The 56,269-nt window shown below is 62.0% G+C and carries 53 protein-coding genes and 2 pseudogenes (2 of these 55 running past the window's edge); 40 read left to right on the top strand and 15 right to left on the bottom strand.

The window, feature by feature from the left end:
- Positions 1–255: the start of a M20 aminoacylase family protein gene (locus tag EAO39_RS16715; protein WP_120969589.1), read on the bottom strand. Its footprint begins 942 nt before the window's first position; 255 of the gene's 1,197 nt are visible here — the first part of the coding sequence; it begins with the start codon at positions 253–255; the stop codon falls past the left edge of the window.
- Between the two features lie 274 nt (positions 256–529).
- On the opposite strand from EAO39_RS16715, the gene EAO39_RS16710 reads away from it, so the two are divergent.
- Positions 530–1,552: a DHHA1 domain-containing protein gene (locus tag EAO39_RS16710; protein ID WP_120969586.1), complete on the top strand. Its 1,023-nt coding sequence runs from the start codon at positions 530–532 to the stop codon at positions 1,550–1,552.
- 55 nt (positions 1,553–1,607) lie between these two features.
- Here EAO39_RS16710 and EAO39_RS16705 read toward each other — a convergent pair whose 3' ends face one another.
- Positions 1,608–2,372 (bottom strand): pseudouridine synthase, encoded by a 765-nt coding sequence (locus tag EAO39_RS16705; protein ID WP_120969583.1) that lies wholly within the window; start codon positions 2,370–2,372, stop codon positions 1,608–1,610.
- A 236-nt stretch (positions 2,373–2,608) separates the two neighbouring features.
- Between EAO39_RS16705 and rarD the strand changes: the two genes are divergently transcribed.
- Both rarD and EAO39_RS16695 read left to right on the top strand, forming a co-directional pair.
- Positions 2,609–3,499 carry an EamA family transporter RarD gene (gene rarD, locus EAO39_RS16700; RefSeq protein WP_120971208.1) on the top strand — a complete coding sequence of 297 codons (891 nt, stop codon included), beginning with the start codon at positions 2,609–2,611 and terminating at the stop codon, positions 3,497–3,499.
- A gap of 88 nt (positions 3,500–3,587) precedes the next feature.
- Positions 3,588–4,583, top strand: coding sequence for a diaminopimelate dehydrogenase (locus tag EAO39_RS16695; RefSeq protein ID WP_120969580.1), 996 nt, complete (start codon positions 3,588–3,590; stop codon positions 4,581–4,583).
- Positions 4,584–4,686: 103 nt separating this feature from the next.
- On the opposite strand, the gene EAO39_RS16690 is transcribed toward EAO39_RS16695, so the two are convergent.
- A complete protein-coding gene (locus EAO39_RS16690; protein WP_276209322.1) occupies positions 4,687–5,958 on the bottom strand; it encodes an MFS transporter in 1,272 nt (423 codons plus the stop codon).
- A 446-nt stretch (positions 5,959–6,404) separates the two neighbouring features.
- On the opposite strand from EAO39_RS16690, the gene EAO39_RS16685 reads away from it, so the two are divergent.
- Positions 6,405–6,752 (top strand): hypothetical protein, encoded by a 348-nt coding sequence (locus tag EAO39_RS16685; RefSeq protein ID WP_120969574.1) that lies wholly within the window; start codon positions 6,405–6,407, stop codon positions 6,750–6,752.
- Positions 6,753–7,286: 534 nt separating this feature from the next.
- On the opposite strand, the gene EAO39_RS16680 is transcribed toward EAO39_RS16685, so the two are convergent.
- The gene (locus EAO39_RS16680; protein WP_120969571.1) at positions 7,287–8,111 is read right to left on the bottom strand and encodes an META and DUF4377 domain-containing protein; all 825 of its coding nucleotides are present in this window, start codon (positions 8,109–8,111) and stop codon (positions 7,287–7,289) included.
- Between the two features lie 413 nt (positions 8,112–8,524).
- Here EAO39_RS16680 and EAO39_RS16675 point away from each other — a divergent pair, with 413 nt between their 5' ends.
- The gene (locus EAO39_RS16675; RefSeq protein ID WP_120969568.1) at positions 8,525–9,055 is read left to right on the top strand and encodes a DUF2242 domain-containing protein; all 531 of its coding nucleotides are present in this window, start codon (positions 8,525–8,527) and stop codon (positions 9,053–9,055) included.
- Positions 9,056–9,166: 111 nt separating this feature from the next.
- Here EAO39_RS16675 and EAO39_RS16670 read toward each other — a convergent pair whose 3' ends face one another.
- Positions 9,167–10,033, bottom strand: a complete 867-nt coding sequence (locus EAO39_RS16670) for a M23 family metallopeptidase (RefSeq protein WP_120969565.1) — start codon at positions 10,031–10,033, stop codon at positions 9,167–9,169.
- Between the two features lie 328 nt (positions 10,034–10,361).
- Here EAO39_RS16670 and EAO39_RS16665 point away from each other — a divergent pair, with 328 nt between their 5' ends.
- From EAO39_RS16665 to EAO39_RS16650, 4 genes are all read left to right on the top strand, one after another.
- On the top strand, positions 10,362–11,321 hold the full coding sequence (locus tag EAO39_RS16665) for an MBL fold metallo-hydrolase (protein ID WP_120969562.1): 960 nt from the start codon (positions 10,362–10,364) through the stop codon (positions 11,319–11,321).
- Between the two features lie 5 nt (positions 11,322–11,326).
- Positions 11,327–12,988, top strand: a complete 1,662-nt coding sequence (locus EAO39_RS16660; RefSeq protein WP_120971207.1) for an FAD-dependent oxidoreductase — start codon at positions 11,327–11,329, stop codon at positions 12,986–12,988.
- Positions 12,985–13,203, top strand: coding sequence for a DUF2783 domain-containing protein (locus tag EAO39_RS16655; protein ID WP_120969559.1), 219 nt, complete (start codon positions 12,985–12,987; stop codon positions 13,201–13,203). The genes EAO39_RS16660 and EAO39_RS16655 overlap by 4 nt, the downstream gene beginning before the upstream one ends.
- A 91-nt stretch (positions 13,204–13,294) precedes the next feature.
- On the top strand, positions 13,295–14,059 hold the full coding sequence (locus EAO39_RS16650; RefSeq protein ID WP_162989600.1) for a LuxR C-terminal-related transcriptional regulator: 765 nt from the start codon (positions 13,295–13,297) through the stop codon (positions 14,057–14,059).
- Positions 14,060–14,148: 89 nt separating this feature from the next.
- Here the strand turns inward: EAO39_RS16650 and EAO39_RS16645 are convergent, their stop codons facing one another.
- Both EAO39_RS16645 and EAO39_RS16640 read right to left on the bottom strand, forming a co-directional pair.
- Positions 14,149–14,805 (bottom strand): FMN-binding negative transcriptional regulator, encoded by a 657-nt coding sequence (locus tag EAO39_RS16645; RefSeq protein WP_120969553.1) that lies wholly within the window; start codon positions 14,803–14,805, stop codon positions 14,149–14,151.
- Positions 14,806–15,065: 260 nt separating this feature from the next.
- The gene (locus tag EAO39_RS16640) at positions 15,066–16,484 is read right to left on the bottom strand and encodes a YdgA family protein (protein ID WP_120969550.1); all 1,419 of its coding nucleotides are present in this window, start codon (positions 16,482–16,484) and stop codon (positions 15,066–15,068) included.
- A gap of 80 nt (positions 16,485–16,564) precedes the next feature.
- On the opposite strand from EAO39_RS16640, the gene EAO39_RS22720 reads away from it, so the two are divergent.
- Positions 16,565–16,735, top strand: a complete 171-nt coding sequence (locus EAO39_RS22720) for a hypothetical protein (RefSeq protein ID WP_162989599.1) — start codon at positions 16,565–16,567, stop codon at positions 16,733–16,735.
- Between the two features lie 69 nt (positions 16,736–16,804).
- Here EAO39_RS22720 and EAO39_RS16635 read toward each other — a convergent pair whose 3' ends face one another.
- Positions 16,805–18,622: a glutamine--tRNA ligase/YqeY domain fusion protein gene (locus tag EAO39_RS16635; RefSeq protein WP_120969547.1), complete on the bottom strand. Its 1,818-nt coding sequence runs from the start codon at positions 18,620–18,622 to the stop codon at positions 16,805–16,807.
- A gap of 278 nt (positions 18,623–18,900) precedes the next feature.
- Here EAO39_RS16635 and EAO39_RS16630 point away from each other — a divergent pair.
- From EAO39_RS16630 to EAO39_RS16610, 5 genes and pseudogenes are all read left to right on the top strand, one after another.
- Positions 18,901–19,180 (top strand): annotated as a pseudogene (locus tag EAO39_RS16630) (hypothetical protein).
- A 136-nt stretch (positions 19,181–19,316) separates the two neighbouring features.
- On the top strand, positions 19,317–19,799 hold the full coding sequence (aroQ, locus tag EAO39_RS16625; RefSeq protein ID WP_205589400.1) for a type II 3-dehydroquinate dehydratase: 483 nt from the start codon (positions 19,317–19,319) through the stop codon (positions 19,797–19,799).
- A gap of 11 nt (positions 19,800–19,810) precedes the next feature.
- Positions 19,811–20,764 carry an alpha/beta hydrolase gene (locus EAO39_RS16620; RefSeq protein ID WP_205589399.1) on the top strand — a complete coding sequence of 318 codons (954 nt, stop codon included), beginning with the start codon at positions 19,811–19,813 and terminating at the stop codon, positions 20,762–20,764.
- Between the two features lie 10 nt (positions 20,765–20,774).
- Complete coding sequence (gene arfB, locus EAO39_RS16615) at positions 20,775–21,197, top strand: alternative ribosome rescue aminoacyl-tRNA hydrolase ArfB (protein ID WP_120969538.1); 423 nt, start codon at positions 20,775–20,777, stop codon at positions 21,195–21,197.
- 251 nt (positions 21,198–21,448) lie between these two features.
- On the top strand, positions 21,449–22,129 hold the full coding sequence (locus tag EAO39_RS16610) for a dienelactone hydrolase family protein (protein ID WP_120971206.1): 681 nt from the start codon (positions 21,449–21,451) through the stop codon (positions 22,127–22,129).
- Here the strand turns inward: EAO39_RS16610 and EAO39_RS16605 are convergent.
- From EAO39_RS16605 to EAO39_RS16595, 3 genes are all read right to left on the bottom strand, one after another.
- Entirely contained in the window at positions 22,123–22,455 is a 333-nt protein-coding gene (locus tag EAO39_RS16605; protein ID WP_120971205.1) for an SMR family transporter, read from the bottom strand. The two genes, EAO39_RS16610 and EAO39_RS16605, sit on opposite strands and share 7 nt — an antisense overlap.
- 127 nt (positions 22,456–22,582) lie before the next feature.
- A complete protein-coding gene (map, locus tag EAO39_RS16600; RefSeq protein ID WP_120969535.1) occupies positions 22,583–23,389 on the bottom strand; it encodes a type I methionyl aminopeptidase in 807 nt (268 codons plus the stop codon).
- A complete protein-coding gene (locus EAO39_RS16595) occupies positions 23,386–23,649 on the bottom strand; it encodes a ParD-like family protein (RefSeq protein ID WP_120969532.1) in 264 nt (87 codons plus the stop codon). The genes map and EAO39_RS16595 overlap by 4 nt, the downstream gene beginning before the upstream one ends.
- A 416-nt stretch (positions 23,650–24,065) precedes the next feature.
- Between EAO39_RS16595 and EAO39_RS16590 the strand changes: the two genes are divergently transcribed.
- Positions 24,066–25,409, top strand: a complete 1,344-nt coding sequence (locus EAO39_RS16590) for an FAD-dependent oxidoreductase (protein ID WP_120969529.1) — start codon at positions 24,066–24,068, stop codon at positions 25,407–25,409.
- A 16-nt stretch (positions 25,410–25,425) separates the two neighbouring features.
- Here the strand turns inward: EAO39_RS16590 and EAO39_RS16585 are convergent, their stop codons facing one another.
- The 4 genes from EAO39_RS16585 to EAO39_RS16570 form a co-directional block, all read right to left on the bottom strand.
- Positions 25,426–27,078 carry a phospholipase D family protein gene (locus EAO39_RS16585; RefSeq protein WP_120969526.1) on the bottom strand — a complete coding sequence of 551 codons (1,653 nt, stop codon included), beginning with the start codon at positions 27,076–27,078 and terminating at the stop codon, positions 25,426–25,428.
- A 56-nt stretch (positions 27,079–27,134) separates the two neighbouring features.
- Positions 27,135–28,730 (bottom strand): alkaline phosphatase D family protein, encoded by a 1,596-nt coding sequence (locus EAO39_RS16580; RefSeq protein WP_120969523.1) that lies wholly within the window; start codon positions 28,728–28,730, stop codon positions 27,135–27,137.
- A gap of 9 nt (positions 28,731–28,739) precedes the next feature.
- Positions 28,740–30,308, bottom strand: coding sequence for a GGDEF domain-containing protein (locus EAO39_RS16575; RefSeq protein WP_120969520.1), 1,569 nt, complete (start codon positions 30,306–30,308; stop codon positions 28,740–28,742).
- Positions 30,309–30,371: 63 nt separating this feature from the next.
- Entirely contained in the window at positions 30,372–31,349 is a 978-nt protein-coding gene (locus tag EAO39_RS16570) for an NADPH:quinone oxidoreductase family protein (protein WP_120969517.1), read from the bottom strand.
- A gap of 164 nt (positions 31,350–31,513) precedes the next feature.
- Between EAO39_RS16570 and surE the strand changes: the two genes are divergently transcribed.
- From surE to EAO39_RS16450, 24 genes and pseudogenes are all read left to right on the top strand, one after another.
- On the top strand, positions 31,514–32,296 hold the full coding sequence (gene surE / locus EAO39_RS16565; RefSeq protein ID WP_120969514.1) for a 5'/3'-nucleotidase SurE: 783 nt from the start codon (positions 31,514–31,516) through the stop codon (positions 32,294–32,296).
- On the top strand, positions 32,293–33,081 hold the full coding sequence (locus EAO39_RS16560; RefSeq protein WP_120969511.1) for a protein-L-isoaspartate(D-aspartate) O-methyltransferase: 789 nt from the start codon (positions 32,293–32,295) through the stop codon (positions 33,079–33,081). Before surE ends, EAO39_RS16560 begins: the two co-directional genes overlap by 4 nt.
- Before the next feature lie 13 nt (positions 33,082–33,094).
- On the top strand, positions 33,095–33,943 hold the full coding sequence (locus EAO39_RS16555; protein ID WP_120969508.1) for a peptidoglycan DD-metalloendopeptidase family protein: 849 nt from the start codon (positions 33,095–33,097) through the stop codon (positions 33,941–33,943).
- A 13-nt stretch (positions 33,944–33,956) separates the two neighbouring features.
- On the top strand, positions 33,957–35,063 hold the full coding sequence (locus EAO39_RS16550) for an RluA family pseudouridine synthase (protein ID WP_120969505.1): 1,107 nt from the start codon (positions 33,957–33,959) through the stop codon (positions 35,061–35,063).
- 102 nt (positions 35,064–35,165) lie between these two features.
- Positions 35,166–35,711, top strand: a pseudogene (scpB, locus tag EAO39_RS23105) (SMC-Scp complex subunit ScpB); the annotation flags it as partial.
- Between the two features lie 551 nt (positions 35,712–36,262).
- Positions 36,263–37,759, top strand: coding sequence for a pseudouridine synthase (locus tag EAO39_RS16540; RefSeq protein ID WP_120969502.1), 1,497 nt, complete (start codon positions 36,263–36,265; stop codon positions 37,757–37,759).
- A gap of 139 nt (positions 37,760–37,898) precedes the next feature.
- A complete protein-coding gene (gene ndk / locus EAO39_RS16535) occupies positions 37,899–38,324 on the top strand; it encodes a nucleoside-diphosphate kinase (protein WP_120969498.1) in 426 nt (141 codons plus the stop codon).
- Positions 38,325–38,453: 129 nt separating this feature from the next.
- Complete coding sequence (gene rlmN, locus EAO39_RS16530) at positions 38,454–39,575, top strand: 23S rRNA (adenine(2503)-C(2))-methyltransferase RlmN (RefSeq protein WP_120971204.1); 1,122 nt, start codon at positions 38,454–38,456, stop codon at positions 39,573–39,575.
- 91 nt (positions 39,576–39,666) lie between these two features.
- Positions 39,667–40,443, top strand: a complete 777-nt coding sequence (gene pilW / locus EAO39_RS16525) for a type IV pilus biogenesis/stability protein PilW (RefSeq protein ID WP_240467036.1) — start codon at positions 39,667–39,669, stop codon at positions 40,441–40,443.
- Positions 40,436–41,344 (top strand): helix-turn-helix domain-containing protein, encoded by a 909-nt coding sequence (locus EAO39_RS16520; protein WP_120969492.1) that lies wholly within the window; start codon positions 40,436–40,438, stop codon positions 41,342–41,344. Before pilW ends, EAO39_RS16520 begins: the two co-directional genes overlap by 8 nt.
- A gap of 19 nt (positions 41,345–41,363) precedes the next feature.
- Positions 41,364–42,647, top strand: coding sequence for a flavodoxin-dependent (E)-4-hydroxy-3-methylbut-2-enyl-diphosphate synthase (gene ispG, locus EAO39_RS16515; RefSeq protein WP_120969489.1), 1,284 nt, complete (start codon positions 41,364–41,366; stop codon positions 42,645–42,647).
- Positions 42,648–42,874: 227 nt separating this feature from the next.
- On the top strand, positions 42,875–44,143 hold the full coding sequence (gene hisS / locus EAO39_RS16510) for a histidine--tRNA ligase (protein WP_240467114.1): 1,269 nt from the start codon (positions 42,875–42,877) through the stop codon (positions 44,141–44,143).
- Between the two features lie 52 nt (positions 44,144–44,195).
- Positions 44,196–44,876, top strand: coding sequence for a tetratricopeptide repeat protein (locus EAO39_RS16505; RefSeq protein ID WP_120969483.1), 681 nt, complete (start codon positions 44,196–44,198; stop codon positions 44,874–44,876).
- Positions 44,877–44,878: 2 nt separating this feature from the next.
- Positions 44,879–46,042: an outer membrane protein assembly factor BamB gene (bamB, locus tag EAO39_RS16500; RefSeq protein WP_120969480.1), complete on the top strand. Its 1,164-nt coding sequence runs from the start codon at positions 44,879–44,881 to the stop codon at positions 46,040–46,042.
- A gap of 15 nt (positions 46,043–46,057) precedes the next feature.
- Entirely contained in the window at positions 46,058–47,398 is a 1,341-nt protein-coding gene (gene der / locus EAO39_RS16495) for a ribosome biogenesis GTPase Der (RefSeq protein ID WP_120969475.1), read from the top strand.
- 101 nt (positions 47,399–47,499) lie between these two features.
- Positions 47,500–47,754 carry an RNA chaperone Hfq gene (hfq, locus tag EAO39_RS16490; RefSeq protein ID WP_120969471.1) on the top strand — a complete coding sequence of 85 codons (255 nt, stop codon included), beginning with the start codon at positions 47,500–47,502 and terminating at the stop codon, positions 47,752–47,754.
- Positions 47,755–47,817: 63 nt separating this feature from the next.
- Positions 47,818–49,020: a GTPase HflX gene (gene hflX / locus EAO39_RS16485; RefSeq protein WP_120969468.1), complete on the top strand. Its 1,203-nt coding sequence runs from the start codon at positions 47,818–47,820 to the stop codon at positions 49,018–49,020.
- Between the two features lie 71 nt (positions 49,021–49,091).
- Positions 49,092–50,468, top strand: a complete 1,377-nt coding sequence (gene hflK / locus EAO39_RS16480) for an FtsH protease activity modulator HflK (protein ID WP_120969465.1) — start codon at positions 49,092–49,094, stop codon at positions 50,466–50,468.
- Between the two features lie 9 nt (positions 50,469–50,477).
- Positions 50,478–51,368: a protease modulator HflC gene (hflC, locus tag EAO39_RS16475; RefSeq protein ID WP_120969462.1), complete on the top strand. Its 891-nt coding sequence runs from the start codon at positions 50,478–50,480 to the stop codon at positions 51,366–51,368.
- Positions 51,369–51,453: 85 nt separating this feature from the next.
- Positions 51,454–51,642 (top strand): DUF2065 family protein, encoded by a 189-nt coding sequence (locus EAO39_RS16470; RefSeq protein ID WP_120969459.1) that lies wholly within the window; start codon positions 51,454–51,456, stop codon positions 51,640–51,642.
- A 93-nt stretch (positions 51,643–51,735) separates the two neighbouring features.
- The gene (locus EAO39_RS16465; RefSeq protein ID WP_120969456.1) at positions 51,736–52,884 is read left to right on the top strand and encodes an ATP phosphoribosyltransferase regulatory subunit; all 1,149 of its coding nucleotides are present in this window, start codon (positions 51,736–51,738) and stop codon (positions 52,882–52,884) included.
- A gap of 37 nt (positions 52,885–52,921) precedes the next feature.
- The gene (locus tag EAO39_RS16460) at positions 52,922–54,298 is read left to right on the top strand and encodes an adenylosuccinate synthase (protein ID WP_120969453.1); all 1,377 of its coding nucleotides are present in this window, start codon (positions 52,922–52,924) and stop codon (positions 54,296–54,298) included.
- 40 nt (positions 54,299–54,338) lie between these two features.
- Complete coding sequence (locus EAO39_RS16455; RefSeq protein ID WP_120969450.1) at positions 54,339–54,863, top strand: phosphoribosyltransferase family protein; 525 nt, start codon at positions 54,339–54,341, stop codon at positions 54,861–54,863.
- 375 nt (positions 54,864–55,238) lie between these two features.
- Positions 55,239–56,269 carry the 5' portion of a beta-propeller fold lactonase family protein gene (locus EAO39_RS16450; protein WP_240467113.1) on the top strand. 91 nt of this gene lie beyond the right edge of the window, so only the first 1,031 of its 1,122 coding nucleotides appear in the window; the start codon lies at positions 55,239–55,241; the stop codon falls past the right edge of the window.

The following is a 56,269-nucleotide window of genomic DNA, read 5'->3' as shown; positions in this document are numbered from 1 at the left end:
CAGGGCATCCATGTCGGCGCGTATGCCTATGCTGCGGCCGGGGTTGTCCTTGCTACGGCCCTTGCCGTAGATGCTGGCGATGATGCCGGTCTGGCCCAGGCCGCGGTGCGCGGTCAGGCCGAGCGCCGAGAGGTAGGCTGCAATTTTGTCGCCTGTACGGTGCTCTTCGTACTTGAGCTCGGGGTTGGCGTGCAGGTCGCGGCGGAAATTGAGCAGCGTACCGAGATGAGGTGTGATATCGGGAGTAGATCGCATACAGGGGCCGCGGAGCACCCGTGGGAATCCCACTTTTGCGGCAGGCGGACCTGCCGGTGGCCGCAGCATTTCAATGGCAAGACCCCCATCATAGGCGCATGCGCAGCCCAGGGCCTTAGGTAGATACCGAAGGCCCGGTGATTGGCCGCCTGTGCTAGTCCAAGCCGTGAGCTGACAATTACTTACGCCATTCAGGGGCAATGCCGCAGTGTGTCTCCGGGGTGGGGCTGGGCTTCACACGGCTGCAGATGCAAACAGCGACAATATCGGCCATATGACCCCACAGAATTCCAAACTGCCGCTGTTTCAGCAATTGCTGGTTCGCCCCGATCGCAACGACCCCAAGCCTCTGATCCTCTACCATGGCCGCCGCTGCCCCGACGGCTTTGGCGCGGCCCTGGCCGCTTGGTTGTTCTATGAAGGCCAGGCCGAGTTTCGCGGTCTCGACCATGGTGAAATCCTGAATGCAGACGATCTGGGTGACTTGGCGGGTCGTGCCGTTTACGTGCTGGACTTTGCTTTCGAGCCCGTGCTGCTGGCCGAAATCGAGTCGCGCGTCTCCAAGCTGGTGGTGCTGGATCACCACAAGAGCGCAGCCGAGAAGCTGACGGGTTACCAGTGCCGCTGCGGTGTGGTGCATTTCGACATGAACAAGTCGGGTGCGCGTCTGGGCTGGGAGTTCTTCCAGTCCGACAAGCCTGTGCCCGGTCTGATTCGCTACATCGAAGACCGCGATATCTGGAAGTGGGAATTCAAGGAAAGCGCGCCTTTTCTGGCGGCGCTGGACATGGAACCCGTGCGCAGCTTTGAGCGCTGGGCCGAGATTGCGGCTTTCACGCCCGAGCAGGAGGCCGTTTACATGGCCCGTGGCGGTGCCATGGACGAGAAGTTCCAGAAGCTGTGCGCCGACATCGCCGACGGCGCCCAAGTGCTGGTCTTCAACGGCATGCAGGGCCTGATGGTCAACTGCCCCGGCATGTTCCACAGCCAGGTCGGCGACTTGCTGGCGCGCCAGAGCGGCAGCTTTGCCCTGATGTGGCATGCCAATCACAAGGGCACCAAGGTCGGCCTGCGCTCGCGCTCGGAGTTCAACTGCATTCCCTTGGCAGAAAGCTTTGGCGGCGGCGGTCATGCCCAGGCCTGCGGTTTCAAGATGCCCAACGAGCGTCTGGTCGAGTTGTTACAGGGCGAGCTCAAGGCCGACCCCGAAGCCACTTACGGGTTTGTGGCGGCGCCCAGCCTGCAGTTCGATGAAGAGGGTAAGTGGGTGCGTGACACGCCTAAGGCGGCGCTTTAATTCAGAAAACCATAGCTGTCAGCGCTTGATGGATAAGCGCTGTCAGCTATTTTTTTTATGGAATGGGCTGCCAGCCGGGCAAGGCCAGCAGCTTTTGCCAGTCCAGCGCCTCCTGCACATGCGAAAGCGTTGACCAGTCGGCTTCAAAGCGCATGGGCACTGAGGTGACGGGGTGTGGAATTTCCAACGCCTTGGCGTGTAGCCAAAGCCGCTGCTGGCCCAGACGCTCGGCCCACCAGCGGTTCAGCGGCCCTTTGCCATGGGTGGCATCGCCAATGATGGGATGGGCCACATGCTTCAAATGCCGGCGGATCTGGTGGCGGCGTCCCGTGGTGGGCAGGGCCTGTACCAGGCTGATGCGGGTCTCGGGGTGGCGGCCGTCGTAGCTTTCGGGCCATGACAGGCGTGCCAGGCAGCGCAGCTGGGTGTGGGCTTCCTGTACCGGTGCGTCCTCGGGGGCGTCATCGGGCTTGAGCGCATGGTCCACCTCCAGAACCTCGGGTAACCAGCCGCGCACCAGGGCTAGATATTCCTTGCGCGTGGCGTGGGCGGCAAAACTTGCGGCCAGGGCTTGTGTGGCCTGTTTGTGCAAGCCCATGACGAGAACGCCGCAAGTGCCCTTGTCCAGACGGTGCACGGGATAGACATGCCGGCCCAGCTGATCGCGCAGGGTTTGCATCACAAACCGGGTTTCATGCGCATCCAGCCCTGTGCGGTGCACCAGCCAGCCTGCCGGTTTGTAGACCACCACCATGTGCTCGTCCTGCCAGAGTATGTGCAAAGGCGCTGGCGTTTCGGGGCAGGGGGCGGCTTCAGTCATGGGCAGGCAGGGCGAGGCAAAGAGCAGGCAAGGGTGCCGCACTGTACAGGCAAAGCCTAAGGGGCGCCGGGCCTGACTGTCTTGACTTGTAGGCGAAGCTGGCGGCCATGGCGTGGCCGACAATGGCCGGCGCCGGCCATGTGTGTTGAATGCTCATTATTCGATAGCGTACTGTGCTTGAAGGATAAGGGCTGAAAGAGTTCTTGATTAGTGTTTGTTTGGATTGCGTGTTTCTGATGTTCAAAGGTGTTGTGGTCTCGGTTCTGGCATCCCTGCTGTTTGGTGCCATTTACTATCTGTCGCCGTTTCTGGCACCGCTGGACAGCGAACAGATTTTCGGCTGGCGGGTGCTGATGACGCTGCCCTTCACCACGCTGCTGCTGCTCTGGCGCAAGGAGCTGACGGCGGCGCTGGCGCTGCTGGCCCGGGCCCGGCGCGAACCGGTGTTTGCCGCTCAGCTGGTGCTGAGTGCGGCCTTGCTGGGCGTGCAGCTGTGGATTTTCATGTGGGCGCCCATGAACGGGCGGGCGCTGCCGGTATCGCTGGGCTATTTTCTGCTGCCGCTGGTCATGGTGGTGGCCGGGCGCCTGCTGTTTGCCGAGCGGCTCAGCCCCGGGCAGAGCTTGGCCGCCGGCGTGGCGGCTCTGGGTGTGGCCTACGAGTTCTGGCAGGCCGGTGGCATGTCCTGGGAGACCTGGGTGGTGGCACTGGGCTATACGCTGTATTTCGCGCTGCGCCGCGTTCTGCGCACCGATACGCTGGCTGGCCACTGGATAGACATGGGTCTGCTGCTGCCGGCGGCGCTGGCTTTTAGCTTTCGGACGCCCAATAGCTGGCCGCTGGTGGCCGGTCACGATGTCTTGTGGCTGCTTCTGCCCCTGCTGGGCCTGGTCAGTGCCGTGGCGTTGGCGCTGTACATGTTGGCCAGCCGCTGGCTGCCCATGGGCTTGTTCGGTCTGCTGTCCTATGCGGAGCCCGTGCTGCTGGTGCTGGTGGCCTGGCTGCTGGGCGAGAGCATCGAGCCCGCGCAGCTGCCGACCTACGCCCTGATTTTTGCTGCCGTGGGCTTGCTGGTGCTGGACGGCGCCTGGCATTGGTGGCGTGGGCGTTCACACAGTGCTTACTGAGGCTTGTTCATTGAAAGCCCCAAAATAGTGCATAACATCGCAACGATTGGCAACCGAGTTTTTTGATACTGGAAAGGTAGTGCACTGCATGGCATCGACAACATCCCCCATCCGCATCGGCGTCGTCGGATATGGCAATCTGGGCCGCGGCGTGGAAGCGGCCATTGCCCTCAATCCCGATATGCGGCTGGCGGGAATCTACACCCGCCGTCCTCCGGCGCAGCTCAAGCCCGGCAACGCCGACACGCCGGTGTACGCCATGGACAGCCTGCTCTCGCACAAGGGTCAGCTCGATGTGCTGATTCTCTGCGGCGGCTCCAAGGACGATCTGCCCAGCCAGACGCCCGAGCTGGCGGCCCACTTCAATCTGATCGACAGCTTTGACACCCATGCCCGCATTCCCGAGCACTTTGCCAAGGTCGATCAAGCGGCCCAGGGCGGTCAGACCACGGCGCTGATCTCGGCCGGCTGGGACCCGGGCATGTTCTCCATCAACCGCTTGATGGGCGAAGCCCTGCTGCCCGATGGCGCCACCTATACCTTCTGGGGCAAGGGTCTGAGCCAGGGGCATTCCGATGCGATTCGCCGTGTGCCCGGCGTGGCCGGCGGCGTGCAATACACCATTCCCGTGGAGACCGCTGTGGAGAAGGTGCGTTCCGGCGTGCGCCCCGAGCTGAGCACCCGCGAAAAACACCGACGCCAGTGCTTTGTCGTGCTGCAGGACGGCGCTGATGCCGACGCCGTGCGGCAGACCATTGTGGAAATGCCCCACTACTTTGACGAGTACGACACGGCGGTGCACTTCATCAGCGCCGAGGAGCTGGCGCGCGACCATGGCGCCATGCCCCATGGCGGCTTTGTGATCCGCAGCGGCAATACCTCGGCCCAAAGCAAGCAGGTCATAGAGTACCGCCTGCAGCTGGACAGCAATCCGGAGTTCACCTCCAGCGTGCTGGTGGCCTATGCACGTGCCGTGCATCGCATGGCGCAAGCGGGTCAATATGGCTGCAAGACGGTGCTGGACGTGGCTCCCGGCCTGCTTTCGTCCAAGAGCGCTGCCCAGCTGCGGGCCGAACTGCTGTAATTGAGCCGCGCCGCCCAATGAAAAAAGCCTCGCCGCCATGCGAGGCTTTTTCATATCAAAACTGGCGGTAGCGCTTATCCATCAAGCGCAAGCAGTTATCCAATTATTTAGCGTCTGTGCTGCTCAGGTGCGTGGCGTCCTCGAGTCTGTCCACATCGCGCAAGGGCTTGAATAAGGCCATCCAGGCGGCCACCACGCCCAGGGTGCCCAGGCTGCCCAGCACGGCCGCAGGAATGGCGCCCAGCGCCGAGGCACTGGTGCCGGCGCGAAATTCGCCCAGCTCGTTGGACGAGCCTATGAACAGCATGTTCACCGCATTGACGCGGCCGCGCATGGTGTCGGGCGTAGAGAACTGCACCAGAGCGCCACGGATATAGACGCTCACCATATCTGCAGCGCCGGCCAGCGCCAGCGCCAGCATGGACAGCCAGAACCAGTGCGAGAGCGCAAACACCAGATTGGCCAGGCCGAACACCGCCACGGCGCCAAACATCACCTTGCCCACATGGCGGTTGATGGGCCGCGCCGACAGCCACAAGCCCATGCAGACTTCCCCCACAGCCATGGACGAGCGCAGCAGGCCCAGGCCCTGGGGGCCCACCTTGAGTACTTCGTGTGCGTACACCGGCAGCAGGGCAATCACGCCGCCCAGCAGCACAGCAAACAGATCCAGCGAAATCGTGCCCAGAATGATGGGGCGGGTGCGCATGAAATTCACGCCTTCGGTAAAGCGCTGCCACATGGAGCCGGTCGTGACCGTCCAGGTCTCGGCATAGCGCACGGGCACGCGGCTCAGCAGGGCGCTGCCCAGCAGCAGGCTGATGCCGCAGACCGCATAGGTGAGCACGCCGCCGCCCAGCGCATACAAGGCGCCGCCCAGCACCGGTGCGGCAATGGCCGAGATACGCATCAGCATGCTGTTGGTGGCCAGAGCCTTGGCCAGCTGCGCGCGGGCCACGATTTGCGGCAGCAGGCTTTGCAGCGCCGGGCCGCTGAAAGCACGGCTGCAGCCAAACAGCACCAGCACGGCATAAATCCAGTGCACGTTGTGGACACCGTTGCGTGACAGCAGCCACAGCAGCAGCGAGCACACGGCTGCCAGCAGCCAGCTCATGCTGAGCAGGCGCTTTCGGCTCATGCGATCACTGAGATCGCCTGCTGGGATCAGCAGGCCCATCATGGGCAGAAACTGCGCCAGACCCACATAGGCCAGCGACAGCGGCTCGCGCGTGATGTCATACACCTGCCAGGCCACCACCACGGCCTGCATCTGCTGGGCAAACATGGCCAGCATGCGCGACAGCACAAAGGAAACAAAAGCGCGGTCGCGCAAAGGAGGCGGTGGCGAGGCGGGGGCGTTCGTGTCGGAGCGCAGCGAAGGTGCAGAAGTAGACAAGTTCAGATCCGAAACCGCAGCCCCGGCGCCATTGCGCAAGAAAAGGGGCGAGCCAGGCACGCACGCAACCGACTCGCGGCGGCGCATGGTTTGCGGTCTTGGCCAGGGCAGCGGTGTAGTGTTTTTTCTGGCTGGGCGAGAAAGTGGCCCTGGCGTTTACCCTGGCTCAATTTCTGCGCCGCAGCTTGCGGCAGGCTGGGCTCGAGTATCGGCCATCGGCGCAAGTTTTGCAGGCGGCGGCCGCTGCCGTCCATGCCGCCTGCTCCCGGGTAGGAAACAGGCCTCCAATTGCAAACAAATGCGGGCCGACGATTCCATGCGGCGCCTTCCCACACACAAGATTTTGGCTGCGCGCGACCATCACTGCACGACATAGCAAAAGCCAAGTCCAGCGCGTTGCGGGCTTTCATCCAAGGAGTTCCATCATGTCCATGCTCTCCATGCAATATGCAGGCACCTTGCTCGGGCGCGATGCAGTCATTGAGTTTCCGGACAGCCGTGCCGAAGTGCGCTATTCACGCGAAGGAAAAATGATCTGGCGTGTGGTGGACTCCATGGGGCATGTGGCCGAAGGCTGCGAAACACTCAGTTATCTGCAGCTCAGCGACAACCTGCATTTTCTCAACTGGATTGAAAAGACCGGCTTCACGGTCAGTCAGGTCATTGATTCGACCAGCGGCACGGTACAGGCCTTCTGGTCCTATGCCGATGCCCAGTGCGACTCCGGTCACCGCTCCTCCATGTTTGTGGAAGGGCGCTTTCGCCTTTGCTGAAGGTCGGCGCCGGATTGGATGCCATAGTGTTTGTTGGTGAGGGTGTTTGGCCAGGCACCTTGGGTTGAGGTCAGAGTCTCCTTTTCTCCCCCCGGTACTGTGATAGGTACCGGTTTTTTTTATGTCTGCAATAGATTGGGGGAGTGCCCGGGGTGGCGCGTGAAACATGTAGGCCATGTGTCTGGCAAGGCCTGGGAGCTCGCTGAGTTGCCTATTTTTTAATCAATGATGGGGAATCCAAGGCTGGCGCGGCTTGGACCGGTTTGTCCCAAGGCTTGTCCACAGGCGCGCCCACAGCGAATGGGTATAACCTTGCGCTGCCGCCCTCTGTCATGTGGCTGTCTTGAAAATGCGCTAAGTAATTGTTGTTAAAAGAAAAACAATTTATTTGATTGCGATATTTTTAACAAGTTGAAACATAGCTGCGCCGCGTGAAACATTGGCGAGCTGACGCAAAAAAAGCCAGCGCTGTGGCTGGCTTTGCATTCCGGGCACCAGAGGCCGCGTGAACGGCTTCTGGCTGCGGGAAGGTCTTTAGTTGCGCTTTTCAATGGCCGAGCTGACCACCATGTCCAGCACATAGACATAGCTCGATGCATCGGCAGGCACGTTCTGGCGCTTGAATCGGTTGATGCGCAGCACATTGCTCACACCGGGCTCGTGCCTGTAGCCTTCGATTTCGCTGTAGAAGTTCTCCCAGGGACCGGTATGGGTCTTGACGCCGTTGTCGCCGTAGCGGATCTCACGCACCTTCAGGCACTGGAAATCCTTGATCAGCGGATGGTTGCAGGATGTGCGCTGCGAGGCGACTTCCAGAAAGATGCGCTCCGGCGCACTGCCATGCTGGGTCTGGGCCGTGGGCTTGCCGTCCAGCTGCCACTTGGTGCCGTCGATGAACTGCAGCGTCAGACGCGGTGCTTCCTGACCCTGGCCCAGTTGCACGGCCCATTGCTTGGCGGTGGGCAGAATGCGGCCGACTTTTTGCTCCAGCATCATCAGCTGGTTGTCGTTGCATGCCATCAGCGTGCTCATGGTGCGGGTCAGATTGATGCGTTGGCCTTCGATGCTGTAGCCCGCAGACATGACGTTGCACAGATTTTTGACCACCACGCGCTGGTCGACAAAGTCCAGCTGCAGCAGGCCTTTGCCCGAGCTGGAGCTGATGAACCAGCTTTGATCTTCTGTACCGGCAGGGGTGTAGGCCTGCTTGAGTTGCCAGTGATAGGCCGTCAGCGATTGCGCATCGCCTGCGGGGCCGCTAGGGCCTGTGGGGCGGGCACCACCGCCGTCGGTGGTGCCGCAGGCGGCCAGCGTCAAGGAGGCAATCAGGGGAAGGCACCAGGTCCAGCGAAATTTCATAAACAGTCCTTAAAAGTGGGATGAACCGGGAAGGCAAGCGCCTGGGTTGATGCAACTAGAGTCGTTGTGGCGGCTGCAGTTCCATAAAAATAAAGCAGCACGCGCAGATCTGCAAGAACGGACATGCTCCATGGGCCCAAGCGCTTGCAGCGCTATCAGCAGCACCATAACCGATGTCAACCCCGGGCTCTGCCCTATGGGATGCCCAGAATGTAAGAGACTGCAGCCTTTTTTCAAGCGGGCGGCTGACGGGAGACAATTGCCTGCCGCCGTCAGAAAACGCGGGGTCAAGGGAATTTTTGAGCTGCTACGCTATCTATAGCCTGAGGTGCCGGATTGGCATGGCATGCAGCTTGTTTGTAGCGAGGAGAGTGTTCGTGGTTTCTGGTGCAAAGTGGACCGTGTCGGCGGCAATGGGGCGCTGGCTGTTGCCGGTGGTATGCGTGGCTGCGCTGTCGGCCTGCTCGGCCACGGCCAATCGCCAGATACCGGTACAGGAGAACTTTGATTCCACTTCCACCTTCTCGCGCAGCTTCGATGCCACGCCCACCCAGACCTGTGAGGCGGCGCGGCGTGCCCTGCTCAGCCAGGGCTATATCGCCAATGCGCGCACGCAGGAGCTGATAGAGGGGCGCAAGAGCTTTCAGCCGGAATCGGATCTGAATCTGGAGATCAATATCCGCGTGGTGTGCGTGCCCCAGACCACGGATGGTCAGATCAGCATCGGCTTTGTGACGGCGTTGCAGGATCGCTATACCTTGAAAAAGAGTGCCAGCTCGGCCAGCGTGGGCGTGGGCGCGTTGGGTTCGCTGTCGCTGCCGTTTTCATCGAGCAGCGATTCGCTGGTGAAAGTGGGCAGCGAAACCATTGCCAGACGCGGCTTCTACGACAGCTTCTTTGATCTGCTGGAGACTTATCTGCAGCAGGACCGGGATACGCCCTGATTTCAGCTAAATATGGGCTCTAGCCTATATGGATAAAGCGCTGATTGCTATCAAGTTGAGATTCCATAAAAAGGCAGCCTTGTTTCTGCCCTGCCGCGGGTGCGGCTTAGCTTAGATAAACAGCGCCGGGTCCACCATGGCGCGGTTGAGCATCACGCTCCAGTGCAGATGCGGGCCGGTCACGCGGCCGGTAGCACCCACTTTGCAAAAAGCGTCGCCGCTCTGGAGTTCATCGCCTAGCTTGCAGTTCACCTGGCTCAGGTGGCAGTACATGGTCAGCAGGCCGCCGCCATGATCGAGCCAGACGGTGCCGCCGTTGAAGAAATAATCGCCCACGTCGATCACCCGGCCCGCCAGCGGCGCCTTGACGGGGGTGCCGGTAGGGGCGGCGATGTCCATGCCGCTATGGGGATTGCGGGACTGGCCGTTGAACACGCGGCGCAGGCCAAAAGAGCTGGAACGTCGGCCGGGCACCGGCACCTGCATGTGCAACTCCTGGGCCTTGGGCAGGGGTTGGACCAGGCTGGCCATCACGTTCTTGAGGTGGGTCGACTCGCGTTCATAGCGGGCATTGTCCTCGGGTGAGAGATCGACCGTCTTGGGCGAGACCTTGAGCCGCTGCTCCACATATTGCTTGTCCCGCACGGTGTAGCGCTTGTCGCGCATCTGCCCGTCCAGATTCACCTGCAGGCTGTACTCGCCAGGGGCGGTGGACAAAGGAATGCCGATCAGAGCCGTCCACTCGATCATGTCGCCCAGCACCAGGCCAGGCGCATCGTTGGTGCTGAACTGCGGGCGCGTGGCGGCCGGCCCCAGCGACAGACGGGCCACGCCGCCGGGTACGCGGCTGTCTTGCGGCCAGAGCCGGTTGTCCGCTGCAGGCTTGGCGGCCCAGGCCGCCGGGACGCCGGCCAGCAGGGCGGATTGCGAAATCCACTGCACAAAGCGGCGGCGTTCCAGGGCAGAAAAAGAGGTCATACGGTTGTGTGCGCAAGAGGGAGCCGGTTCGTCCGTGCCGGGCGAACCCATGGAATAACCATAGCACGCTGCGTAGATGCTCAGCGTGCTTGCGGCCTATTGGCTTTCAAGAGGCACACTCTTTGCGGCCTCTGCGAGCCGGCTTTCGGCGCTCTCCTGGTACTTACCCGCAATCAACGGTTTGCCCTCGGTTTGTCTGTAGACCTATGGACAGACAGTATCGGGAGCGCTGCAGACACTGGGTGGGTTGCGATTTGCAAGCCCTGCCATGGGTGCACTGCCGCATACCGTCGCAGCGTGCCCATCACAAGACTCAAGGAGACCTCATATGTCCAAACCGTTTGCATCCTCGGCAGACCTCGGCGTCAAGACCGAAACCCTGGAAATTCTGGCCGATGGCGTGTATGCCCTGACGGCCGAAGGCGATCCCAATGTGGGCGCTTTTGAAGGCGAGGATTTCATCGTCGCCATCGAGGCCCGGGCCACGCCGGCGGCGGCCCGCGACTGGCTGAAAAAACTGCGCGAGCACACGCAAAAGCCCGTCAAATACCTGATCCTGACCCACTACCACGCCGTGCGCGTGCTGGGCGCTTCGGCGTTCGAAGCCCAGCACATCATTGCCAGCGAAGCCACACGCAAGCTCATTGAAGAGCGCGGCCTGCAGGACTGGGACAGCGAGTACGGCCGCATGCCGCGTCTGTTCAAGGAGCCCGAAGGCATTCCCGGCCTGACCTGGCCTACGCAGACCTTCGAAGACCATTTCGAGATCGAGCTGGGCGGCAATCGCGGCAAGCTCGAGCTGCAGTTCAACGGCCGCGGTCATACGGCGGGCGACATCATCGTCTGGCATGAGAAGACCAAGACCATGTTTGCCGGCGATCTGGTGGAGGCCGAGGCCGCGCTCTACACCGGCGATGCGTTTCACATGGAATGGGCCAGCACCACGCTGGACAGGCTCAAGACCTATCGGGCCGAGTTTCTGGTGGGCGGGCGCGGTGCCGTGGCCAAGGGCGTGGCGGCCACGGATGCAGCCATCGAGCAGACCCGCGAGTTTCTCAAAGGCATGATCGACAACGTGGGTGCCGTGCACCGGCGCGGCGGCACGCTCAAAGAAGCGTTTGAAGCCACCCACCAGGCCCTGGGCCCCAAGTTTGGTCGCTGGCCGATCTTTGAGCACTGCCTGCCGTTTGACGTGCAGCGCCTCTGGGACGAGCTGGACGGCATAGACTGGCCGCGCATCTGGACCGAGGAGCGCGATCGCGAAGTCTGGGCCCAGCTGCAGGGTTGATCGCCATGGTCCATAGCGCAAATACTCAGGCGGGTCAGGAGGCGGGCCAGGCACCCCAGCCCACCACCCATCACCGCGGCGTGCCGGTCTGGCGCCACATCGGGGCCACGGCCGCACCCGCGCAGGCGGGGCTAGAGCATGTGCCGGTGGTAGTTGCAGGAGCGGGCCCGGTGGGCCTGGCGATGGCCCTGGATCTGGGGCGACGCGGCCACCCGGTGCTGGTCATCAGCAAGCTGGACTTTATTGCCGGCGGCTCCAAGGCCATCTGCTTTTCCAAGCGCTCCCTGGACATTTTCGAGCGCCTGGGCGTAGGCCGGCAATTGCTGGACAAGGGCGTGACCTGGAATGTGGGCAAGGTCTTCTGGGGCGACAGGCCGGAGCCCGTCTACCAGTTCGACATGCTGCCCGTGAAGGACCAGCAGTACCCGGGCTTTATCAATCTGCAGCAGTACTACGTGGAAGAGGCGCTGCTGCAGGCCTTGCAGCAACTGCCCAATGTGGAGCTGCGTCTGGGCCAGCAGATAACTGCCGTGCAGCCGCATGCCGATCATGTGGAACTGCAGGTGCAGGCCGCCGGGCGGGACTACCGCTTGCGTGCCGACTGGTTGATTGCCTGCGACGGCAGCAAATCCGCCGTGCGCAACCAGCTGGGTCTGGACTTTGACGGCAGAGTGTTCGAGGAAAATTTCCTGATTGCCGATATCCGCATGCAGCAGGAGCGGCCTGCCGAGCGCTGGTTCTGGTTTGATCCGCCCTTCAATCCCGGCCAGTCGGCGCTGATGCACCGCCAGCCCGATGGCGTGTGGCGGCTGGATTTTCAGCTGGGCTGGAATATCGACCGCCAGGCCTGCGTGCAGCCCGAGAACGTGGAGCGCTATGTGCGCGCCATGCTGGGGCCCGATGTGCAGTTCAAAGAGGAGTGGTACAGCATCTACACCTTCCAGTGCCGTCGCATGCAGCGCTTTGTCCACGGCCGCGTGCTGTTTGCGGGCGACAGCGCCCATCTGGTCTCGCCTTTTGGCGCGCGCGGCTGCAACGGCGGTCTGGCCGATATCGACAATCTGGGCTGGAAGCTGGATCTGCTGCTGCGCGGCAAGGCCGGCCAGAGCCTGCTGGAGAGCTATAACGAGGAAGCCATTGCCACGGCCGACGAGAACATTCTCAACTCCACCCGCTCCACCGACTTTCTGACCCCCAAGTGCACGGCCAGCAAGGCTTTTCGCGATGCGGTGCTGGAGCTGGCTGCCACAGAGGCCTTTGCCCGTCCCTTCGTCAATTCCGGGCGTTTGTCCACGGCCATCCACTATCCGCAAAGTCGGCTGAACACACCGGACGATTGCGAATGGAACAGCGGCATAGCCCCCGGATCACCTGCACTGGATGCTCCTCTTTCAGGAGTCGAAGATCGCTGGCTGCTGCCCAGGCTGGGCGGGCGCTTTGTGCTGCTGGCCCGGCAATGGACGCAGAGCCTGCCTGAAGGTGTGGAACTGCTCGATATCGCCAGCCTGCCCGGCAACCAGGATTTGCTGTGCAGCCGCTATGCGCTGGCGCCCGGCTGCGGCTATCTGATACGCCCGGATCAATATGTGGCCGCCCGCTGGCAAAACCCGGTGCCGGCCACCACCGTGCAGGCCAGCCTGCAGCGCGCACAAGGAGAAAGCCAATGAGCGAGCTGATTCGCCAAGCCCATCTGGACCATGTGGACGATGTCTACCAGCAGCTGTTGCAAATGCACGAGGGGCTGGACGAGGCCCAAAGCCTCAAGGTCTGCGCCAAGCTGATCCTGACCCTGGCCAACCATATTGGCGACAGTGCCGTGGTCATGGAGGCCATCGAGCTGGCCCGGCGCACACCATCCTTGTCAGCGGCCGGGCGGGGCTGAGAGGGAGAAGCGGTTTGCGCTATTCTGGTGCCCGCATTTCCCGGCTGCAGATTGAGACTCTGCAGCTTTGCCCATGAAAGCGAGGCAGCGCATGAGCCGCAACCCATTTCCCCAGCCTTTGTTCAGCCCCCGCCAGGGCCAGGCACTGATAGAGGCCGCATCCACGCCGCAGTTTGCGGCCACCTTGCTGGGCACGGCGCGCCAGTTCGATTGCATTGACGAAGTGTTCGCCTATCAGGTGGATCTGGAGCGCGGCGATGTGCGCATGCTGCTGGCCTCGGGCGAGCGCAAAGGTATTGCCGAGCGCACGGCCGCCTACGCCCGCCGCTTTCATGCCAAGGATCCGCTGCTGGCCAGCCCGCTGCGGGATCAGGCCAGCGGCTTCAGCCGCCGGGTGCGTGCCGCCGACATTCCCCGAGGCGAGTACCGCGAGCTGTGCTTTGACCAACCGGGTTTTCTGGACAAGATCAGTTTTGGCTGGCACGAGCCCGGCAAACTCATGGTGCTGAGCTTTTACCGCGGCCTGCAGGCCGCGCCCGAGGCCGCGCCCCCGCTATGGTCGCTGGGCCAGGTGGCCATGGCCGCGCTGAGTTTTCATGCGCGCAGCCCTGCGGTGGATGAGGTGCTGCCCGATGACGCGCTGCAAGTGCTGTTGCTGCGTCTGCAGCGCTCCTACCCGCAGCTGACGGGGCGCGAGCGCCAGATCGTGGCCATGAGCCTGCTGGGCGACAGTGCCGCAGAAATTGCCCGGGCCCTGTCCATTCAGCCCGCCACGGTGCTGACCTATAGGCTGCGCGCCTATGCTCGCTATCGTTTCAACCGGGCCAATGATTTTCTGGCGGGTTTGTTGCACTAATTGCTACGTTTTATATAGCATGCAGCGTAATTTCGATATGGATTGGCGGCAGATAAGGGCCCGAATCAATGTCTGCAGGCCTGGCTGGCTCAATCCCTGGATTCAGGGGCTTGCTGCTCCTGCATGCGGCGGCCCATGTCGGTAAAGCCTGCGGCCAGCAGGCTGTCGGCCACGGCTTTTTGGTCGGCAGCACTTTTGTTTTGGCTGAGTTTGAATTTGCCTTCCAGCCGGCTCACATCCACTTCCAGCCCCACGATGGCGCCCAGCATCTTTTGCAGATAGTCCTGCGGCGCATCGCTCATCTTCCAGGGCTGGTGTTCGCCGCTCTGGCCAAGCCGCAGTTCGTGTCTGCGGGTGAGCAGCCCGACCACGCCGCGCACGAATTTTTCGTCATCGCGTATGCGCAGCGTTCCATGGGCATGCACCACGCGGTAGTTCCAGGTAGGTACCTGTTCGTGGGTGGCCTGCTTGCTGGGATACCAGTTGGGGGAGATATAGCTTTCCTCGGCGCGAAACACGATCAGCACCGGCATGCCATCGCCTAGCTGCTGCCACAGCGGATTGGCGCGGGCCACATGGGCCCACAGCTGTAGCTGGCCGTCCTCGCTCTCGCGCACTTCAAACGGCAGATGATTGGCGTCCAGACCCTGTGGCCCCTGTGCGATCAGACAGCCCAGCGGGTGGCTGCGCATCAGCTCCAGCAACTGGGCACGATCATCAACAGCGAAATGTGGCGAGTTATACATGGCGCGGATTACTCTTTAATTGATAGCTTGAAGCGCTTTGTTTTATGGGACTTTGGCGAATTTTTTGCCTAGCGCATCATCAGCCGGGTCAGCACCGCCGCCAGCAGCACCACGGTCAAAATGGTGATCATTTCAATCCTCCGGTGGGTGCAAACCAGTTTATCGCGAGCTGCTGCGGTGCTACGGCGGCGACGGGCCGACAAGCGGGGCGCATGAAAAAGGCCTGCGTGAGCAGGCCTTGATAGCGACGTCAGCGGCTCTTAATCGGTGAGCGTGCCAAACAGCATGGCCGTACCCTCGCCATCGAGCGGTTTGCCATTGACCTGGAACATTCCGGCCTCATAGACGATTTGCGTGCTCATCAGACCGCTCTTGTCTTCAAAGATGCCGCTTTTCTGAAGCATTTGAATATCGGCCGCCGCCTGAATTTTGGCGGTGCGCTCAAAATCTTCCATCGAGTAGTCGTTGTCTTCCTCATCAAGCGCTTCGATCAGCTGGTTGCGTTTGCGCGCGGTGATCATGCTCTCCATCACCGGTTTGGGCAGGCTGGTCTTGAGCGTGAGTTTCAGATCCGTGGGCAGTTTGTTCAAGTTCTCGCCATCGCCCAGATACTGCAGCGTTGCCGCGAATTCGCTGACGCCTTCGGGTGTGCGCATGGCCAGGCGCTTGATCTCGATCTCAGGCTTGCGGGCCAGGGCCTGCGAGATCGTCTTCAGCATGGCTTGGCGCAGATCGATTCCGCCGGGGGCGTCGGTGTCATCGCTGCCATCATCTTCGCTGTCGGTCTGCTCCTGATCCGGGCTCTTTTTCTGGCTCAGCTCCATGACGTGGTTGAGCCAGGCGGCATCGATGTTGCGAAGGCTCAGATCCCAGACCAGATCATCGGCGGTTTTGCCTTGCATCTGAGCGCTCTTGATGCCGCCCTTGAGCGTCATCTCCAGCGTGTCGGTCTTGAGCACCGTGTCCGAATCCAGGCTCAGCCCCTGAATCGACGAGGGTGGCGAGTCTGGCTCGGCATGGGTGGTGGTGACCTTGTCTATGGCCATGTTCATGGGGCCGATCCAGAACTGCTGGCCCTTGGGCTGCAGCACGTCAAAGCGCATGCTGGCCTTCTCCAGGCTCATGCTGCCTTCCTCATCCTTGAATTGCAGCGCCGGAATGCTGGCCGTGCCCTTGATGGCCTTCATGTCGGAGGGCATGTCCCATTGGATGGTCATGCCGCCCCAGTCCATGTCCGAGTCGTTGACCCTGGCCTTGACGGGTGGGGAGGTCATCAGATTGGAAGTGCTGTGACCCCAGCCCACCTTGGTGAGCAATTGCACCGGGGCGCGGCCGATGAGTGCGGCTTTGAGGCCGGGGTCGGCATCGTCCGGAAGATGGAACAAGGTGTTGATCTGGGCGGCATGGCCCATGGGCAGCGGGCCGTGGCTGATCTTGTGTTCGGCGGTGAACTGCACCGGGTCGCCATCCTGATCCAGCGTCCACACGGTCTTGGCGGCCGAGGAGAAGGCTCCGCGCTCATAGCTGGTGATCTGAATCTTCAGATCGTCGCGGCTCCACTGTGCTGCGGCATTGGTGAAATCCTGCTGTAACTTGCCACCCATGTAATAGCTGGTGCCCAAAACTCCTGTGGCCAGGACGACGACGGCGGCAATACCTGCACCGATTTTCTTTTTCATTTTTCCCCTTTTGAGCATGGATGAAAACAACTGAAACACTCAGCCCGATAGCGACTGTATGGATTCAATTGTAGAAACAAATGGTTGAAATTCTCGTGGCCAATGGTTTTTTGACATTGCGATTGAAAAGTATTGCTTTTTTCAACTCCTGGCACTTTGTGGAGGTACCAAGTTTCAATTTGTGCAACTTTTCTGCAGCCATTGTTTTTGCCGCCAAGCGTGGTTGGATATGGATTTTTAGCCGCGAATGAGTAAAAAAGAAAATAAAAAAGGCTGCCAATGAATCCATTGGCAGCCTTTTCTAAGGTTGGGCTTAGCGCTTATTTATTCCAGCTGTCCTTGAGTCCGGTGATTTTGTTGAATACCAGCTTTTCAGTGCTGTGCTCCTTGCGGTCGGCCACAAAGTAGCCAAAGCGCTCGAACTGGAACTTGTCGTCAGGCTGAGCGGCCTTGAGCGAAGGTTCCACATAAGCGGTCACGACCTTGAGGCTGTCCGGGTTCAGCAGCGCCAGGAAATCCTTGCCGCCGGCATCGGGCTGCGGGTCGGTGAACAGGCGGTCATACAGGCGCACTTCGGCTTGCAGGCCGTCGGCCACGCCCACCCAGGTGATGGCAGCCTTGACCTTGACGGCATCCGCACCTGGCGTACCGCTCTTGGTGTCGGGTACCACGGTGGCCAGCACCTTGGTCACATTGCCGTCGGCGTCTTTTTCGCAGCCCGTGCATTCGATCACATAGCCGCCCTTGAGGCGTACCTTGTTGCCGGGGAACAGGCGCTTGTAGCCCTTGGGCGGAACTTCGGCGAAGTCTTCGCGCTCGATCCACACTTCGCGGCCCAGGGTGAAATGGCGCTCGGCAACTGCCTCACCTTCACCGTGGTGGGGCAGGGCGGGCAGAGTGCAGGCTTCCAGGTGCTCGGCAGAGCCAAACACTTCGGCCCAGTTGCTCAGCTCCAGCTTCACGGGGTCCAGTACCACCATGGCACGATGGGCCTGGTTTTCCAGGTCTTCACGCAGGCAACCGTCCAGTGTGGAGTAGTCGATCCAGCTGTAGTCCTTGGTCACGCCTATGCGTTCGCAGAAATTGCGAATGGAGGCGGGCGTGTAGCCGCGACGGCGCAGGCCGACCACGGTGGGCATGCGCGGGTCGTCCCAGCCGGTGACGAAGCCGTTGTCCACCAGGTGCTTGAGCTTGCGCTTGCTGGTGATCACATAGGTCAGGTTCAGGCGCGAGAACTCGTACTGGCGCGGCTGGGGCGCGTCGATCAGGCCGCCGGCGCGCAAATGGTCGAGCAGCCAGTCGTAGAACGGGCGCTGGTCTTCGAACTCCAGCGTGCAGATGCTGTGGGTGATGTGCTCGTACGCATCCTCGATGGGGTGCGCAAAGGTGTACATCGGGTAGATGCACCACTGCTTGCCGGTGTTGTGGTGTTCGACGTGGCGCACGCGGTAGATGGCCGGGTCGCGCAGATTGATATTGGGCGCGGCCATGTCGATCTTGGCGCGCAGCACGGCAGCGCCGTCGGCCAGCAGGCCGGCCTTCATGTCGGCAAAGCGCTGCAGGTTCTCAGCCACCGAGCGGTCGCGGAAGGGGCTGTTCACGCCGGGACGGGTGAAGTCGCCACGGTTGGCGCGCATGTCTTCGGCGGATTGCTCGTCCACATAGGCCAGACCTTGTTCGATCAGATACACCGCACAGCGGTACATGAAGTCGAAGTAATTGCTGGCAAAGTACAGATTGCTGTTGCCCTGGGCGTCCTTCCAGTCGAAGCCCAGCCACTGAACGGCATCCTTGATGCTGTCCACGTATTCCTGGTCTTCTTTTTCCGGGTTGGTATCGTCAAAGCGCAGGTGGCAGACGCCGCCAAAATCGCGCGCCAGACCGAAGTTCAGGCAGATGGACTTGGCGTGGCCCACGTGCAGATAGCCGTTGGGTTCGGGCGGAAAGCGGGTGCGGATCTTGGCTGCGTCCACCTGGCCTTGCTGGTGGTGCTGGGCATCGCCTGGCGCGCCACCCCAGCGGCGTTGGGCATAAGTGCCCTTGCCCAGATCGGATTCGATAATCTGGCGCAGGAAATTGGTCGGCTTGACCGCCTCGGGGGCGGTATTGGTAGGTTTGGAGGCGTCTGCAGAGCTCATCACGCCATTCTAGGCGCGCGGCCATGCCCTCGCATTGACCTCTGGACAGCACGGAAGTGCATTTGGACACAATCTTGTGGGGAACCCTGCCATCCGGATGGGTGTCTCATGCGTTGTATTGTCATGGTCGATGAAGGTCCAGCCTGCCGCTTGTTGCGCTTTTCGGCTGCCAGCGATCTGATATCAACGGATAAACAGAGGAGATTGTGATGTTCAAAGCAACTGCCGGATGGATTGCAAAGTTGGTGGCCGCAGGCACCGTCGCTGTCGCCGGTCTGATGGCTGCGGGCGTTGCCCAGGCCCATGGTGGTGTCAGCCTGTCGGTTGGTATCGGTGTGCCCGGCGTGGTCGTGGGCGCACCTGTGTACGCCTCCCCCACCGGTTTATATGGCGCCTCCCCGCCCCGTGTACTACGCACCGCCCCCACCCGTGTATTACGAACCACGCCCGGTCTACGCCCCTGCACCGGTCTACGTGGCGCCCGGCTATGGTTACTACCGCGGCGGCCCCCGTTACTGGAATGGACACCGGGGTCATCACCACCATTACGGTCGTTAAGCTGGCCGTCAAGGCGGCGTAGCGGCTTCGCTCCCACCATCCAAAGCGGCTGCCTGTGCAGCCGCTTTTTGTATGCGGCATCGCCTGGCCACCGGGTGCGGCTCGCAGCGAGAGCGGAGCGGCGCTCGCATAATGCATGCCGATCAGAAGCAATACAAGCAATGGAGCAGTCGCCGTGAAAACCGTTTTTGTCCTCAATGGCCCCAACCTCAATCTGCTGGGCATGCGCGAACCCGCCATCTATGGCTCGGCCACGCTGGCGGACGTCAACACGCTGTGCAGCGCTGCTTGCGAGCGCCACGGACTGAAGCTGGAATTTCGCCAAAGCAATCACGAAGGCGAGCTGGTGGACTGGGTGCATGAGGCCGGCCGTCTGCACGCCCAGGGCGAGCTGGCCGCTGTGATCATGAATGCCGGTGCCTACACCCACACCAGCGTGGCGCTGCTCGATGCCGTCAAGGGCACGGGCGTGCCGCTGGTGGAGTTGCACATCAGCAATGTCCATGCGCGCGAGAGCTTTCGCCACCACTCCTATCTGGCGGCTGCCGCCCGTGCCGTGATGTGCGGCTTTGGCGTGGCCGGCTACGGTCTGGCGATTGATGCGGTGGCCCAGTGGTAACTGCTGGTTCCATGGCGGCTGCCGAAGACAGTCTTGAAGAGCGTTCCCTGGCTTGTACAGCGCAGCAACTGGGCTTGGCGGTTCCGGAGTCGCTGCTCAGACTGCAGGCGCAAAGCCGCCGCGTCACCACGGCCTTGAGTCCGCAGACTGGCGGTGGCGACAAGCTTGCCCGCATGGTCTGGCACGGCTGGCAGCCGCCGGCCGGCGTGGCCAGACAGGCGCGGCCTCTGGTCATGCTGCATGGCGGCAGCGGCAGCTGGACGCACTGGGCGCGCGTGATCGAGCCCTTGCTTTTGAGCGGCTACACACTGTGGCTTGCCGATCTGCCGGGCTTTGGTGAATCCGACGCGGTGCCTGGCGGCGTGGATGTGGACACCATGCTGGCTCCCCTGGCCTATGGCATAGAGCAATTGCTGGGTCCGGCGCAGCCGGAGCCCGTATGCGATCTGCTGGGCTTTTCCTTTGGTGGCATGGCGGCGGGCCTGATGGCGGCGGAATTTCCGCTGCTGTTCCACCGCCTGGTGCTGGTGGGTGCGCCCGGCATGGGGCTGACCGAGGGCAAGGCCGTGCGGCTCAAGGGCTGGCGCCATCTGCCAGGGCTGCAGGCGCAGATGGAAGCGCACCGCTACAACCTGGCGGCACTGATGCTGCATGATGCCAGTCTGATCGATGAGGAGACTCTGGCCCTGCATGCACTGAACGTGGGGCGCGACCGCTTGCCGCGCCGCCGCCTGTCGCAGACCGATATCCTGGCCCAGGCTCTGGGCAAGCTGAAGATGCCGCTGGCCGTCATCTATGGCGAGCAAGACCCGCTTTATACCGGGCGCCTGGAGGAGCTGCGTGCCGCCATGCAGCGCCAGTACGCTGCCGATCTGCACTGGCAGTCGCTGGAAGGCGTGGGTCACTGGGCGCAGCATGAGGCTCCGGCCGCTTTCTGCGCGGCGCTGAAAAAGGCGCTGGCATGAAGGTGTTGTCATGACGGCGCCCTTGCCCGCTCATCTGGAGCTGTTCGAGGCCGATATTGCCTGGACGGCCATACGTTCGCAGGGCCCGGGCGGCCAGAACGTGAACAAGGTGGCCAGTGCCGTGCATCTGCGCTTTGATGTGCCGGCCTCGCGCCTGCCGCAGGATGTGCAGCAGCGGCTGCTGGCTCTGGGCGACTCGCGCATCACCGACCAGGGCGTGGTGGTCATCAAGGCACAGAAATACCGCACCCAGGAGCACAACCTCTGGGATGCGCTGCAGCGCCTCAATGCTCTGGTGGCCTCGGTGGCTACCGAGCCGCGCCGGCGCAAGGCCACGCGGCCCACCCGCGCTTCACAGCAGCGGCGGCTACAGGGCAAGAATCTGCGCTCCGGCATCAAGGCAACGCGCAAGCGCCCCGTGGACCTGGGCTGAGCCGCCGGGTCTATAGAAGATTTGTGGCGGCAAACGAACGCCGATTTGCGTCAGCTGCTATCAAAACCTGCTTGAACCAGCAGGGCTAGGCATTGAGGGCCACAATCACTGCGCCAACGCATTTGATTGGCTTTCTATGAATTTGATAGCTGGTTGCGCATGATCAACAAGGGCATGAGCCGGTTTTTATCTAAAATTCCGGCCCTAGCCCATTTCACGACCTTATGGAGCCGGCCATGACTTCTCTGCCTCTGACCTCTTTGCCCCTGGGCTTTTTGCAGCGTCCCGCCCAGCCGGCGCCAGGCCAGCCCGCCTGGCTGCTGGTGCTCATGCATGGCGTGGGCAGCAATGAGCAGGACTTGTTCGGTCTGGCTGCCTATGTGCCGCCGCAGTTCCATGTGCTCAGCTTGCGTGCACCGTTTGCTCTGGGTCAGGGCGCTTTTGCCTGGTTTCAGTTCACGGTCAGCGCCGATGGCGTGCGCCATATCCATGCGCCGCAGGAGCAAGAGGCGCGCGCACTGGTGCAGCAAACCGTGGAACAGGCCGCACAGCAGCTGGGTGTTGCGCCGGAGCGCGTGGTGCTGGGCGGCTTCAGCCAGGGCGGCATCATGGCGCTGAGCCAGTTGCTGACCCAGCCGCAGACGCTGCGTGCCGCCGTCATCTGGCATAGCCGCCTGCTGCCCGAGATCGCCCATCTGCATGCGCCGGCGCTGGCGTTCGAAGGCAAATCCATCTGGGTCAGCCACGGCAGCTATGACAATGTGATTCCGCTGACCAGCGCCCACGCCATTCGCGACAAGCTGGGCGCGCTGCCGCTGGAGCTGAGCTATCACGAATATGCCGGCGCCCATGAAATCCGCCCGGAAGAGCTGCGCGCCAGCATGCACTGGCTGCAGGATCTGACCGAGCTGGAGGACGATGCGGCTCAGTGACCTGCGGTCTTGGAAAACAGATTGATCACCAGCACGCCGCAGACAATCATGGCCATGCCTATCAGCGCCGGGCCATCCAGCTTCTGGCCTTGCCAGAAGTAAGCCACGGCCGAGACGAGAACAATGCCTACGCCCGACCAGATGGCGTAGGCCACGCCCGTGGGCACCACGCGCAGCGTGAGGGCCAGCAGGTAAAACGAGATGGCATAGCCCACCAGGGCAATGCTGGTGGGGACCAGCTTGGTAAAGCCGTCCGATTTGGCAAGAAACGAGGTGGCGACTACCTCGGTCATGATGGCCAGGCCCAGATACACATAATTGCTCATGGTTGCCGAATGTAGTGGCACAGTGCCGGCCGCGCGAGAGGCGGCCTGCAAATCCCTGCGCATTTCCCCGGTGCTGGCGTCCCGCGCTTGCAGGCCGCGCTGGCTTGTGCGCACACGGGCCGGGGCTTCAGATGGCCGGATAGTCGCCCGTACCCTCGGGCCAGGCAGTCAGCACATCAAAGCCGGTTTCCGTGACCACCACCATATGCTCCCATTGGGCCGAGAGCGTTTTGTCGTTGGTGATCACCGTCCAGCCGTCAGCCAGCTCGCGCGTGGCGGCTTTGCCGGCGTTGAGCATGGGCTCGATGGTGAAGATCATGCCCGGCTGCAGCACCAGGCCCTGGCCCGGCGTGCCGTAGTGCAGCACCTGGGGCTCATCGTGGTAGACCTTGCCGATGCCGTGACCGCAATACTCGCGCACCACGGAAAAGCGCTCGCGGTGGGCCACGGTCTGGATGGCATGGCCCACATCGCCCAGCGTGGCGCCGGGCCTGACGGCATGAATGCCGGCTAGCAAGGCTTCGTAGGTGGTGTTGACCAGGCGCTTGGCCAGATTGCTGGGCTGGCCCACGTAATACATGCGGCTGGTGTCGCCAATCCAGCCCTCGGGCGTGGTCACGGCCACGTCCACATTGATGATGTCGCCTTCCTTGAGGATTTGCTTGGCATCGGGGATGCCGTGGCAGACCACGTGATTCACCGAAGTGCACACCGTCTTGGGAAAGCCGTGATAGCCCACATTGGTGGGCACGCATTGGAGCTCGTTGACTATGTAGTCATGGCAAAGCTGGTCCAGGTCTTGCGTGCTCACGCCGGGCTGTACATGGGGCGTGAGCATGGCCAGCACCTTGGCCGCCAGACCGCCGGCCTTGCGCGAGAGAAAAATGTCGCTGGCGTCGTTGATGGGCACGACTTTGTGCTTGCCGCGCTTCATTGCATGCCTCCCACCAGACGAACCGGGCGCGGGCGGCGCGCAGCAGCGTCGGCTGCATAGCTTTGCGAAGGCAGCAGCTCGCGCTCGGCCTGCTGCAACAGCAAGGCGCAGATGCCCTCGTAATTGAGCTGGGGGTGGTGCTCGGCCAGCTGGCCTACACGCAGCCAGTGCTCTGCCTGTGCATTGATGGAGCGGCCGAGGGCCGCACTGGAGACACGGATCTGGTCGTGCAACTGATCTGAAATTTTGACGATTCCCATGGCCGGGCATCATACGGTTGATATACGTTTCGTATATTGACAAATGCAAATCGCATTGTTTGGTGGCCGGGTTTGTCTGTGCTTGACATGGCAAACAAAAATACAAGGCTAAAAGAGGGCCTTGGGCCTGCAGTGCGCTAATTAATTTGATAGCGGCCGGCGCAAGCTGAATATGGGTTCTGTCGATGCGTAATCTGCATGGGTGGCCAAGTTTTTCGCAAGTGCCGCCTGCTGGGAATCAAGTCTTCTATTAGATATATATCATTCGAATTGCTCATATCCACATTGATTTTCTTGCTATCAAAACTGAAGAAGAATTGACGCAGAGCAAACCCGATCAAGGTTTGCAGCTTCCATTTTTGCAATCGGTGATCGGCGACCGGCCAAGAGGCGCTGACACAAGCTAGGGACTCTTCATGATCAAGGCACAAGAGCAGGCGGCGCAAGCCATTCAAGAGCCGCAAGCGCAACCGGCGGGGGGCGCGCGCATTGTGGTGGTGGGCGGCGGCGTGGCCGGGCTGGAAGTGGCCACGGCCCTGGGCAAGCTCAAAAGCGATTGCATCGACACGGTGACGCTGGTGGACAGCGACTCTGCCCATGTCTGGAAGCCCATGCTGCACACGATTGCCGCCGGAACCCGGGATCTGGCCCAGCAGCAGACCACCTATCTGGCCCAGGCCACGGATGCCCACTTTGCCTACCAGCCCGGCGAGATGTGCGGGCTGGATCGCAGTACCCGGGAGGTTTTGCTGGCGCCCATACAGGCTCCCGACGGCCGCGAGATCGTGCCCAGCCGCCGTCTGCCCTATGACAAACTGGTGATTGCCGTGGGCAGCGGTGCCAATGACTTCGGTACGCCCGGTGTGACCGAGCATTGCTTCATGATCGACTCGCGCCGCAAGGCCGATGCCTTCAATCAGGAGATTCGCCTGCGCATGGTGCAATGCATGACCAGTGGCGAGCAGTTGCAAGTGGCTATCGTGGGTGCCGGTGCCACCGGGGTGGAACTGGCTGCAGAGCTGGTACAGCTTGCGGAGAGTGCTACCGCTTACGGAGCGCTTGGCGTGGCCGCCAAATTCCGCATCGTGCTGATCGAGGCCGGCCCGCGCGTGCTGCCCAGCTTTCCCGAGGAAATCTCCGAAGCCACCCGCCAGCGGTTGGAGGCGCTAGGGGTTTCCGTCATCGTGAGCGGCCGGGTGAAAAGCGCCACGGCCCAGGGTTTCGAGCTGGCCAATGGCGAGCTGATTGCCGCCAGCCTGCGCGTGTGGGCGGCGGGCGTGAAGGCGCCGGAGTTCCTGACCCAGTTGGGCCTGGAGACCACGCGCAGCAATCAACTGCTGGTCAACGACGAGATGCAGACCAGCGATCCCGCTATTTACGCGCTGGGCGACTGCGCCAGCTACACCTTGCCGGGCCAGGAGTCGCCGCTGCCGCCCACGGCCCAGGTGGCCCACCAGCAGGCGCGCTATCTGATTGAGACCTTGCCGCATCTGCTGGAGCGTCCCGGCGCCAAGCCCGTGGGCTTTGCCTACCGCGATTTCGGTGCGCTGGTCTCGCTGGCGCAGTACGACGCTTATGGCTCGCTGGGCAAGTTCGGCCTGTTCAACGGCGGCGTGATTCGCGGGCGGCTGGCCATGCTCAGCCACATCATGTTGTACCGCTCGCACCAGGCGCGGCTGTACGGCTTCTGGCGCGGCGGCCTGCTGTGGCTGATCGACCTGATGAATTCGCGCCTGCGTCCCTCGATCCGGCTGGACTAACGTTTAGAAGACAGCTTTAAAGAAAGCCCTCTATAGGCAGCCAGCTCAGTATGCGTACCATGACCCGTTGCCACCAGCTGGTGCCGGGCTCGGTGGTGGTGGTCTGGTTTTCATGCGGAGGCTGCGGGTTCTGGCTGGTCCAGCTCAGCTGCTGCTTCTCGTTGAGCTGCACCTGGTAGGCCATGCGCGGCAGGTATTGATCCAGGGACTGCGTGATCTCGCCCGCCATGGCGGCGTCTTCTATGACCAGGCCCAGCTCGGTGTTGAGCAGGGCCGAGCGCGGATCGAAGTTGAACGAGCCCACAAACAGGCGCTGTCCGTCAATGGCAAAGGTCTTGGCATGTAGGCTGGCACCCGAGCTGCCGGTGGAGCTGCCGGCACCGCTGCCGACAGCGGCAGGAGAAGGCGCGGCGCGCTTCTCGCCCTTGGCTGCGGCTGCCGCCGCTGCTTGCGCGGCCGCAGTCTGCGGGCGCAGATCCAGCTGACGGCGCATCTCATACAGCTGCACCCCGCTTTGCAGCAGCGGCTTGCGGTATTTCTCGTAGCCAGCGTGTACGGCGGCCACGTCCGTGGCCTCCAGGCTGTTGGTCAGAATGCGCACGCGCACGCCTTGGCGTTGCAACTGGGCAAAGGCGTTGACGCCGGCCTCGGTGGGCACAAAGTAGGGCGAGATCAGATCCAGCTGCTTTTGCGGCTCGCCAATCACCGGCAGCAGCTGGGGCAGCAGCAGATGCTGGGGCTGGGCCTGGCTCAGCACCTTGGCCGGATCGTCGCTGACCAGAGTGGCGGGCGCCCATTGCAGGGGCAGGCTGCCGGCCACCAAATCCTGGCTGAAGCGGCTTTGTGCCACGGCGTGCACATAGGCCTGGGCTTCGGGGCGGCTGGCATCTGCGTGCAGGCCTTCATAAGCATGCTGCACGGCATAGTCGGGCATGACGGGCAGCAGACTGGCCACCGGATAGGCCGAGGCACTGGCCCAGTAGCGATCAAACTCGCGGCTGATGGACGGCACCACGGCGCCTATGGCCATCACATCCAGGTCGGCAAACAGCACGCCGTCGGTGGCGGCAAAGTACTCGTCGCCAATATTGCGCCCGCCCACGATGGAGGCCTGGCTGTCGGCCGTAAAGCTCTTGTTGTGCATGCGCCGCTGGGTGCGCGAGAACTCGGTCAGATAGCCCAGGTATTTGGGTGTGCGCAGGGCAAACGGGTTGAAGAGCCGCACCTCGATGGCCGGATGCTGGTCGAGGGCAGCCAGCGTGGCGTCCATGCCCGAGGTGCCGCCATCATCGAGCAGCAGGCGCACGCGCACGCCACGGTCTGCGGCGCGCAGCAACTCGTCGAGCAGCAGATGGCCGGTGATGTCGTTGCGCCAGATGTAGTACTGCACATCCAGCGTGCGCTCTGCCGCGCGGGCCAGCAGGGCGCGCGCCGCGTAGGCTGCATAGGCATCGCTGAGCGCATGAATGCCCGAGAGATCGGGGTGGGCCTGCTGCAGCGGCTGCAAGGCCTGGCCCAGCCGGGTTTGCAGGGCCTGCTGCGTATCCAGGGCCTGGCTTGCTGCACGTGGCGGCATGGGCGGCAGGCCGCAGCCCGCCAGGCTGGCGCTGAGCAGCAAGGCCGCAACAAGGGCGGCGGCAGAAGCGGGGCGAGGGCTGAGGCTGGGCATGTCCGGCAGTATGCCGCAGCGCTCATTGATCTGGCTTCAGGTGCGCCCGGGTGGCTTCAGATCTTGAGCGGCCCGGGCCTGCCGTCTTCCACCGCAAAGCGGGCCAGGGTGTAGACGTTGCTGTCGGCCTGCAGAGGATTGCTTACGGCGCGCAGCTCGGTAGTCATGCCGCGAGGGGTGATCTCCACCAGACTGTAGCCGCGCTCGTCGCAGCGGGCATACAGCACTTGCGGGTTGTGGTCCACGATGGCATCGACCCGCGCCTGGGTAGTGCCGCTGTGCGAGCTGATGGAGGTGGCGCAGAACTCGCTAGCCAAAATGGGGTTGGTCTTGTCCGGAGCCCGCTCGGCCTGGGCGGGCAGGGCGCAGACATAGTTCTGGTGAATGTCGCCGCCCAGAAGCACGCTGTTGTGCGGCGCGCTCTGGCTGATCTGCTGCACCAAGCGCTGGCGTGCGGCGGGGTAGCCATCCCAGGTGTCGGTCGATTGCCTGCCGCTGGGCAGGTGGCGGGCCGAGAACAGCGTGGTCTGCGCCAGCAGGCTCCAGCGCGCTGCGGCGGCGTGCTGGCGTGAGTCGGTCTGCAGCTGCCGGTACAGCCATTGCTCCTGATCCCAGCCCAGAAAGCTGCGGGCCGGCTCATGCAGGGCGCTGCATTGCTCGGGGTTGACGGTGCCGGTGCTGGCCTGCCAGGGCGGACGGCAGGCCTGGAGATCGCGGTATTGACGCCCATCCAGCAGATGGATGCGGGCCAGTTGCCCCCAGTTCAGCGTGCGGTACAGGCTCAGGCCTTGAAAGCCGGGCTGCAAGGACTTTGCGCGCAGCGGCATGTTTTCATAAAACGCCTGCCAGGCGGCCATGCGCCTGGCCAGAAACTGAGCGCTGTTCCCGCGCCCATATTCGGAGACATAGTCGTTCTCCACTTCGTGGTCGTCCCAGATCACCGACCAGTTGCACGCGGCATGGGCGGCTTGCAGATGGGTGTCGCTTTTGTGCAAGGCATAGCGGTCGCGGTAGTCCTGCAAGGTCTGGGCCGTGCGCAGCGGCTGGGGGCGGGCCAGGCCGTCGGGCTTGGCGGGCTTGGCGTATTCATAGATGTAGTCGCCCAGGAACAGCACCATGTCCGGCGACTGCCTGGCGGCATCGGCCCAGGCGCTGTAGAAGCCATGCTCCCAGCGCTGGCAGGACGCAAAGGCCAGGCGCAGCTTTTTCACGGCCGCACCCGCTGCCGGAGCCGTGCGGCAGCGGCCCGTGCTGCTCAAAGCCTCGCCGCAGCGGAAGCGGTAAAAGTACCAGCGGTCGGCGTCCAGGCCGTCGATCTGCACATGGAGCGCATGGCCGGACTCCGGTCTGGCCACGCTGCTGCCTCGGCGCACAGGCTGGCGAAACTGGGCGTCATGCGCCAGCTCCCAGTGCACCTCCATGGGCGGCAGATCGGGCACGGCGTCCGTGCCCAGATAGTCCAGCGCTGCCGTCAACCGGGTCCAGATCAGCACGTTGTCGGCCTGGGCATCGCCGCTGGCCACACCCAGCGTGAAAGGGTTGTGGCGCAGAGCTTCGCCCTGGCGCGCCCAGGCCGGCAGGCTGCCCAGGGCGCTGGTCAGGCTGGATGTGATCAAAAATCGGCGTCTATCCAATGTGGGTGTGCGGTACATGCTATGAAATTATTCAGCGGCCGTGGGCGTCTGCAGTTCCTGTGCTCCGGCAATGCTGCGCGGGCCGCGCTGTTTGGCGGCCAGCATGGCGGCATCGGCGCGGCGCAGCAGGTCCATGGACTGCTCATGCGGCTGCAACTGGGCAACTCCGGCCCCAAAGCTCAGCAAAAGCCGCGAGTCCGCTTGCAGCAAGGCATGGGTTTGCAGCTGTTGCTGCAGTCGTTGCACGGCGGGCACGGCATGGGCTTCGGCGGCTTCCGGCAGCAGCAGCAAAAAACGCTGACCGTCGTGGCGGCCCAGCACATCTTCGGGGCGCAACTGGCTGCGGGCGATATAGGCGAGATGCTGCAGCGCTGCATCTCCCGTGGCCTGGCCATGTTCCTGGTTGAGGGCGCGCATGCCGTCCATGTCCAGCAGCGCCACGGACAGCGGCTTGCCATGGCGGCGCGCGCGGGCCACTTCGCGCTCCAGCATCTCGGCGATGCCCAGGCGGTTGGGCAGACCGGTCAACTCGTCGATGCGGCTGCTTTGGGCCGCGGTTTGCAGTTGCTGGCGCAGTTGTTCGATCTGGGCCTCGCTCTGATCGGCGCGCTGCTGCAAATCCTGTAACTGGGTTTGCGCCACCTGCTGGCTGCGGGCCAGCAACTGCGTGGCGGCAAGCGCCTGCTGCAAGGCGGCGCTGGCCTGTTCGGGGCGGCTGGAGTCGGCCAGCTGCGCTGCAGCCTGCTCCAGTTGCTGGCCTGCGGCGCCTTGCTTTTGCTGCGTGCCCGCCAGCTGCTCGCTCAAGGCCGTCAGCAATTGCCTGAAGTGGTGCTCGGCCTGCTCCCAGTGGTCCTGGGTCTGCAGGCGCAGCAGCATCAGCTCGCGCAGCTGCTGCAAGGCGGTGCTCAGCTGGCTGGGCGAGCAAGGGGGGGTCAGTGCCTGTTGCAAGGCCTGGGCGGCGGGCGCCAGCCAGGGGCTGGAGACGGCCTCTTGCTGCCAGTGCCGGCCGCTGAGCTGTACAAAGCCATCCATCTGCTGCTGCAGCTGCTGTTGATCAGCTATCAAAAAAAGTAGCTTGTTGCGCTGTTGTTTAAACGTCTGCAGCAGTTTTTTGCTGGATATCTCAGGCGCATGCAGCAGCTCGGCCAGTGCCTGCTCCAGAGGCTGCGCTTGTGCGATAGGCAAGAGGCCGAGCAGGGCCTGCAGATAGCGCAGGATTTCCTGGCCCAGCGGCACCGGCAGCAGCGCGTCGGGCTCGGGCGGAGCAAGCTCCGGCGTTTGGAGCGTGGGATGGCTGTGCGCATGCAGCTCCAGCTCGGTATTGGCAAAAGCCGCCAGCACCTGCTGCAGCGCAGGCCAGCTGCGCTCTTCTATGCTCTGGGCCAGTTGCTGATTGAGCCGCTTCTGGCGCGGCGTCTGCGCCGGCAGCAGGGCCAGGATATGCCTCAGCGGCCCCTGGGGAAAGCTGGCGGCCGTGGGTTGGCCGCAGACTTCCTCATACACCGCCGTGTAGTTTTGCGGCGTGGGCGCCAGGCGCCGCAAGGCCAGCAGTTTCAGGGTTTCGCGGGCAAGGTCAGCAGGAGTGCGCTCGGCCATGAACAGACAAGTCCTTGTGGTGGGGCAAGGGCCTTAGTGTGGCAGAGCCGAAGCCGGCTGACGCTACTCGTTGACCAGCACCAGCTTGCCCTGCACCTGGCGCGAGCCCATGCGCTCATAGGCGGCAAACAGCTCGCTCATGGCCATGGTGCGGTCGATCACGGGCTTGATCTTGCCCTGGCCGTACCACAGGGCCAGCTCCTGCATCATGGCCGCGTTGTTCTGCGGCTCGCGCTTGGCAAAATCGCCCCAGAACACGCCTACCAGCGAGGCGCCTTTGAGCAGGGCCAGGTTCAGCGGCAGGGAGGGAATGGGGCCGGAGGCAAAACCCACGATCAGATAACGGCCGCGCCAGGCGATGGAGCGGAAAGCCGGTTCGGCAAAGTCGCCGCCCACGGGGTCGTAAATCACATCCGGGCCCTTGCCGTCGGTGGCGGCCTTGATGGCTTGGCGCAGATCGCCCTGGCTGTAGTTGATGGTGGCGTCCGCTCCCTGGGCCTTGCACAGTGCGCATTTTTCATCGGTCGAGGCGGCGGCAATCACGCGGGCTCCGGCGGCCTTGGCAATCTGGATGGCGGCCGTGCCCACGCCGCCGGCCGCGCCCAGCACCAGCACCGTTTCGCCGGCCTTGAGCTGGCCGCGGTCTATCAGTGCGTGGTGCGAGGTGGCATAGGTCATGATGAAGGCGGCGGCATCCACAAAGCTGAACGCATCGGGCAGTGGCATGCACATGGCGGCAGGCGCCAGCGTATGCGTGCCAAAACCTCCCGTGCCTGACAGGCAGGCCACGCGCTGGCCGATCTTGAGGTGTTTGACTCCTTCGCCCACGGCCTGCACCACGCCTGCGTACTCGGAGCCTGGCACGAAAGGCAGGGGCGGCTTGATCTGGTATTTGTTTTGCACGATCAGCAGATCGGGAAAATTCAGGCTGGCGGCCTTGAGCTCCAGCAAGACCTGACCGGGACCGGGCGTGGGTACGGGCAGCTCCGTCCAGCGCAGGGTTTCGACGCCAGTGGGGGTGGTGCAAAGCCAAGCGTGCATGATGTCTCCAGAAAGTGTGAGGGGAGGGCGCAGTGAGGCGGCAATTCGATGTAAAGCGGATGCCAGGATGTCGCCGCAGATGATAGAAGTGTGGTGCGAATGCCGCGTGTCTCTCCCGTGACGAATCCCCCGCCTACAATGCCCCGGCAATCCTTGCTGTATCCATGAAGATTCTTATTTGTAATGACGACGGCTTTCAGGCTCCTGGCATCGTGGCTTTGCACGATGCTTTACGCACTGTGGCCGACGTGGAAGTGGTGGCGCCTGAGCACAACAACAGCGCCAAATCCAACGCTCTGACGCTGAATGCGCCGCTGTATGTGCACAAGGCCTATAACGGCTTTCGCTATGTGAACGGCACGCCGGCCGACTGCGTGCACATCGCGCTGACGGGGCTGCTGGGCTACCGACCGGACCTGGTGGTCTCGGGCATCAACAACGGCGCCAACATGGGCGACGACACGATTTACTCGGGCACGGTGGGCGCGGCCATGGAGGGTTTTCTGTTCGGCATTCCCGCCATCGCCTTCTCGCAGGTGGACAAGGGCTGGGCCGAGCTGGAGGCCGCCGCGGCCACCGCCCGCCAGATGGTGCAGGACATGCAGGCCCAGCAGCTGATTGGCGACATGCCCTGGCTGCTCAACGTCAACATCCCGAATATGCCGCTGTCGGCCTTGAAGCCCGCCAAGCTGTGCCGTCTGGGCCGCCGCCATGCGGCAGAGCAGGCGATTCAGCAGCAAAGCCCGCGCGGCGAGACCATGTACTGGATCGGCAGCGCCGGTGCGGCCAAGGATGATTCCGAAGGCACGGATTTCCACGCCACGGCGCACGGTCATGTGTCCATGACGCCGCTCAAGGTCGATCTGACGGACCACGACAATCTTGGCTACTGGGCGCAAACCGCAGCCAAGTTGCAGTCTGCCGTCCAGACCAAGGAGCCGCTGTGAGCGAGCGTCCTCCCAGGCCGGTGCCGGGATGGATTGCGCGCTCGGCCCAGCCGGCGCCGGCCGGCCGTGCGACGGTGAGCCGTGCTCCCGCCATGGCAGCGGCTATGCGCGCGCCCGCACCTGCAGTAGGCCTGGGTCTGGACTCGGCGGCCGTGCGTACCCGCATGGCCCAGCGCCTGGAGGCTGCAGGCATTGCTCATCCAAGCGTGCTGCATGCCATGGCGACGGTGGAACGTCATCGTTTCGTCGATAGCGCTCTGGTCAATCAGGCCTATGAGGACACCAGCCTGCCCATAGGTCTGGGACAGACCATTTCTAAGCCCAGTGTGGTGGCCCGCATGATCGAGTTGCTGCTCAATTCCGAAGCCGGCAAGGCCGGGCTGGGGAGGGTGCTGGAGATCGGTACGGGCTGCGGCTATCAGGCTGCCGTGCTGGCCATGGTGGCCAAAGAGGTGTATTCGATAGAGCGCTTGCGTGGTTTGCACGAAAAAGCGCGTAACAATTTGCGACCGTGGCGCCTGGCCAATGCGCATCTGATCCTGGGCGACGGCATGCAGGGCTTTGCCAGCGGCGCGCCCTATGCGGGCATTATTTGCGCCGCCGGCGGCGCTGCTGTCCCCGATGCATGGTGTGATCAGCTGGCCGTGGGCGGACGTCTTGTGGCTCCGGTGGTCGTGTCTGCTGGCAAGCAGGCGCTGCTGGTGATTGACAAGAGTTCACACGGGTTTAAACAGTCGGTTTTGGAAGCGGTGAACTTTGTCCCTCTAAAATCGGGAATCGCCTAGAAGGAAATAGCTTATGTTGGTATCGCGCAGTCTTGGTGCATGGGGTACGGTTGTGCTGGCAGGTGTGATTCTTGCCGGTTGCTCGACTCAGGCAAACAGGGCTCCTGTGGAGGATCGCGGACAGTCGGCCTCCTCATCTGCAGCGTCGGAAAAGCCTTTGCCGGGCGCCGAAAACGCTGGCAAACCTGGTTACTACACCATCAAACCGGGTGACACGCTGATCAAGGTCGGCCTGGAGCACGGTCAGAGCTGGAAAGACATCGCTCGCTGGAGCAATCTGGACAATCCCAATGTGATTGAAGTCGGTCAAGTGGTGCGCGTGGTTCCGCCCGCACCTGTGGCCACGGCTGCATCGTCGGCTTCATCCGGTCGCGGTGTTGCTCCCGTGGTGGTCGGCAGCAACGGTGCTGCGTCCTCCGCCACGCCGGCGGCAACCCCCGCCGCAACACCTGCGCCCACGCCTGCAGCCACCGTGCCTGCAGCCAAGGGTGCGGATGATGTGAACTTCATCTGGCCTGCCAGCGGCAGCCTGCTGTCCGGTTTTGACGAAGCCCGCAACAAGGGTTACGACATCGGCGGCAAGGCCGGCGACTCGGTGGTGGCTGCTGCTGACGGTCGTGTGGTCTATGCCGGTGCCGGTCTGCGCGGCTACGGCAACCTGATCATCCTCAAGCACAACAACACCTATCTGACGGCCTACGCCCACAATCAGTCCCTGCTGGTCAAGGAAGACCAGTCGGTCAGAAAAGGCCAGAAGATTGCCGAGATGGGCAGCACCGATGCCGACCGCGTGAAGCTGCACTTTGAAGTGCGCCGCCAGGGCAAGCCGGTCGATCCTTCGCGCTATCTGCCTGCGCGCTAAATCTGCTTCAAGCATGGCTCAAGCAAAGAAAAGCAAGCCCGCATCACAAGCCCCTGCCTCGCAGGGGCTTGTGTCTTCTGGCGGGGATTCGACCTTTGACGAGGTGGCGGCCCACGCCCAGGCGCTGGCTCAGGCACTGTGGGATGAAGGCGCCGATGAGGCAGCATCGGACGGCGAAACAGAAATCCGCGACCTGCTGGTCACGGCCGAGTATCACGGCCAGCGTGCGGACAAGGTGCTGGCTCAAGGGGTTTCCGAGTTCTCGCGCAACTATCTGCAGCAGCTGCTGGCCGATGGCGCAGTCACGCTCAACGGCAAGCCGCTGGCCAAGCCTTCGGCCAAGGTCAATGTGGGCGACCGGCTGCGCGTGGAAATGCGGCCTACCCAGCAATCCATGGCTTTCCAGCCCGAGGCGATGGAGCTGAACGTGGTCTATGAGGACGACGATCTGCTGGTGGTCAACAAGCCTGCGGGCCTGGTGGTGCATCCGGCTCCCGGTAACTGGACGGGTACGCTGCTCAACGGCCTGCTGGCCCGTGACGAGAAAGCCCGTCAGGTGCCGCGAGCCGGCATTGTTCACCGTCTGGACAAGGACACCAGCGGCCTGATGGTGGTGGCACGCAACCGCGCCACCATGGATGCGCTGGTCAAGATGATTGCGGCGCGCGATGTCAGCCGCCAGTATCTGGCCATTGCTCACAAGGACTGGGGGCCGCGCAAGCACCGCGAGGTGAACGCGCCTATTGGCCGCGATCCGCGCAACCGTCTGCGCATGGCCGTGGTCGATCTGGCGGTGAATGCCGGCAAAACCGCACGCACCGACTTTGACTGGCTGGCGGGTGATGATCAGCGCTGCCTGGTGCGCTGCACCTTGCATACCGGACGCACCCACCAGATCCGGGTGCACATGGCTTCACTGGGTCATCCGCTGGTGGCCGACAGCGTGTATGGCGGACAGCCCCAAGGCGGTCTGACGCGCCAGGCGCTGCATGCCTTCAGGCTGGCCTTCGAGCATCCGGTCTCGCACAAACCCCTGGTTCTGCATGCTCCGCTGCCGCAAGACATGACGGCGGCACTGGATAATTGGGGCCTGCGTTACAATCCCCCGGAAAGCCTCTGACCATCGACACATGATGGCATTGATGGGGCGCTTCCTCTCTACATTGAAATTGGCGTCCCACCGGCTTGCGGTTGCGACAGCCTCTCCCGAAACGCTGCGCCTATGAATACGGTAGATGCCAAGCGGGTTCTTGAAACAGCATTGATTTGTGCTCTACAGCCAGTGACACTGCGCGAGATGCGCTCACTTTTTGATGACGTGCTGGGTTCGGATACCCTCAAGGATTTGTTGCTCGATCTGCAAAAAGATTGGTCACAAAAAGGGGTGGAGCTGGTGCAGGTGGCATCGGGCTGGCGGTTTCAAAGCCGTCCCGAGATGCGTATTTACCTGGATCGGCTGCATCCCGAAAAACCGCCCAAGTACACGCGCGCCACGCTGGAGACGCTGGCCATCATTGCCTACCGTCAGCCGGTCACGCGCGGAGACATTGAAGATATTCGGGGTGTGACGGTCAACAGTCTGCTGATCAAGCAGCTGGAAGATCGCGGCTGGATCGAGGTGATCGGTCACCGGGAAACCGTGGGCCGTCCTTCGCTGTTTGCCACCACCCGCCAGTTTCTGGACGATCTGGGCCTGCAATCGCTGGACCAGTTGCCCATGCTGGAGGAAACCCAAAGCCAGCAAAGCCTTTTCAAGGCGCTGGAAGAAGGTCAGCAGGACGCCGAGGTCGAGCAGGCCGACGACGGGCCGGTGCTGGAGTTGCCGGAGGCTTTGAACGCTGTGGAGGCCGTGAATCTGGCTGCTGCAGTGGATGAGGCCGAATCGGCCCCGGATGGCGACAGTGAGGAGGCGGCTGCGGCGCAGATGGCGACCGTGGCGCTGGACGATGAATTGGAGTCTGTGGCGAAGCCCGAGCCTGCATATGCAGTGCCTGAGTTGCAGTTGCAGGCAGCGCCGCAATCCGAGACAGGGATTGCGCCAGAACCTGAGCCGGAGATTCAGGAATTTGTGCCGATCGCGCCCCAGGCAGCAGTGCCCGGGCCGGTGGCGTCAAAAGTAGCGCAAAAGCAGGCGAAGCCGCAAAAGGCGCAGCCGGAGGCGATGGCGGGTGCAGGCGCCGGTGAAAAGCCGGCACGCCGGGAATGGCTGGGCTTGCGCGCCTTTTTGGAAGATGACTACGGCACCGACGCTGAAGGCGGTGCTGACGATGAACAGAATTTGGATGACGGCGAGAAAAGCGCCGCCGAGGGGAACCCTCAATGAACAACGAGACATCGACCCAGATGCAAGACGAGCCGCAAGCAACTCCTGCCGTCGAAAAAAAGCCCCGCAAGCCTCGCGTGGTCAAGCCCAAGCCCAAGCCCAAGGCCAAAGCCAAGGCTGCTGCGGCAAAGCCAGCGCGCAAGCGTGAGTCTGCCAAGCCCCGTACCAGCGCCCCAGTGGCCGCCACGGAGCAAGAGTTGCCTGAAGTGTTGGATGATGCTATCGAAACAGAAGCTGATGGCGCTGATGTGGAGCAGGCTGAAGGCCAAAATTCCAACAAATCCGCCAAGAACGCATCGCAAGGCTATGACTTTGACGATGTGATCTCCGGCGAGTTCGATGCCGACGAGGAAAACGACAACGCCATGCCCGCCAAGCGCGTGCTGGCGCCCCAGGTCGATTCGCCCAAGCTGCACAAGGTGCTGGCTCAGGCCGGCATGGGCTCGCGCCTGGAGATGGAGCAGCTGATTCTGGAGGGCCGTATCTCCGTCAACAACGAGCCAGCCCACGTGGGCCAGCGCGTGCAGTTCGGCGACGTGGTTAAGGTCAATGGTGAACCTATCCGTTTCCGTATCGATCCACCGCCAGCCCGTGTGATTGCCTATCACAAGCCCGTGGGTGAAGTGGTGACGCATGACGATCCACAAAACCGCCCCACCGTGTTTCGCAAGCTGCCCAGGCTGCAGCACGGCAAGTGGCAGTCTGTTGGCCGTCTGGATTTGAATACCGAAGGTCTGCTGCTGTTCACCAGCTCCGGCGAGCTGGCCAACAGCCTGATGCACCCCCGATTTGGCCTGGAGCGTGAATACGCGGCCCGCGTGCTGGGTGCACTGAGCAAGGACGAGAAAAAGCTGCTGACGGACGGCGTGCAGCTGGAAGATGGCATCGCCAGCTTCGGCTCCATCGAAGACGGCGGCGGTGAAGGTGCCAATCACTGGTACCGCGTGACCATCTCCGAAGGTCGCAACCGCGAAGTGCGCCGCATGTTCGAGTCTGTAGGCCACGCCGTGAGCCGCCTGATCCGTATCCGTTACGGCGCCATGATGCTGCCCCGCGGCTTGAAGCGCGGTGCCTGGGTGGAGCTGGATCAGGCCGATATCAAGGCGCTGATGGCTGTGGCCGGTGTCAAGGAGCGTGCTCCGGTTGATCGCGCGGTTGGCAATGGCCGCGGTGGTGATCGCAACGGCCGGGGTAATGGTCGCGGCAATTCGGGGCGTGGCTTCAATGCCGACCGTCCCCAGACAGGTCGCCGTGAAGGTGGTGGTCAGCGCCGCAGCGAGTGGGATGGCAACCGTCCGGCCCCCGTGGGTCTGTTCGACGAGCGCCAGCCCGCCAAGCCCTCGGCCAATGCCAACAACCGCTCGGGCAAGGGCGGCGGCGGTGGCCGCCAGCAAGGTCAGAGCAGCCAGCCCGATCCCATGCGCACCTCAGTGGGCTATATCGGTGGCGACAGCCTCTCGCGAGCCCGTCAGACCGCCAAGCGCCGCCGCTGATGCGTTATTCCCCAGATTCTTCTGGGGAGTGAAATTTTGAGTGGTGCCGTATTGCCAAGGTCTATAACGGCACCGCTAAAATCGACGGTTTTGCTTTTCCGGCAAAAATCCACAGTAACCCTGATTAGGAATTAACACCATGGCTATCGAACGCACTCTCTCCATCATCAAGCCCGACGCAGTTGCCAAGAACGTGATCGGTCAAATCTACGCACGCTTTGAAGCTGCTGGCCTGAAGGTTGTGGCTGCCAAGCTGGTGCACCTGTCGCGCGTGGAAGCCGAACAGTTCTACGCTGTGCACGCTGCCCGTCCTTTCTTCAAGGACCTGGTGGACTTCATGATCTCCGGCCCCGTGATGATCCAGGCTCTGGAAGGCGAAAACGCCATCCTGAAGAACCGTGAACTGATGGGCGCTACCGATCCCAAGAAGGCTGAAAAGGGCACGATCCGCGCCGACTTCGCCGACAGCATCGACGCCAACGCCGTGCACGGCTCTGACGCTGCTGAAACCGCTGCTGTGGAAGTTGCCTTCTTCTTCCCCGGCATGAACGTTTACTCGCGTTAATCCACGCAAGCTTCACAGCATGCTCTCGCTGACGCCAGGGTTTCGCCTGGGCGAAACCGGTGTCAGCGCCGAAAATGCTCACCACGGCGTGGTTCTACAAGGTTGTTTGATGCCTCGCCACCTGCCGATATGACTACCAATTTGCTTGATTTTGACCTCGAAGGCCTGACCGCATACTGCGAGCAGCTCGGGGAGAAGCGTTTCCGTGCAACGCAGCTGTTTCGCTGGATTCACCAGCGTGGCGCCAGCGATTTCGACCAGATGACCGATCTGGCCAAGTCCCTGCGCGAAAAGCTCAAAAGCCGGGCCCACGTTACCGCTTTGCCCGTGGTGACGGAACATGTCTCCACTGACGGCACCGTCAAGTGGTTGTTCGATGTGGGCGACGGCAATGCCGTTGAATCCGTATTTATTCCTGAGGACGATCGCGGCACGCTGTGCATCTCGTCCCAGGCTGGCTGCGCCGTGGGCTGCCGCTTTTGCTCCACGGGGCATCAGGGCTTCAGCCGCAATCTGACCACCGGCGAGATTTTGGCCCAGCTGTGGTTTGCAGAGCACTCGCTGCGCAAGCGCTTTGGCACCGACGAACGCATCATCTCCAACGTGGTGATGATGGGCATGGGCGAGCCCATGCAGAACTACACGGCTCTGGTGCCCGCCTTGCGTGCCATGCTCGACGACCACGGCTATGGCCTGTCGCGCCGCCGCGTCACGGTCTCCACCTCGGGCGTGGTGCCCATGATGGACCGTCTGGCACAGGATGCTCCTGTGGCTCTGGCCGTGTCCCTGCATGCGCCCAACGATCCATTGCGCGACAACCTGGTGCCGCTGAACAAGAAGTACCCGATTGTCGAGCTGCTCGATGCCTGCGTGCGCTATCTGGACTTTGCGCCGCGTGACTTCATCACCTTTGAATATTGCATGCTCGATGGCGTCAATGATCAGCCTGAGCATGCGCGTCAGCTGATAGAGTTGGTGCGCGCGCGCGGCGATGGCAAGAACTGGTGCAAGTTCAATCTGATTCCGTTCAATCCGTTCCCGGCTTCGGGGCTGCTGCGTTCGCCCAATGCTCGGGTGACCGAGTTCGCCAGCCTGCTGAGCAATGCCGGCATTGTGACCACGGTGCGCAAGACGCGCGGTGACGATATCGATGCCGCCTGCGGTCAGCTGGCCGGGGATGTGAAGGACAGGACACGCGCTGCAGAGCGCATGGCCAAGCAGCGCATCATCACCCTCAAGCAGGTGTCTTGAGGGCTAAAACAAAGGGAAGTAAATGAAGGCAGTGGAGCGGCAACCGCGTTGGCAACATTGGGACTTTTGGGCCCGGTGGGGAATTCCGGTTGTGACCGCTGCCTTGATGGGTTGCTCCAATCAGCCTCAGTCGCCGGTTGCGCCGCAGCCTGCGGCGGCCAGCAACTCCTCGGCTTTCCCGGTGGCTGCAGATGCGCACAAGCGCGCCCAGATTCGCCTTGAGCTGGCAGCCAGCTATTTTCAGGCCGGTCGCCTGGATGTGGCTCTGGAAGAGGTAGGCCAGGCGCTGTCGGCCAACCCCAATTACGCAGACGCCTACGCTTTGCTGGGCCTGATCTTCATGCAGCAGCAAGACTGGTCCAAGGCCGATGTGGCCATGAAGAAAGCCTTGGAATTCCATCCCGACGATGGCAACCAGATCCACAACTACGGCTGGCTGCTGTGTCAGCAAAAGAAATTCGATAGCGCTCAGCAATGGTTTGACAAGGCCTTGCAGCAGCCTCGCTATCAGGAGCGCTCCAAGACCTTGCTGGCCAAAGGCATTTGCTATCAGCAGGCCGGCCAGCTCGATGCCGCATACCAATCCATGTTTCAGTCCTATGAGATGGATGCGGGCAATCCGGTCACGGCTTACAACCTAGCCCAGGTGCTGTGGCAAAAAGGCGAGCCTCAGAAAGCACAGTTTTATCTGCGCCGCGCAAATACCAATAACAATCAGGCAAGCGCAGACAGTCTGTGGCTGGGAATCAAGATCGACAGGGCATTGCACGACGACATTGGAGTGCGTCTGGGTGCTGAGCAATTGCAGCGCCGTTTCCCTCAGTCGCGCCAGTGGCTGGCGTATGAGCGGGGAGCCTTCAATGAGTGACGGTGTGGTGGATGAGGTGAATATGCAAAGCGAAGAAAAAGAGTCCGCTCCGGTGACCGCCGGTGCCATGTTGCGCCAGGCGCGTGAAGCCGCCCGTATGCAGCTGCCCAGTATGGCTGCCACGCTGAAAGTGCCCCAGCAAAAGCTGCAGGCCCTGGAAGATGACGATTACGCGGCGTTTTCCGATCATGTCTTCATGCGCGCACTGGCCATGGGCATGTGCCGCAGCTTGCAGCTGGATCCGGCTCCTGTGCTGGCCTTGTTACCACGCACCCAGCTCAAAAGCCTGTCCAATGGCGGCCCGGGCATCAATGAGACCGTGAGAGAGCGTCGCAGCTTCAAGGGCGCTGGCACGCCATTGGGCGGCGGTGAAAATGGCACGCGCAAGGTGGTGGTCGGTGTGGTAGTGCTGCTGGTAGCAGCGGCTGCCGTGTATTTTGTGCCCATGCGCCAGAGTGCCGATGAAGCGTCTACCGTGACACAGGGCACGGACTCGGCGGCTGCTGCAGGTGCTGCCGACGCCGGTTCCGGCGTGGTGCTGGGCGCTGCTTCCATCAGCGGCGAGGCGCCGGCTGGCGATGCGGGAGCATCTGCGGCGGTGGCACCGGTGGCTGCGCCAGCTGCACCGGCAACGACAGCGGCGGAAGCCCCCGCGGCCGATGCATCGGCAGCCGTGTTGAAGTTGACGGCCACAGTCCAGTCCTGGGTCAAGGTCAAGGATGCCAACGGCAAGGTGGTGCTCGAGAAAACTTTGGCCAAGGATGAGTCCGTGACGGCCGACGGCACGCTGCCCCTGTCCGTGATCGTGGGCAATGCCAAGGGCACCAAGGTGACCGTGCGTGGCGAGCCTCTCGATATTGCGAACACACGTGACAACGTGGCTCGCTTCGTGGTCAAGTAAGCGTTCGAGGTAAGCAAAAGTGCAAGATTCCCCCAATTTGCAGCAGCCCAGCCAAGCGATTGCCATCGCCAGCCCGCTGCCGCGCAAGTCGCGTCAGGCCCGTGTGGTGTGGCGCAACAATGTGGTAACTGTGGGTGGCGACGCGCCGGTGCGCGTGCAGTCCATGACCAATACCGACACCGTGGATGCGGTGGAGACCGCCATTCAGGTGCGTCAGCTGGCACAGGCCGGCTCCGAGATGGTGCGTATCACCGTCAACACGCCGGAAGCCGCTGCCGCCGTACCCTATATCCGCGAGCAGCTCGACCGCATGGGCGAGTACGTGCCGCTGGTGGGCGACTTTCACTACAACGGCCACCGTCTGCTGACGGACTATCCGGCCTGCGCCGAAGCCTTGTCCAAATACCGCATCAACCCCGGCAACGTGGGCAAGGGCGACAAAAAGGACAAGCAGTTCAGCCAGATGATCGAGATTGCCGCCAAGTACGACAAGGCGGTGCGCATCGGCGTCAACTGGGGCTCGCTCGATCAGGAAATCATGGCCGAGCTGATGGACCAGAACTCCAAGCGCTCCAGGCCCTGGGATACGCGCCAGGTCATGTACGAGGCGCTGATCACTTCGGCCATTTCCTCGGCCCAGCGTGCCGAAGAGATAGGCATGAACGGCGACAACATCATCCTGTCGTGCAAGGTCAGCGGCGTGCAGGATCTGATTTCGGTGTACCGCGAACTGTCGCGCCGCACCGATTACGCTTTGCACCTGGGTTTGACCGAGGCCGGCATGGCTACCAAGGGCACGGTGGCCTCCACCGCAGCGCTGTCCGTGCTGCTGCAGGAAGGCATTGGCGATACCGTTCGCGTCTCGCTCACGCCCCTGCCGGGCGAAGCGCGTACGCAAGAGGTGGTGGTGGCTTCCGAGATTCTGCAGTCCCTGGGTTTGCGCATTTTTGTGCCCAGCGTCACGGCCTGCCCGGGTTGCGGTCGCACCACCAGCACCACCTTCCAGGAACTGGCCAAGCGCATCGATGACTATCTGCGCGGCGAAATGCCGGTGTGGCGTGCCCAGTACCCGGGCGTGGAAGCCATGAAAGTGGCGGTAATGGGCTGTATCGTCAACGGCCCCGGCGAGAGCAAGCATGCCAGCATAGGCATCAGCCTGCCCGGCAATGGCGAAGCGCCGGCTGCTCCGGTGTACGTGGATGGCGAAAAAACCGTGACCCTGCGTGGCGAGCGTATTGCCGAAGAGTTCCAGGCCCTGGTGCTGGACTATGTGCAGCGCAAGTACGGCGGGCATCCGGCATAGCTGTTTCGGTGCGAAAGCTGTGCCCGCCCTGGCTTTTTGTGCTGCTGGCACAATGAATGCAGATTTCGCAAAAGAATTGATAGCGCCTAGCGCGCTATTCATTTGGTTTTGAGTATTGTTTTGCTTTTAAAACCAAGAGTAGCAGGCGCTGCCAGCTCTTGTTTTGCTAGTACCCGAGTTTGAGAGTTTCCGTGGCTAAAAACGAAAAACTGACCGCCGTCAAAGGCATGAACGACATCCTCCCGCCCGATTCCGCGCGCTGGGAGTGGTTTGAGGGCAAGGTGCGCGATCTGATGAGCCGCTTTGCCTACCGCAATATCCGCACCCCCATCGTCGAGCCCACCGCTTTGTTTGTGCGTGGCCTGGGTGAGGTGACCGATATTGTCGAAAAGGAGATGTACTCCTTTGAAGACAAACTCAATGGCGAACATCTGACCCTGCGCCCCGAAGGCACGGCCGGCGTGGTGCGTGCCATCGTCGAAAACAATCTGCTGTATGAAGGCGGCAAGCGCCTGTTCTACATCGGCCAGATGTTCCGCCACGAGCGCCCGCAGCGCGGTCGCTATCGCCAGTTCCATCAGGTCGGCGTGGAGGCCATGGGCTTTGCCGGTCCCGAGCTGGATGCCGAAGTGATTTTGCTGGCCGCGCAGCTGTGGGCGGAACTGGGCATCACCGACGTGCGCCTGGAACTCAACAGCCTGGGCCAGCCCGATGAGCGCAAGGCCCACCGCGAGGCCCTGATTGCCTACTTCGAACAGCACACCGCCGTGATGGACGAAGAGGCCAAGCGCCGCATGTATTCCAACCCGCTGCGCGTGCTGGACACCAAAAACCCTGCCATGCAGGAAATGGTCAACGCCGCGCCCAAGCTGATGGACTATCTGGGCGATGCCTCCAAGGCCCACCTGAAGGCCGTGCAGGACATTCTGGATGCCAACGACGTGGCATGGACTCTGAATCCGCGTCTGGTGCGCGGCATGGATTACTACAACCTCACGGTGTTCGAGTTCATTACCGACAAGCTGGGCTCGCAAGGCACCATCTGCGGCGGCGGCCGTTACGACTATCTGATCGAGCAAATCGGCGGCAAGCCGGCTTCCGCCGTGGGCTGGGGCATGGGCGTGGAGCGCGTGCTGGAAGTGCTCAAGGAAATCGGCGCCGAGATCCCGCAGCCTGCGGCCGATGTCTACGCCATCATCCCCGACGCATCGGCCCTGCCCCAGGTCTTCAAGACCGCGCACCAGCTGCGCAGCCGTGGTGTGGCCGTGCAAATGCATGCGGCTGCCGGCGGCTCGGCCGAGGGCATGGGTTCGATGAAATCCCAGTTCAAGAAAGCCGATGGATCGGGTGCACGCTTTGCGCTGATCTTTGGCGCCGACGAGCTGGCCGAGGGCAAGGTGACCGTCAAATCGCTGCGCGATGGCGAAGGCCAGCAAGTGCAGCAATCCCTGGCCGAAGTCGCCCAATGGGCCCACAGCCTAAAATCGGCGCTCTGAGGGCAGGGCTGCTTGCAGCCTCCACACGTGTTCCAACCATTAAAACGAAGTCATGGCAACTCATTTAGACCTTGAAGAACAAGAGCAGATTGATCAGCTCAAGCATTTCTGGAACACCTGGGGCACGCTGATCACCAGTGTGCTGCTGGTGGTGTTTGCTGCGCTGGCCGGTTGGAATGGCTACCAGTTCTGGCAAAAGCGCCAGGCTGTGCAGGCTTCTGCGCTGGAATTTGCCGTGACGGCCGCCTTGACCGCCAAGGATCAGACGCGTCTGGATCTGGCTTTCGGCGAGCTCAAGGACAAGTATGCGGGCACCACGCAGGCAGCCCAGTCGGCCTTGCTGGTGGCCAAGACCGCTGTGGATGCCGGCAAGCTCGATGATGCGCAAGTCGCTCTGCTGTGGGTGGCTGAGAAGGGTGCTGACGAGGGCTATAAGGCTCTGGCCAAGCTGCGCCTGTCGGCAGTGCTTGAGCAGCAAAAGAAATACGACGAAGGCCTGAAGGCGCTGGAAGCCGGCATGCCCGAGTCTTTTGCCGGTCTGCAAGCCGATCGCCGTGGTGATCTGCTGGCCGCCCAGGGCAAGGCGCAGGAAGCGGTGGCCCAGTACCAGAACGCCTACAAGGCGCTGGACAAGAATCTGGACTACCGCCACCTGGTGGAATTCAAGCTCAATGCGCTGGGTGCCGCTCCTGAAGTCGTAGCCCTGGTCAAGACAACGCCCTCGGAGAAATAATCTTGAAGACCTTTGCCCATCAAGTGAAATCTGTCCTGCCCGCGGCTCCGCGTGTTCTGGCGCTGACGGTGTTGGCGACGGCTTTGAGCGCCTGCTCCATGTTTGGCAAGGATAAGCCCAAGCCTGCAGACCTGGGCCCCAACCCCGGCAAGATTGCCGTGCATCAGGCCTGGACGGCCAAGGTCGGCGGCGAAGTGCCTCTGGCCATGCCTGTCGCCGTGCAAGGCAATACCGTGGCCGTGGTGGCAAAGGACGGCACGGTCACCGTGCTCGACGCCGTGACCGGCGCACAGACGGCCAAGTTCAGTGCCGGCGAGCCCCTGACTACGGGCGTGGGCAGTGATGGTCAGCGTGCCGTGGTGGTGACGCGCAGCAACCAGTTGGTGGCTTTTGAAGGTGACAAGCAGATTTGGAAGCGCGAGCTCTCGGCTGCGACCTATACCCCTCCGTTGGTAGCGGGTGGTCGCGTGTTCCTGATGGCTGCCGACCGTTCTCTGTCAGCATTCGATGCTCGTACCGGTCGTGAGCTGTGGTCTGCAGAAGGCCCGAGCAACGAGCCGCTGATCCTGCGCCAGCCCGGCGTGCTGATGGCCGTGGGCAATACGCTGGTGGCGGGTGTGTCGGGTCGCTTGGCCGGTGTGGACCCCGATACGGGTTCCGTGCGTTGGCAAGCCCCGCTGGCCAGCCCGCGTGGCACCAATGATGTGGAGCGACTGGTGGATCTGGTGGGCTCGGTCAGCCGTGTGGGCGCCAGCGTGTGTGCGCGTGCCTTCCAGGCTGCGGTGGGTTGTGTGGACACCAGCAACGGTACGGTTCGCTGGACCCAGACGTCCAAGGGCAGCGACGGCATCGGTGGCGATGAGCAAAGCGTTTTTGGCGCTGAAAGCAACGGGACTGTGCAAGCGTGGCGCCGTGAAGACGGCTCGCGCTTGTGGTCGATTGACAAGCTGCAGTACCGCAAGCTGACCGCACCGCTGGTGCTGGGCCGCTCGGTGGTGCTGGCAGATGATTTGGGTACGGTGCACTTGCTGTCGCGTGAAGACGGCTCGGCCCTGACTCGTTTGGAAACAGATAAGGCAGGCGTTGCCACCGCTCCCGTGGTGGCTGGCAACACGCTGGTGGTGGTAAGCCGCAGCGGTACTGTTTACGGCTTTAAGCCGGATTGATAGGTATTTTTCGGAATGAAGCCAGTTATTGCCCTGGTAGGGCGCCCCAATGTGGGCAAGTCGACATTGTTCAATCGGCTCACGAAGTCGAGGGATGCCATCGTCGCTGACTTTGCAGGGCTGACACGCGATCGCCACTATGGTCAAGGCCGTCAGGGCTCGCACGAGTACATCGTCATCGATACCGGCGGTTTCGAGCCCGATGCGTCCAAGGGCATCTTCAAGGAGATGGCCAAGCAGACGCAGCAGGCTGTGGCTGAAGCCGATGTCGTGGTGTTTGTGCTGGATGCGCGTGCCGGCCTGTCCGGCCAGGATCACGAGATTGGCAAATACCTGCGCCGCCTGGGTAAGCCCACGGTGCTGGTGGCCAACAAGGCCGAAGGCATGAAGGACGGCGTCAAGCTCAGCGAGTTCTATGAACTGGGTCTGGGTGAGGTGATGGCCGTTTCTGCGGCCCACGGCCAGGGCACACGCGACCTGGTGGATCTGGCCCTGGGTCTGCTCAATCTTCCCGAGCCCGAGGAAGATGAGCTGGGCGAGGAAGACCAAAAGCCTGTGCGTCTGGCGGTGGCTGGTCGCCCCAATGCCGGCAAGTCCACGCTGATCAACACCTGGCTGGGTGAAGAGCGTCTGGTGGCGTTCGACATGCCGGGCACCACGCGTGATGCGATTTCCGTGCCGTTCGAGCGCAACGGCCAGAAGTTCGAGCTGATCGATACGGCCGGATTGCGCCGCAAGGGCAAGGTGTTTGAAGCCATCGAGAAGTTCTCGGTGGTCAAGACTCTGCAAGCGATTGAAGAAGCCAATGTGGTGCTGCTGCTGATCGATGCCACGCAAGGCGTGACGGATCAGGATGCGCACATTGCCGGCTACATTCTGGAAAGCGGCCGGGCCGTGGTGCTGGGTATCAACAAATGGGATGCCGTGGATGACTACCAGCGCCAGTTGCTGGAGCGCTCCATCGAGTCCCGCCTGTCCTTTTTGAAATTTGCGCCGCTGCACTTCATCTCTGCCCAGAAGCGCCAGGGGATCGAGCCGCTGTGGAAGTCCATTATTCAGGCGCACCGTGCGGCGACCTGCAAGATGCCTACGCCCGTGCTCACCCGCTTGCTCATGGAAGCCGTGCAGTTCCAGACGCCCAAGAAGGTGGGGGCTTACCGTCCCAAGATGCGTTATGCCCACCAGGGCGGCATGAATCCGCCCGTCATCGTGGTTCACGGCAACTCGCTGGAACATGTGACCGAAGCCTACAAGCGGTTCCTGGAAGGGCGCTTCCGCAAGGAATTCAATCTCGTGGGCACGCCGTTGCGCATCGAGATGAAAACCTCTCATAATCCTTACGCCGACAAGGATTAAACAGATACCACGGATTCGGTGAAAACCCTGTGTGCAGGGAGTCACCGGGGCTGTGGTAACGTGTCGGTTTACAACAACACTCTTCGAACACGGAGAATATCGTGAGCAACAAAGGCCAACTCCTCCAAGACCCGTTCCTGAACGCACTGCGTCGTGAACACGTGCCGGTTTCCATCTATCTGGTGAACGGCATCAAGCTGCAAGGCCAAATCGAATCCTTTGACCAATATGTGGTGCTGCTGCGCAACACCGTGACCCAGATGGTCTACAAGCACGCCATCTCCACCATCGTTCCCGGCCGCGCCGTGAATTTCTCTGCTGCAGCTACAGCTGAAAACGAAGCGCCTGCTGCTTGAGCTGCGCTGCGCTGATGCCTCCCGGCGCCGCCGGCGAGGCTCCTCACCCCACGGGAGAGGTATTTGAGTTCTGAATCTTTTGAACGAGCCGCGTCTGCGCCAGTACTGCTGGTCGGCGTGGATTTTGGCGTTCCCCATTTCGATGACGAGCTGGAGGAGCTGGGCCTGTTGGCCCAGACCGCCGGCCTGTTGCCCGTCGCCCGTCTGACCTGCAAGCGAAAGGCGCCGGATGCGGCGCTGTTCGTAGGCAGTGGCAAGGCCGATGAAATCCGCATGCTGGCTGATATGCACGGCGCCAAGGAGGTCTGGTTCGACCAGTCCCTGAGTCCGGCACAGCAGCGCAATCTGGAGCGTCATATCCAGATGCCGGTCAACGACCGCACCATGCTGATTCTGGAGATCTTTGCCCAGCGTGCGCGCAGCCACGAAGGCAAGCTGCAGGTGGAGCTTGCCCGTCTGCAGTACATCAGCACGCGCCTGGTGCGCCGCTGGAGCCACTTGGAGCGCCAGGCTGGCGGTATCGGTGGCCGTGGCGGCCCCGGTGAAAAGCAGATGGAGCTGGACCGCCGCATGATTGACGAGTCCATCAAGCGCACCAAGGAGCGTTTGAAGAAAGTCAAAAAGCAGCGCTCCACCCAGCGCCGCCAGCGTGCACGCCGCGATGTGTTCAACATCTCGCTGGTGGGCTACACCAATGCGGGCAAGTCCACGCTGTTCAATGCCATGGTCAAGGCGCGTGCCTATGCGGCAGATCAGCTGTTTGCCACGCTGGATACGACAACACGCCAGATGTATCTGACGGAGGCTGAAGTATCAGTGTCCCTGTCCGATACGGTGGGTTTTATTCGCGACCTGCCTCACGGACTGGTGGATGCATTCCAGGCCACCTTGCAGGAAGCGATTGATGCTGACTTGCTGCTGCATGTCATCGATGCGTCCAATCCCGGATTCCCAGAACAAATCCAACAAGTTCAAAAAGTTCTGGGTGAAATCGGAGCGGACGATGTGCCGCAAATCCTGGTCTTCAACAAATTGGATGCCATCGATCCCGAGCGTCAGCCTGCCGCGCTGCAGGATGTCTACGAGCTCGATGGTGTACAGGTGCCGCGTGTGTTTGTCAGTGCTCGCTCGGGGCAGGGGCTTGCGCAGCTGCGCCAGTTGCTGGCAGAGCGGGTTTTGCAGGCACGAGAGGAGGCTGGTCGTGCAGAGCAGGAGGCGCGGGGCGATGAGTCCTGGATGCCCCCTGAGTCCGACGAACCATACTAGGGACTTGTGCCTCTTGTGGGCACAATGCCAGCCATGGTCCATGTCTTTTTGAAAATACAGAGACTTCTCGCATGAATTTTTCACAACGCGTCCATCGCTGGGCGGTGCTGCCACAACGTATTCGCGGGATGTTCAATCTGAACGATCCACGCTGGGGTCGTGGCGATAACAACAACGAAGAGAGTCCCCGTCCTGCGGACAATGAACGTCCGGAGCCGCCACCCGCTGCTCCCGATCAGCAACGTCCCCGTCCTCCTTCGTCCCAGCAAGGCCAGCCGCCGGATCTGGAAGAAGTGTGGCGTGATCTCAATCGCAAGCTCTCAGGTCTGTTCGGCGGCAAGCCGGGTGGTCCTGGTCTGCCACCCAGTCGCAATGGCGGCCAGCCTGCCGAGCCTTTCAATGCCGGAAAAGGTGTCTTCCTGATCGCCGGCGTTGCCGTGCTGATCTGGCTGGGAACCGGCTTTTTCATCGTGCAGGAAGGCCAGCAGGCCGTCATTACCCAGTTCGGCAAGTACAAGAGCACGGTGGGTGCGGGCTTCAACTGGCGTCTGCCTTACCCCGTGCAAAAGCAGGAGTTGGTGTACGTGTCCCAGATTCGCTCGGCGGATGTGGGTAGCGACAACATCGTGCGCAGCACCGGCTTGCGTGAATCGGCCATGCTGACCGAAGACGAGAACATCGTCGAGATCAAGTTTGCCGTGCAGTACCGTCTGAGCGATGCGCGTGCCTGGTTGTTTGAAAGTCGCAGTCCCTCCGAGGCTGTGATTCAGGTGGCGGAGTCTGCCGTGCGCGAAGTCGTGGGCAAGATGCGAATGGATACCGCGCTGGCCGATGAGCGCGACCAGATTGCGCCGCGTGTGCGCGAGCTGATGCAAACCATTCTGGACCGCTACAAGGTGGGTGTGGAAATCGTGGGCATCAACATGCAGCAAGGCGGCGTGCGTCCGCCTGAGCAGGTGCAAGCCTCGTTCGATGATGTGCTCAAGGCTGGACAAGAGCGCGAGCGCGCCAAGAACGAAGCCCAGGCCTATGCCAACGACGTTGTTCCTCGTGCCACGGGCTCTGCTTCGCGTCTGACGGAGGAAGCTGCTGCTTACAAGGGCCGCATTGTGGCTCAGGCGCAAGGTGATGCCTCGCGTTTCAGCTCGCTGGTTGCCGAGTATCAGAAGGCGCCCCAGGTCACACGCGATCGCCTGTATCTGGAATCCATGCAGCAGATCTACAGCAATGTGACCAAGGTCTTGGTGGAATCCCGTCAGGGCTCCAACCTGCTGTATTTGCCGCTGGACAAAATCATGCAAGGCGTTGGCGGCAATGCAGCCGCTGCGGCTGAGGCTCCGGCCGCTGCCGGCGGTACGGCAGCCCCTGCGGCAACGCGTACAACACCCAGCCCGGCTGCAGACAGCCGGGCCCGTGATGCCCGCAGCCGTGAACGCGAATCGCGCTAGGAGAATGCAGTGAATCGAATTGGATTTTTTGTCACCAGCATTCTGGTTTTGCTGGCTTTGTTGAGCTCCACCCTGTTTGTGGTGGATCAGCGCCAGTTTGGCGTGGTCTATGCCCTGGGTCAGATCAAGGAAGTGATCACCGAGCCGGGCCTGAACTGGAAGATGCCTCCTCCGTTTCAGAATGTGCGTTACATCGACAAGCGCCTGCTGACGCTGGACAGCACCGATACCGAGCCCATGCTGACGGCTGAAAAGCAGCGCGTGGTCATCGACTGGTATGTGCGCTGGCGCATCTCCGAGCCTTCGGAATACATCCGTAACGTGGGCCTGGATGAGTCGGCCGGTGCCATGCAGCTCAACCGCGTGGTGCGCAATGCCTTCCAGGAAGAAATCAACCGTCGCACTGTGCGCGAGCTGCTTTCCTCCAAGCGTGAAGCGTTGATGGCTGACGTCAAGCGCGAAGTGCTGGAAACCGTTCGCGGTGCCAAGCCCTGGGGTGTGGACGTGGTCGATGTGCGCATCACCCGCGTCGATTACGCCGAGACCATTACCGAGTCTGTTTACCGACGCATGGAAGCCGAGCGCAAGCGCGTTGCCAATGAGCTGCGCTCCACCGGCGCTGCCGAAGGTGAAAAGATTCGTGCCGAAGCCGATCGCCAGCGTGACATCACGATCGCCAATGCCTACCGTGATGCCCAAAAGATCAAGGGTGAGGGCGATGCCGAAGCGGCGCGCGTGTATGCCGAATCCTTTGGCAAGGATCCGCAATTCGCTCAGTTCTATCGCAGCCTGGAAGCCTACAAGGAGAGCTTCTCCAAGAAGAGCGATGTGCTGGTGCTGGACCCCTCGCAAACCGACTTCTTCAAGGCTTATCGCAGCGGTGGCGCTGCTGCCAAGTAAACACCACTTGAGCAAGCTGCTTGAAGCAAAGAACAATGGCCCCTCGTGGGCCATTTTTCGTTAATGGATGATGGAGGCGTAGCAAATGGAGTGGGCTGAAACCTTGTGGCTGGCCTTGGCGCTGGTGCTGATTTTGGAAGGGCTGCTGCCTTTGCTGGCGCCGCGCCAGTGGCGGCAGATGTTCACCCAGCTGATGCAGCTGCGCGACGGGCAGCTGCGCTTTTGCGGACTGCTGTGTATCGCAGCGGGCATTGTTGCGCTTGTCCTGCTGTAAATACCGTCGATAGCGGCCCGGCGATGTCGGCTTAATTTGGAGGGCTAGCCAAAGTCGGTAGAATCACATTTTTAACAGCCTCCCCCTTTCTCCATGTCCGCTTGGGTCCTGCCGGATCACATTGCCGATGTACTGCCCTCTGAGGCCCGGCACATCGAAGAATTGCGTCGAGGACTGCTCGATACTGCGCGCAGCTACGGCTATGAGCTTGTCATGCCGCCCATGCTGGAGTACCTGGACTCCTTGCTCACGGGTACTGGCGAAGCGCTTGCAATCCAAACCAGCAAACTGGTCGATCAGCTCTCTGGTCGCACCATGGGCTTGCGCGCCGATATGACGCAGCAGGTTGCTCGTATCGACGCTCATCTGCTCAACCGCCAGGGCGTGACACGCCTGTGCTATTGCGGCCCTGTGGTGCATGCGCGCCCCGATAGGCCGCGGGCCACGCGTGAGCCTTTCCAGTTTGGCGCTGAAATCTACGGTCATGCAGGCCTGGAGGCCGATCTGGAAGCGCTGCACCTGGCACTCGATTGTCTGAAGGGCGCTGGCGTCAAAGACATCATTGTCGACTTGGCCGATGTGCGCATTGTGCGCAGCCTGCTGGCTGGCGTGATGGCCGATGAGCAGCAGCTGCGTGCCGTGCACGGAGCCCTAGCCTCCAAGGATGCCACCGAGCTGGCACGCCTGACTGCGGATTTCCCGCAGGCCTCGCGCGAAGGCTTGATGGCCTTGCTGCAGCTGTACGGCGGCATGGATGTGCTGGACAAGGCTGAAAAACAGCTGCAGTCCATTGCTGGTGTACGTGAGGTGCTATCGCATTTGCGTTGGCTGACGCAGCGTCTGCAGGGCGTGAAGATCAGCTTCGATCTGGCTGATCTGCGCGGCTACTCCTATTACAGCGGCACGCGCTTTGCGATCTATGTGCCCGGCGGCAGCGATGCGCTGGTGCGCGGTGGCCGCTATGACGAGGTGGGCGCCGTCTATGGTCGCACCCGTCCCGCTGCAGGCTTCAGCCTGGATATCAAACAACTGGTGGCTGTCGTGCCCGAGCGTCCGCTCAAGGCTGCCATCCGCGCCCCCTGGGGTGATGACGTGCAAGTGGCTGCGGCCATTGCCGCGTTGCGCCAGCATGGCGAGACGGTAGTCTGCGTACTGCCTGGGCATGAAAGCGAAGTGGACGAGTTCCACTGCGACCGTGAGCTCGCCAACATCGGTGGGCAATGGGTCGTGCAAGCCATTTAAGGCTTTTGACTAATTTTTCGATTTATCGGATTGGAATATGAATACATCCAAAGGTCGCAACGTCGTCGTGGTCGGTACCCAATGGGGTGACGAAGGCAAGGGCAAGCTGGTTGACTGGCTGACCGAGAGTGCCAATGGCGTGGTGCGCTTCCAAGGCGGCCACAACGCAGGTCACACTCTGGTCATCAACGGCGTGAAGACCGCGCTGCACCTGATTCCCAGCGGCATCATGCGTCCCGGCGTGAAGTGCTACATCGGCAACGGTGTGGTGCTGTCCGTGGGCAAGCTGTTTGAAGAGATCGAAGGCCTGGAAAAGGCCGGCGTGCAAGTGCGTGACCGTCTGCGCGTGTCCGAAGCCTGCCCGCTGATCCTGCCTTTCCACGTGGCGCTCGATATCGGCCGTGAAGCCGCTCGCGAACAAGGCGGCGTGCAAAAGATCGGCACCACAGGCAAGGGCATTGGTCCTTCCTACGAAGACAAGATCGCTCGCCGCGCACTGCGCGTGCAGGATCTGAAGCACCCCGAGCGCTTCGCTACCAAGCTGCGCGAGCTGCTGAACCTGCACAACCACATTCTGGTCAACGTGCTGGGCTCCAAGAACTTCGACTTCGGCGCCGGTCTGGCAGCCTACATGAAGGACGGCGAGATTCAATTCGACGCCGTGTACGAAGAAGCCATGCGCCACGCCGAGCTGCTCAAGCCCATGATTGCGGATGTGTCCAGCGAACTCAATGCAGCGCACGCCGCCGGCGGCAATCTGCTGTTTGAAGGCGCCCAAGGCACGCTGCTGGACGTGGACCACGGCACCTATCCTTACGTCACATCGTCGAACTGTGTGGCCGGCAATGCTGCCGCCGGTGCTGGCGTGGGTCCAGGCCTGCTGCACTACGTGCTGGGCATCACCAAGGCGTACTGCACTCGCGTGGGCGGCGGTCCTTTCCCTACCGAGCTGGAATGGGAAAAAGAAGGTACGCCTGGCTACGTGATGAGCACCGTGGGTGCCGAGAAGGGCGTGACCACCGGTCGTTCGCGCCGCTGCGGCTGGTTTGACGCTGCGCTGCTCAAGCGTTCGGCGCAGATCAACGGTCTGTCGGGTCTGTGCATCACCAAGCTGGACGTGCTGGACGGCATCGAAGAGCTGCAACTGTGCGTGGGCTACGAGCTGGACGGCGAAACCATCGATCTGCTGCCTCTGGGCGCCGACGACATCGAACGCTGCAAGCCTATCTATGAATCCATCCCCGGCTGGACTGATTCCACCGTGGGCGTGACCGAGTACGATAAGTTGCCCGTCAACGCGCGCCGCTATCTGGATCGCATCCAGGAAGTCACTGGTGTGCCAATCGCCATGGTGTCTACCAGCCCAGACCGTGATCACACCATCCTGATGCACAACCCGTACAGTGCCGAGTAATCGGGCTTGGGTTTCAACGTTATTCAAAGGAACTTTGCCCATGCTGACGGAAGACGGTAAGCACCTGTATGTGAGCTACGACGAGTACCACGGTCTCATCGAAAAGCTCGCTATCAAGATTCACCAGTCCGGTTGGGAATTCGATACCATCTTGTGCCTGGCACGTGGTGGTCTGCGCCCCGGCGACATCCTGAGCCGCATTTTCGACAAGCCTTTGGCCATCATGTCGACCAGCTCCTACCGCGCCGAAGCCGGTACGGTGCAGGGTCACCTGGACATCGGTCGTTTCATCGCCACGCCCAAGGGCGAGATCGCTGGCCGCGTGCTGCTGGTCGATGATCTGGCGGATTCGGGCGCCACGCTCAAGGCCGTGATCGCCATGCTCAAGACCAACTACGCGCCTATCACCGAGCTGCGTAGCGCAGTGATCTGGACCAAGGGCGTGTCGACTTTCGAGCCCGACTACTCGGTGGACTATCTGGGTACCAACCCCTGGATTCACCAGCCTTTCGAAGGTTACGACTCTCTGCGTCCTGAAAAGCTGATGGAAAAGTGGAAGGTCTGAAGCCAGGCCTTCGGATTATAAAAAAGGAGCCGTCAAGGCTCCTTTTTTATTGAGGACTCACAACAAGTGGGGCCGAGCATCCGGTCTTCTTCAATCCAGGAGGAACTTATGCGTTATTTTCATGAAGTTGCTGCCGATTTCTGCCTGGAAGCTAGGAAAATCAGGGGCTGTGTGCTCACACTATTAATAGCACGCAGCCGTTGATCCCAAGGGGTGACGGTCGTGCAGCCGATCGAGATCGGTCGGAGTGACTTTTATTTTGTGTTGCGCCTTGAATCGCTGGCCTCGGCTGCTGCGGGCTGAGGCTACACTGCGTGGACTTTGAGAAGGTGGTGGTTTGTGGGACGTCTCTCTTTTGGGCGCACTGGCGCCGCTTTGGCGCTGGTTGTCATCGGTGGTGCCGCCATGTGGTGGAGCGCATCTTCCGGGTCAGGACTCAAATCGGTGGAGGTCGCTGCACCCCAGGCTGCAAGCCAGACACCGTCGGCTGCAGCGGGCAATGCGCGGGCATCCTTGCCTGCGACTTCTGCCCCGCAGCCAACCACTGGCGTGGTGGCCGCAGCAGCGGCCCAGTCGGTTCAAGGACCAACGCCCATCTTCGTGCTCAATTCGCTGGATGCCACCATCAGCGTGATCGACCCGGTGACGTGGAAGGAGCAATCGCGCATTCCCACCGGCAAGGAGCCGCACCATCTGTATCTGACGCCTGACGAAAAATCGCTGGTCGTGGCCAATGCGCTGGGCGATACGCTGACCTTGGTGGATCCGCGTACAGGCGCCGTGCAGCGCGTGATCCGCGACATCGTCGACCCCTATCACCTGCGCTTTTCGCCAGACATGAAGTGGTTCATCACCGCAGCTAACCGCTTGAACCATATCGACTTCTACCGCTGGGATGCGGCCACGCAGACGCCGACCCTGGTCAAGCGCGTGTCTACGGGCAAGACGCCCAGCCATCTGTTCATCGATGCGCAAAGCAAGACGCTGTACTCCACCATGCAAGATAGCGATGCGCTGGTGGCCATCGACATCGCGACCCAGACCATCAAGTCCCGCGTGCCCACAGGCGCCATGCCGGCAGATTTGTACGGCAGCCCCGACGGCAAGAAGCTGTTCATCGGCCTGACCGGCAGCGATGCCGTTGAAGTGTTTGACATCACCGGTGCCGAGCCGCGCAGTGTGGGCCTGATCAAGACGGCTGCCGGTGCGCATGCCTTCCGCGCTGCCGGAGACAACCGCCATCTCTACGTAAGCAATCGTGTGGCCAATACCATCAGCAAGATCGATATGGTGACCGATCAGGTTGTGGCCAATTACCCGGCTCCCGGCGGCCCTGACTGCATGGATGTGTCTGCCGATGGCCGCTACATCTTTGTGGCCTCGCGTTGGGCGCGCAAACTCTCCGT

This window comes from Comamonas sp. lk (genome assembly GCF_900564145.1).
Taxonomy (GTDB): domain Bacteria; phylum Pseudomonadota; class Gammaproteobacteria; order Burkholderiales; family Burkholderiaceae_C; genus Comamonas.
Note: the sequence above shows the minus strand (reverse complement) of the source record. Positions and strands in the feature narration are given on the sequence as shown.

Bases quoted from the DNA above. Each gene is read 5' to 3' on its own strand.
- EAO39_RS16710 (WP_120969586.1), top strand. From the start codon at position 530: ATGACCCCACAGAATTCCAAACTGCCGCTGTTTCAGCAATTGCTGGTT.
- EAO39_RS16705 (WP_120969583.1), bottom strand. From the start codon at position 2,372: ATGACTGAAGCCGCCCCCTGCCCCGAAACGCCAGCGCCTTTGCACATA.
- rarD (WP_120971208.1), top strand. From the start codon at position 2,609: ATGTTCAAAGGTGTTGTGGTCTCGGTTCTGGCATCCCTGCTGTTTGGT.
- EAO39_RS16695 (WP_120969580.1), top strand. From the start codon at position 3,588: ATGGCATCGACAACATCCCCCATCCGCATCGGCGTCGTCGGATATGGC.
- EAO39_RS16685 (WP_120969574.1), top strand. From the start codon at position 6,405: ATGTCCATGCTCTCCATGCAATATGCAGGCACCTTGCTCGGGCGCGAT.
- EAO39_RS16680 (WP_120969571.1), bottom strand. From the start codon at position 8,111: ATGAAATTTCGCTGGACCTGGTGCCTTCCCCTGATTGCCTCCTTGACG.
- EAO39_RS16675 (WP_120969568.1), top strand. From the start codon at position 8,525: ATGGGGCGCTGGCTGTTGCCGGTGGTATGCGTGGCTGCGCTGTCGGCC.
- EAO39_RS16670 (WP_120969565.1), bottom strand. From the start codon at position 10,033: ATGACCTCTTTTTCTGCCCTGGAACGCCGCCGCTTTGTGCAGTGGATT.
- EAO39_RS16665 (WP_120969562.1), top strand. From the start codon at position 10,362: ATGTCCAAACCGTTTGCATCCTCGGCAGACCTCGGCGTCAAGACCGAA.
- EAO39_RS16660 (WP_120971207.1), top strand. From the start codon at position 11,327: ATGGTCCATAGCGCAAATACTCAGGCGGGTCAGGAGGCGGGCCAGGCA.
- EAO39_RS16655 (WP_120969559.1), top strand. From the start codon at position 12,985: ATGAGCGAGCTGATTCGCCAAGCCCATCTGGACCATGTGGACGATGTC.
- EAO39_RS16650 (WP_162989600.1), top strand. From the start codon at position 13,295: ATGAGCCGCAACCCATTTCCCCAGCCTTTGTTCAGCCCCCGCCAGGGC.
- EAO39_RS16645 (WP_120969553.1), bottom strand. From the start codon at position 14,805: ATGTATAACTCGCCACATTTCGCTGTTGATGATCGTGCCCAGTTGCTG.
- EAO39_RS16640 (WP_120969550.1), bottom strand. From the start codon at position 16,484: ATGAAAAAGAAAATCGGTGCAGGTATTGCCGCCGTCGTCGTCCTGGCC.
- EAO39_RS22720 (WP_162989599.1), top strand. From the start codon at position 16,565: ATGGTTGAAATTCTCGTGGCCAATGGTTTTTTGACATTGCGATTGAAA.
- EAO39_RS16635 (WP_120969547.1), bottom strand. From the start codon at position 18,622: ATGAGCTCTGCAGACGCCTCCAAACCTACCAATACCGCCCCCGAGGCG.
- aroQ (WP_205589400.1), top strand. From the start codon at position 19,317: ATGCCGATCAGAAGCAATACAAGCAATGGAGCAGTCGCCGTGAAAACC.
- EAO39_RS16620 (WP_205589399.1), top strand. From the start codon at position 19,811: ATGGCGGCTGCCGAAGACAGTCTTGAAGAGCGTTCCCTGGCTTGTACA.
- arfB (WP_120969538.1), top strand. From the start codon at position 20,775: ATGACGGCGCCCTTGCCCGCTCATCTGGAGCTGTTCGAGGCCGATATT.
- EAO39_RS16605 (WP_120971205.1), bottom strand. From the start codon at position 22,455: ATGAGCAATTATGTGTATCTGGGCCTGGCCATCATGACCGAGGTAGTC.
- map (WP_120969535.1), bottom strand. From the start codon at position 23,389: ATGAAGCGCGGCAAGCACAAAGTCGTGCCCATCAACGACGCCAGCGAC.
- EAO39_RS16595 (WP_120969532.1), bottom strand. From the start codon at position 23,649: ATGGGAATCGTCAAAATTTCAGATCAGTTGCACGACCAGATCCGTGTC.
- EAO39_RS16590 (WP_120969529.1), top strand. From the start codon at position 24,066: ATGATCAAGGCACAAGAGCAGGCGGCGCAAGCCATTCAAGAGCCGCAA.
- EAO39_RS16585 (WP_120969526.1), bottom strand. From the start codon at position 27,078: ATGCCCAGCCTCAGCCCTCGCCCCGCTTCTGCCGCCGCCCTTGTTGCG.
- EAO39_RS16580 (WP_120969523.1), bottom strand. From the start codon at position 28,730: ATGTACCGCACACCCACATTGGATAGACGCCGATTTTTGATCACATCC.
- EAO39_RS16575 (WP_120969520.1), bottom strand. From the start codon at position 30,308: ATGGCCGAGCGCACTCCTGCTGACCTTGCCCGCGAAACCCTGAAACTG.
- EAO39_RS16570 (WP_120969517.1), bottom strand. From the start codon at position 31,349: ATGCACGCTTGGCTTTGCACCACCCCCACTGGCGTCGAAACCCTGCGC.
- surE (WP_120969514.1), top strand. From the start codon at position 31,514: ATGAAGATTCTTATTTGTAATGACGACGGCTTTCAGGCTCCTGGCATC.
- EAO39_RS16555 (WP_120969508.1), top strand. From the start codon at position 33,095: ATGTTGGTATCGCGCAGTCTTGGTGCATGGGGTACGGTTGTGCTGGCA.
- EAO39_RS16550 (WP_120969505.1), top strand. From the start codon at position 33,957: ATGGCTCAAGCAAAGAAAAGCAAGCCCGCATCACAAGCCCCTGCCTCG.
- EAO39_RS16540 (WP_120969502.1), top strand. From the start codon at position 36,263: ATGAACAACGAGACATCGACCCAGATGCAAGACGAGCCGCAAGCAACT.
- ndk (WP_120969498.1), top strand. From the start codon at position 37,899: ATGGCTATCGAACGCACTCTCTCCATCATCAAGCCCGACGCAGTTGCC.
- rlmN (WP_120971204.1), top strand. From the start codon at position 38,454: ATGACTACCAATTTGCTTGATTTTGACCTCGAAGGCCTGACCGCATAC.
- EAO39_RS16520 (WP_120969492.1), top strand. From the start codon at position 40,436: ATGAGTGACGGTGTGGTGGATGAGGTGAATATGCAAAGCGAAGAAAAA.
- hisS (WP_240467114.1), top strand. From the start codon at position 42,875: ATGAACGACATCCTCCCGCCCGATTCCGCGCGCTGGGAGTGGTTTGAG.
- EAO39_RS16505 (WP_120969483.1), top strand. From the start codon at position 44,196: ATGGCAACTCATTTAGACCTTGAAGAACAAGAGCAGATTGATCAGCTC.
- der (WP_120969475.1), top strand. From the start codon at position 46,058: ATGAAGCCAGTTATTGCCCTGGTAGGGCGCCCCAATGTGGGCAAGTCG.
- hflK (WP_120969465.1), top strand. From the start codon at position 49,092: ATGAATTTTTCACAACGCGTCCATCGCTGGGCGGTGCTGCCACAACGT.
- EAO39_RS16470 (WP_120969459.1), top strand. From the start codon at position 51,454: ATGGAGTGGGCTGAAACCTTGTGGCTGGCCTTGGCGCTGGTGCTGATT.
- EAO39_RS16465 (WP_120969456.1), top strand. From the start codon at position 51,736: ATGTCCGCTTGGGTCCTGCCGGATCACATTGCCGATGTACTGCCCTCT.
- EAO39_RS16460 (WP_120969453.1), top strand. From the start codon at position 52,922: ATGAATACATCCAAAGGTCGCAACGTCGTCGTGGTCGGTACCCAATGG.
- EAO39_RS16455 (WP_120969450.1), top strand. From the start codon at position 54,339: ATGCTGACGGAAGACGGTAAGCACCTGTATGTGAGCTACGACGAGTAC.